The sequence below is a fragment of the Bacillus sp. (in: firmicutes) genome, from assembly GCA_017656295.1.
Classification (GTDB): Bacteria; Bacillota; Bacilli; order Bacillales; family JACDOC01; genus JACDOC01.
The window spans coordinates 1-57,671 of sequence record JACDOC010000014.1 but is presented as its reverse complement, the minus strand read 5'-3'; the positions used below and the strand labels follow the sequence as shown (position 1 = coordinate 57,671).

General features: G+C 38.2%; 61 protein-coding genes (1 of these 61 running past the window's edge). 18 read left to right on the top strand and 43 right to left on the bottom strand.

What is annotated here, in order from left to right; all coding sequences use genetic code 11:
• From H0Z31_11465 to H0Z31_11455, 3 genes are all read right to left on the bottom strand, one after another.
• A protein-coding gene (locus H0Z31_11465; GenBank protein ID MBO8178060.1) for a M48 family metallopeptidase crosses the window boundary here: on the bottom strand, positions 1-499 show its start. It extends 773 nt beyond the left edge of the window; the window shows 499 of its 1,272 coding nt (coding positions 1-499); its start codon is at positions 497-499; its stop codon lies beyond the left edge, outside the window.
• A gap of 222 nt (positions 500-721) precedes the next feature.
• Positions 722-1,027, bottom strand: a complete 306-nt coding sequence (locus H0Z31_11460; protein ID MBO8178059.1) for an AzlD domain-containing protein — start codon at positions 1,025-1,027, stop codon at positions 722-724.
• Positions 1,017-1,748 carry an AzlC family ABC transporter permease gene (locus H0Z31_11455; GenBank protein MBO8178058.1) on the bottom strand — a complete coding sequence of 244 codons (732 nt, stop codon included), beginning with the start codon at positions 1,746-1,748 and terminating at the stop codon, positions 1,017-1,019. The genes H0Z31_11460 and H0Z31_11455 overlap by 11 nt, the downstream gene beginning before the upstream one ends.
• A gap of 173 nt (positions 1,749-1,921) precedes the next feature.
• Here H0Z31_11455 and H0Z31_11450 point away from each other — a divergent pair, with 173 nt between their 5' ends.
• The gene (locus H0Z31_11450) at positions 1,922-2,479 is read left to right on the top strand and encodes a helix-turn-helix transcriptional regulator (GenBank protein MBO8178057.1); all 558 of its coding nucleotides are present in this window, start codon (positions 1,922-1,924) and stop codon (positions 2,477-2,479) included.
• 47 nt (positions 2,480-2,526) lie between these two features.
• Here the strand turns inward: H0Z31_11450 and H0Z31_11445 are convergent, their stop codons facing one another.
• The 3 genes from H0Z31_11445 to H0Z31_11435 form a co-directional block, all read right to left on the bottom strand.
• Positions 2,527-3,303, bottom strand: coding sequence for an enoyl-CoA hydratase/isomerase family protein (locus H0Z31_11445; GenBank protein MBO8178056.1), 777 nt, complete (start codon positions 3,301-3,303; stop codon positions 2,527-2,529).
• A gap of 109 nt (positions 3,304-3,412) precedes the next feature.
• Positions 3,413-4,963, bottom strand: a complete 1,551-nt coding sequence (locus H0Z31_11440) for a fatty acid--CoA ligase family protein (GenBank protein MBO8178055.1) — start codon at positions 4,961-4,963, stop codon at positions 3,413-3,415.
• Between the two features lie 371 nt (positions 4,964-5,334).
• Positions 5,335-6,072, bottom strand: coding sequence for an MBL fold metallo-hydrolase (locus H0Z31_11435; GenBank protein MBO8178054.1), 738 nt, complete (start codon positions 6,070-6,072; stop codon positions 5,335-5,337).
• 235 nt (positions 6,073-6,307) lie between these two features.
• Between H0Z31_11435 and H0Z31_11430 the strand changes: the two genes are divergently transcribed.
• A complete protein-coding gene (locus H0Z31_11430) occupies positions 6,308-6,445 on the top strand; it encodes a YhfH family protein (protein ID MBO8178053.1) in 138 nt (45 codons plus the stop codon).
• A 93-nt stretch (positions 6,446-6,538) separates the two neighbouring features.
• Here H0Z31_11430 and H0Z31_11425 read toward each other — a convergent pair whose 3' ends face one another.
• Positions 6,539-7,273 carry a FixH family protein gene (locus H0Z31_11425; protein MBO8178052.1) on the bottom strand — a complete coding sequence of 245 codons (735 nt, stop codon included), beginning with the start codon at positions 7,271-7,273 and terminating at the stop codon, positions 6,539-6,541.
• Positions 7,274-7,581: 308 nt separating this feature from the next.
• Here H0Z31_11425 and H0Z31_11420 point away from each other — a divergent pair, with 308 nt between their 5' ends.
• Positions 7,582-8,163 carry an SCO family protein gene (locus tag H0Z31_11420; protein MBO8178051.1) on the top strand — a complete coding sequence of 194 codons (582 nt, stop codon included), beginning with the start codon at positions 7,582-7,584 and terminating at the stop codon, positions 8,161-8,163.
• A gap of 479 nt (positions 8,164-8,642) precedes the next feature.
• On the opposite strand, the gene hemY is transcribed toward H0Z31_11420, so the two are convergent.
• The 3 genes from hemY to hemE are packed head-to-tail and all read right to left on the bottom strand — an operon-like array spanning position 8,643 to position 12,069.
• Positions 8,643-10,043 carry a protoporphyrinogen oxidase gene (gene hemY, locus H0Z31_11415; protein MBO8178050.1) on the bottom strand — a complete coding sequence of 467 codons (1,401 nt, stop codon included), beginning with the start codon at positions 10,041-10,043 and terminating at the stop codon, positions 8,643-8,645.
• 28 nt (positions 10,044-10,071) lie between these two features.
• Positions 10,072-11,010: a ferrochelatase gene (hemH, locus tag H0Z31_11410; protein ID MBO8178049.1), complete on the bottom strand. Its 939-nt coding sequence runs from the start codon at positions 11,008-11,010 to the stop codon at positions 10,072-10,074.
• 12 nt (positions 11,011-11,022) lie between these two features.
• Positions 11,023-12,069: a uroporphyrinogen decarboxylase gene (gene hemE / locus H0Z31_11405; protein MBO8178048.1), complete on the bottom strand. Its 1,047-nt coding sequence runs from the start codon at positions 12,067-12,069 to the stop codon at positions 11,023-11,025.
• 422 nt (positions 12,070-12,491) lie between these two features.
• Here hemE and H0Z31_11400 point away from each other — a divergent pair, with 422 nt between their 5' ends.
• Together H0Z31_11400 and H0Z31_11395 are read left to right on the top strand one after the other, a co-directional pair.
• Positions 12,492-14,021, top strand: a complete 1,530-nt coding sequence (locus H0Z31_11400) for a Ppx/GppA family phosphatase (GenBank protein ID MBO8178047.1) — start codon at positions 12,492-12,494, stop codon at positions 14,019-14,021.
• 27 nt (positions 14,022-14,048) lie between these two features.
• A complete protein-coding gene (locus H0Z31_11395; protein MBO8178046.1) occupies positions 14,049-16,142 on the top strand; it encodes an RNA degradosome polyphosphate kinase in 2,094 nt (697 codons plus the stop codon).
• Between the two features lie 89 nt (positions 16,143-16,231).
• Here the strand turns inward: H0Z31_11395 and H0Z31_11390 are convergent, their stop codons facing one another.
• From H0Z31_11390 to H0Z31_11380, 3 genes are read right to left on the bottom strand one after another with little or no spacing between them, the layout of a single operon-like run.
• Positions 16,232-16,945 carry an EcsC family protein gene (locus H0Z31_11390; GenBank protein ID MBO8178045.1) on the bottom strand — a complete coding sequence of 238 codons (714 nt, stop codon included), beginning with the start codon at positions 16,943-16,945 and terminating at the stop codon, positions 16,232-16,234.
• Between the two features lie 10 nt (positions 16,946-16,955).
• Complete coding sequence (locus tag H0Z31_11385) at positions 16,956-18,170, bottom strand: ABC transporter permease (GenBank protein ID MBO8178044.1); 1,215 nt, start codon at positions 18,168-18,170, stop codon at positions 16,956-16,958.
• Positions 18,160-18,909: an ABC transporter ATP-binding protein gene (locus tag H0Z31_11380; GenBank protein ID MBO8178043.1), complete on the bottom strand. Its 750-nt coding sequence runs from the start codon at positions 18,907-18,909 to the stop codon at positions 18,160-18,162. Before H0Z31_11380 ends, H0Z31_11385 begins: the two co-directional genes overlap by 11 nt.
• Before the next feature lie 485 nt (positions 18,910-19,394).
• Here H0Z31_11380 and H0Z31_11375 point away from each other — a divergent pair, with 485 nt between their 5' ends.
• Positions 19,395-19,823 (top strand): HIT family protein, encoded by a 429-nt coding sequence (locus H0Z31_11375; protein ID MBO8178042.1) that lies wholly within the window; start codon positions 19,395-19,397, stop codon positions 19,821-19,823.
• A gap of 157 nt (positions 19,824-19,980) precedes the next feature.
• Positions 19,981-20,499, top strand: coding sequence for a tryptophan transporter (locus H0Z31_11370; protein MBO8178041.1), 519 nt, complete (start codon positions 19,981-19,983; stop codon positions 20,497-20,499).
• A gap of 241 nt (positions 20,500-20,740) precedes the next feature.
• Here H0Z31_11370 and H0Z31_11365 read toward each other — a convergent pair whose 3' ends face one another.
• The gene (locus tag H0Z31_11365; GenBank protein MBO8178040.1) at positions 20,741-20,935 is read right to left on the bottom strand and encodes a hypothetical protein; all 195 of its coding nucleotides are present in this window, start codon (positions 20,933-20,935) and stop codon (positions 20,741-20,743) included.
• Positions 20,936-21,111: 176 nt separating this feature from the next.
• On the opposite strand from H0Z31_11365, the gene H0Z31_11360 reads away from it, so the two are divergent.
• Positions 21,112-21,468 (top strand): YtxH domain-containing protein, encoded by a 357-nt coding sequence (locus tag H0Z31_11360; GenBank protein ID MBO8178039.1) that lies wholly within the window; start codon positions 21,112-21,114, stop codon positions 21,466-21,468.
• A gap of 203 nt (positions 21,469-21,671) precedes the next feature.
• Entirely contained in the window at positions 21,672-22,247 is a 576-nt protein-coding gene (locus tag H0Z31_11355; protein MBO8178038.1) for an HTH-type transcriptional regulator Hpr, read from the top strand.
• Here the strand turns inward: H0Z31_11355 and H0Z31_11350 are convergent, their stop codons facing one another.
• On the bottom strand, positions 22,248-22,583 hold the full coding sequence (locus H0Z31_11350; protein MBO8178037.1) for a DUF1878 family protein: 336 nt from the start codon (positions 22,581-22,583) through the stop codon (positions 22,248-22,250). It lies immediately after the preceding gene.
• Between the two features lie 260 nt (positions 22,584-22,843).
• Between H0Z31_11350 and H0Z31_11345 the strand changes: the two genes are divergently transcribed.
• On the top strand, positions 22,844-23,395 hold the full coding sequence (locus tag H0Z31_11345; protein ID MBO8178036.1) for a DUF3267 domain-containing protein: 552 nt from the start codon (positions 22,844-22,846) through the stop codon (positions 23,393-23,395).
• 99 nt (positions 23,396-23,494) lie between these two features.
• Positions 23,495-23,674, top strand: coding sequence for a hypothetical protein (locus H0Z31_11340; protein ID MBO8178035.1), 180 nt, complete (start codon positions 23,495-23,497; stop codon positions 23,672-23,674).
• A gap of 99 nt (positions 23,675-23,773) precedes the next feature.
• Here the strand turns inward: H0Z31_11340 and H0Z31_11335 are convergent, their stop codons facing one another.
• The 3 genes from H0Z31_11335 to H0Z31_11325 all read right to left on the bottom strand — a co-directional run bounded on the left by H0Z31_11335 (position 23,774) and on the right by H0Z31_11325 (position 24,289).
• Entirely contained in the window at positions 23,774-23,863 is a 90-nt protein-coding gene (locus H0Z31_11335; GenBank protein MBO8178034.1) for a YjcZ family sporulation protein, read from the bottom strand.
• Between the two features lie 130 nt (positions 23,864-23,993).
• Positions 23,994-24,080, bottom strand: coding sequence for a YjcZ family sporulation protein (locus H0Z31_11330; protein MBO8178033.1), 87 nt, complete (start codon positions 24,078-24,080; stop codon positions 23,994-23,996).
• Positions 24,081-24,205: 125 nt separating this feature from the next.
• Positions 24,206-24,289, bottom strand: a complete 84-nt coding sequence (locus H0Z31_11325; GenBank protein ID MBO8178032.1) for a YjcZ family sporulation protein — start codon at positions 24,287-24,289, stop codon at positions 24,206-24,208.
• A 181-nt stretch (positions 24,290-24,470) separates the two neighbouring features.
• Between H0Z31_11325 and H0Z31_11320 the strand changes: the two genes are divergently transcribed.
• Positions 24,471-25,403: a peptidylprolyl isomerase gene (locus tag H0Z31_11320; GenBank protein MBO8178031.1), complete on the top strand. Its 933-nt coding sequence runs from the start codon at positions 24,471-24,473 to the stop codon at positions 25,401-25,403.
• A 59-nt stretch (positions 25,404-25,462) separates the two neighbouring features.
• On the opposite strand, the gene H0Z31_11315 is transcribed toward H0Z31_11320, so the two are convergent.
• The 7 genes from H0Z31_11315 to H0Z31_11285 form a co-directional block, all read right to left on the bottom strand.
• The gene (locus H0Z31_11315; protein MBO8178030.1) at positions 25,463-25,651 is read right to left on the bottom strand and encodes a sporulation YhaL family protein; all 189 of its coding nucleotides are present in this window, start codon (positions 25,649-25,651) and stop codon (positions 25,463-25,465) included.
• 90 nt (positions 25,652-25,741) lie between these two features.
• The gene (yhaM, locus tag H0Z31_11310) at positions 25,742-26,686 is read right to left on the bottom strand and encodes a 3'-5' exoribonuclease YhaM (protein MBO8178029.1); all 945 of its coding nucleotides are present in this window, start codon (positions 26,684-26,686) and stop codon (positions 25,742-25,744) included.
• A 62-nt stretch (positions 26,687-26,748) separates the two neighbouring features.
• Positions 26,749-27,963, bottom strand: coding sequence for an MFS transporter (locus H0Z31_11305; protein MBO8178028.1), 1,215 nt, complete (start codon positions 27,961-27,963; stop codon positions 26,749-26,751).
• 262 nt (positions 27,964-28,225) lie between these two features.
• On the bottom strand, positions 28,226-31,186 hold the full coding sequence (locus tag H0Z31_11300) for an AAA family ATPase (protein ID MBO8178027.1): 2,961 nt from the start codon (positions 31,184-31,186) through the stop codon (positions 28,226-28,228).
• A gap of 5 nt (positions 31,187-31,191) precedes the next feature.
• Positions 31,192-32,424, bottom strand: coding sequence for a DNA repair exonuclease (locus H0Z31_11295; protein MBO8178026.1), 1,233 nt, complete (start codon positions 32,422-32,424; stop codon positions 31,192-31,194).
• A 119-nt stretch (positions 32,425-32,543) separates the two neighbouring features.
• On the bottom strand, positions 32,544-33,791 hold the full coding sequence (locus H0Z31_11290) for an ABC transporter permease (protein ID MBO8178025.1): 1,248 nt from the start codon (positions 33,789-33,791) through the stop codon (positions 32,544-32,546).
• On the bottom strand, positions 33,784-34,683 hold the full coding sequence (locus tag H0Z31_11285) for an ABC transporter ATP-binding protein (protein ID MBO8178024.1): 900 nt from the start codon (positions 34,681-34,683) through the stop codon (positions 33,784-33,786). Before H0Z31_11285 ends, H0Z31_11290 begins: the two co-directional genes overlap by 8 nt.
• Positions 34,684-34,849: 166 nt before the next feature.
• On the opposite strand from H0Z31_11285, the gene H0Z31_11280 reads away from it, so the two are divergent.
• Complete coding sequence (locus H0Z31_11280) at positions 34,850-35,035, top strand: hypothetical protein (GenBank protein MBO8178023.1); 186 nt, start codon at positions 34,850-34,852, stop codon at positions 35,033-35,035.
• A 72-nt stretch (positions 35,036-35,107) separates the two neighbouring features.
• On the opposite strand, the gene H0Z31_11275 is transcribed toward H0Z31_11280, so the two are convergent.
• The 5 genes from H0Z31_11275 to H0Z31_11255 form a co-directional block, all read right to left on the bottom strand.
• Complete coding sequence (locus H0Z31_11275) at positions 35,108-35,896, bottom strand: enoyl-CoA hydratase (protein ID MBO8178022.1); 789 nt, start codon at positions 35,894-35,896, stop codon at positions 35,108-35,110.
• A 134-nt stretch (positions 35,897-36,030) separates the two neighbouring features.
• The gene (locus tag H0Z31_11270) at positions 36,031-37,548 is read right to left on the bottom strand and encodes a coproporphyrinogen III oxidase (protein MBO8178021.1); all 1,518 of its coding nucleotides are present in this window, start codon (positions 37,546-37,548) and stop codon (positions 36,031-36,033) included.
• Between the two features lie 142 nt (positions 37,549-37,690).
• On the bottom strand, positions 37,691-38,560 hold the full coding sequence (locus H0Z31_11265; GenBank protein ID MBO8178020.1) for an HAD family phosphatase: 870 nt from the start codon (positions 38,558-38,560) through the stop codon (positions 37,691-37,693).
• Positions 38,561-38,703: 143 nt separating this feature from the next.
• Complete coding sequence (locus H0Z31_11260) at positions 38,704-39,057, bottom strand: YlbF family regulator (GenBank protein MBO8178019.1); 354 nt, start codon at positions 39,055-39,057, stop codon at positions 38,704-38,706.
• A gap of 122 nt (positions 39,058-39,179) precedes the next feature.
• On the bottom strand, positions 39,180-40,316 hold the full coding sequence (locus H0Z31_11255; GenBank protein ID MBO8178018.1) for a DUF445 family protein: 1,137 nt from the start codon (positions 40,314-40,316) through the stop codon (positions 39,180-39,182).
• A gap of 152 nt (positions 40,317-40,468) precedes the next feature.
• On the opposite strand from H0Z31_11255, the gene H0Z31_11250 reads away from it, so the two are divergent.
• Together H0Z31_11250 and H0Z31_11245 are read left to right on the top strand one after the other, a co-directional pair.
• Positions 40,469-40,675 (top strand): DUF5342 family protein, encoded by a 207-nt coding sequence (locus tag H0Z31_11250; GenBank protein MBO8178017.1) that lies wholly within the window; start codon positions 40,469-40,471, stop codon positions 40,673-40,675.
• Between the two features lie 67 nt (positions 40,676-40,742).
• Positions 40,743-40,934 (top strand): hypothetical protein, encoded by a 192-nt coding sequence (locus H0Z31_11245; GenBank protein MBO8178016.1) that lies wholly within the window; start codon positions 40,743-40,745, stop codon positions 40,932-40,934.
• Positions 40,935-40,981: 47 nt separating this feature from the next.
• Here H0Z31_11245 and H0Z31_11240 read toward each other — a convergent pair whose 3' ends face one another.
• Positions 40,982-41,242 (bottom strand): metal-sensitive transcriptional regulator, encoded by a 261-nt coding sequence (locus H0Z31_11240; protein ID MBO8178015.1) that lies wholly within the window; start codon positions 41,240-41,242, stop codon positions 40,982-40,984.
• A gap of 153 nt (positions 41,243-41,395) precedes the next feature.
• On the opposite strand from H0Z31_11240, the gene H0Z31_11235 reads away from it, so the two are divergent.
• Entirely contained in the window at positions 41,396-42,310 is a 915-nt protein-coding gene (locus tag H0Z31_11235; GenBank protein ID MBO8178014.1) for a helix-turn-helix domain-containing protein, read from the top strand.
• An 82-nt stretch (positions 42,311-42,392) separates the two neighbouring features.
• Positions 42,393-43,499 carry a sn-glycerol-3-phosphate ABC transporter ATP-binding protein UgpC gene (ugpC, locus tag H0Z31_11230; protein ID MBO8178013.1) on the top strand — a complete coding sequence of 369 codons (1,107 nt, stop codon included), beginning with the start codon at positions 42,393-42,395 and terminating at the stop codon, positions 43,497-43,499.
• A gap of 45 nt (positions 43,500-43,544) precedes the next feature.
• On the opposite strand, the gene H0Z31_11225 is transcribed toward ugpC, so the two are convergent.
• Positions 43,545-43,787, bottom strand: a complete 243-nt coding sequence (locus H0Z31_11225; protein MBO8178012.1) for a hypothetical protein — start codon at positions 43,785-43,787, stop codon at positions 43,545-43,547.
• 257 nt (positions 43,788-44,044) lie between these two features.
• On the opposite strand from H0Z31_11225, the gene H0Z31_11220 reads away from it, so the two are divergent.
• Positions 44,045-44,266, top strand: coding sequence for an alpha/beta-type small acid-soluble spore protein (locus tag H0Z31_11220; protein ID MBO8178011.1), 222 nt, complete (start codon positions 44,045-44,047; stop codon positions 44,264-44,266).
• A 63-nt stretch (positions 44,267-44,329) separates the two neighbouring features.
• Here H0Z31_11220 and fumC read toward each other — a convergent pair whose 3' ends face one another.
• The 11 genes from fumC to H0Z31_11165 all read right to left on the bottom strand — a co-directional run bounded on the left by fumC (position 44,330) and on the right by H0Z31_11165 (position 57,517).
• Positions 44,330-45,724, bottom strand: coding sequence for a class II fumarate hydratase (gene fumC, locus H0Z31_11215; GenBank protein ID MBO8178010.1), 1,395 nt, complete (start codon positions 45,722-45,724; stop codon positions 44,330-44,332).
• 385 nt (positions 45,725-46,109) lie between these two features.
• The gene (locus H0Z31_11210; GenBank protein ID MBO8178009.1) at positions 46,110-46,571 is read right to left on the bottom strand and encodes a GyrI-like domain-containing protein; all 462 of its coding nucleotides are present in this window, start codon (positions 46,569-46,571) and stop codon (positions 46,110-46,112) included.
• Positions 46,572-46,674: 103 nt separating this feature from the next.
• Positions 46,675-47,460, bottom strand: coding sequence for an SDR family oxidoreductase (locus H0Z31_11205; protein ID MBO8178008.1), 786 nt, complete (start codon positions 47,458-47,460; stop codon positions 46,675-46,677).
• An 83-nt stretch (positions 47,461-47,543) separates the two neighbouring features.
• Positions 47,544-47,843, bottom strand: a complete 300-nt coding sequence (locus H0Z31_11200; protein ID MBO8178007.1) for a winged helix-turn-helix transcriptional regulator — start codon at positions 47,841-47,843, stop codon at positions 47,544-47,546.
• 222 nt (positions 47,844-48,065) lie between these two features.
• Positions 48,066-48,800 carry an amino acid ABC transporter ATP-binding protein gene (locus H0Z31_11195; GenBank protein ID MBO8178006.1) on the bottom strand — a complete coding sequence of 245 codons (735 nt, stop codon included), beginning with the start codon at positions 48,798-48,800 and terminating at the stop codon, positions 48,066-48,068.
• Positions 48,801-48,821: 21 nt separating this feature from the next.
• Positions 48,822-49,514, bottom strand: coding sequence for an amino acid ABC transporter permease (locus tag H0Z31_11190; protein MBO8178005.1), 693 nt, complete (start codon positions 49,512-49,514; stop codon positions 48,822-48,824).
• On the bottom strand, positions 49,501-50,313 hold the full coding sequence (locus H0Z31_11185) for an amino acid ABC transporter substrate-binding protein (protein ID MBO8178004.1): 813 nt from the start codon (positions 50,311-50,313) through the stop codon (positions 49,501-49,503). The genes H0Z31_11190 and H0Z31_11185 overlap by 14 nt, the downstream gene beginning before the upstream one ends.
• 377 nt (positions 50,314-50,690) lie before the next feature.
• A complete protein-coding gene (locus tag H0Z31_11180) occupies positions 50,691-51,053 on the bottom strand; it encodes a VOC family protein (protein ID MBO8178003.1) in 363 nt (120 codons plus the stop codon).
• Between the two features lie 91 nt (positions 51,054-51,144).
• Entirely contained in the window at positions 51,145-53,145 is a 2,001-nt protein-coding gene (locus H0Z31_11175) for an ABC transporter ATP-binding protein (protein ID MBO8178002.1), read from the bottom strand.
• The gene (locus H0Z31_11170) at positions 53,142-54,893 is read right to left on the bottom strand and encodes an ATP-binding cassette domain-containing protein (protein MBO8178001.1); all 1,752 of its coding nucleotides are present in this window, start codon (positions 54,891-54,893) and stop codon (positions 53,142-53,144) included. Before H0Z31_11170 ends, H0Z31_11175 begins: the two co-directional genes overlap by 4 nt.
• A 596-nt stretch (positions 54,894-55,489) precedes the next feature.
• Positions 55,490-57,517 (bottom strand): penicillin-binding protein 1A, encoded by a 2,028-nt coding sequence (locus tag H0Z31_11165; protein ID MBO8178000.1) that lies wholly within the window; start codon positions 57,515-57,517, stop codon positions 55,490-55,492.
• Positions 57,518-57,671 lie beyond the last annotated feature (154 nt).

Here is a 57,671-nt window from a genome sequence, read left to right as displayed (position 1 = left end):
AATAAAGTACTAAAACGACAATGTACATAATGACGTAATTGACCCAAAAATCGATTAACTGATCCTTCATCCAAAGCGAAAACGTTTGGGTTGTAATACCATATTGAACCGAATAATAGTAGGATATATAATTCAATGGTAATGTAATCACCGTTGCCACTAAATAAAACCAAAACAAATAAACAGCTGTTTGTACAAACGATAAACGAGAAGTTTTTTTCCCCCACTCTTCAAACTTTCGTGAAAATCCCCAAATGATCAGGAAAAAGTAAATGAACCATTCAAATGGGGTTGCTAAAAAAAATAAAAAGTTTCGAATGGCAGAATACTTCTCACTTAACATCAGTTCTCGGTCATTTAAAAATGTTGCTGGGTCCGCACTTGTCCCTTCATACCATTCTGGAATACTTGTATTAGCCCAATGAAATATATACGCATACATAACCAATACAAATAAAAGATATCCGCCTATTGAAAAAAACGTCCATTTCCGGACCATCGAATTCCCTCCCCCTGTCCTTCTCCTTATTATTTGTAGTTCAAAATCATTTATTTAGAACAAGCAATAAAAAAAAGACCATTCCTATTGCTGAGGAATTGGTCTAGAAGTCAAAGGTGTCTAGAGGTCTAAGGTGTAAGTGTCCGGCTAGTTGAGAAACAGTCCCAATACTTTGTGAAAAAATGCCAGAAACCAAGCAATCTGACCGAAAACCAAATCATTTTAAAAAATGATAGAAACAAGTGCTAACATACCGATTGAGCCAAGCACAACCACAATTACGTTCATTTCGATAAAAGCTAATACGAAGGCTGTTGCGGCCCCAACGACACCATACCATATACTCTCTTGAATAAATAATACACCTGGGAGTATAAGTGCACCTAATGTAGCGTAAGGAACATTTTTTAACACGTTTTGCCAAAACGCAGGGAGCTCCATGTTTTTCAACAAGAGAAAGGGTAACATTCGGGGAATATACGTGACCAGTCCCATTCCTAAAATGACCCAAATCAAATTAGTCTGCATGAAGCTTAACCCCCTTTTTTCGAAATTGTTCAATCCATTCTACAATAACGGAGGACAAAATGGTCGAACAAACGATTGCCCAGCCACTGGATAACACATTGCTGAATACAAATATCGAGTTAAAGGAAGCAGCAATTATAGCTAAATGAACCACTTTGGCACTTTGCTTCATTGACGGTACTAAAAGACCGATAAACATAGCGTACAAACCAATGGTCATACTTTCTTGCAAAACAGACGGCAAATTCGCCCCAACGATATGTCCTAAAGCCGAGTTGACCACCCAACTAGTATAGGCTATAAAAATAACTCCAAAAAAGTAGGCTGATGACACGGTTCCTTTTTGAGTTGCGGCAATCGAAAATGTCTCATCGGTCATCCCAAACGCATAAAGCGCCTTTTTCCACACGGCATCTTCTTCCATTTTTTCGTTTAAAGAGGCCGCCATTAACAAATGGCGAATATTAACAATAAACGTCGTCAGAACTATTTCAAATCCGGTAACCCCAGCCGCTAATAAGTTCAATGAAATGTATTGGGACGCCCCCGCAAACACGATCACGCTCATCAACACGGTGTCCAAAAGGGACAAATGAGTCGATTTTGCTAACAGTCCGAACGTTAAAGCGATTGGAAAATACCCAATCCCAATGCTAATCCCTGCCTGTAATCCTTTCGTAAATTCAGACTTTCGCTTCACTTGTTCGACCGGCAATTCCACAGTTTCTCACCTCATCTCCCTAATCTCACCTAAAATTGTTAATAATTACATTCATACCATTAACTATTTGCCATTAAAAATTTAGTATAATAGGAGTATATTTCCTTCCTTTGACTATTAAACTATATTATACATTTGTGCGTTATATTACACAAGCGGAGATGTGAATACGAATGAAAAAAATTCAACAAACCATCGGTGAAAATTTAAAAACATTACGACAAAGCCGCGGCCTTAGTTTAGATCAAACATCCGCGCTAACAGGTGTAAGTAAAGCCATGCTCGGCCAAATTGAACGCGGGGAGTCAAATCCAACGGTTGCGACTCTATGGAAAATCGCCAACGGGTTAAAAGTTTCCTTTTCTTCTTTGTTAAAAGTAGCTAATGCACCTGTCACCATTATTCGGCATCATGAAAACGAACCGATTCCCGAAGATGATGGAAAATATCGCGTCTATCCTATCATCCCATTTGACCCCGAAAAAAAGTTTGAAGTATATATTATTGAGCTTGACCCAGGTTGTAACTATGTCAATACTGGTCATGCTCCAGGAATGGAAGAATATATTACGATGATAAAGGGGACGATGCACATTACTGTTGACGAAACAGTCTATACGTTAAATCAAGGTGACTCCTTGCACTTTCAAGGAAACGTATACCACGTGTATGAAAATCGCACCAACGAAACCATTATGTGTCAAATGATGATTTATTACACAGAGGATTAATAAAACGAGGCAGAACGGATCATCGCTCTGCCTCGTTTTATATTTTCTTATTTTCCTTGAAAGACTGGCTTCCGTTTTTCGGCAAAGGCACGTAATGCTTCCACACGATCTTCGGTTGGAATGGTTATTTCATATGCTTTACGTTCCAAATGAAGACCTGTCTGTAAATCTACTTGCATTCCATGTTTCACAGCAAATTTGGCCTGTTGAACAGCGATCGGTCCATTGGCTAGCAAACGCTGCACAAATACATCGACTTGATCTGAAAGTTCATGACCTTCAATTATTCCGGTTAATAACCCATAGGAATACGCCTCTTCGGCGGTCATTTTTTTCGCCGTTAATATTAGCTCAAGCGCCTTTGCTTCCCCAACGATGCGCGGAAGTCGCTGCGTCCCGCCGGCACCTGGAATGATTCCTAAGCTCGTTTCCGTCAATCCCATCAACGCTTGTTTGCTAGCAAAACGGAAGTCACAGGCTAACGCTAACTCCATGCCACCTCCGAACGCATATCCATTTATCATGGCAATCGTTGGCTGAGGGAGGTCATCAATAGCGGAAAATACTTCTCCAATTTTATACACATTCCGCTTCACTTGTTGTTCTGTTAATGTTTTCCGCTCTTTTAAATCGGCTCCCACGCTAAACGCCCGCTCTCCGGCACCGGTAAAGACGACGACCCGAATATCCGGATTAATCCGGATGGATTCCACTACCTGTTCGAGCTTTAACAGCATATCGTAATTAAAAGCGTTCATCATTTCTGGACGATTTAATGTTACGTACGCCACATGCTGTTTTTGTTCAAGCAGCACAACGTTCATTCCTCATCACCTCTCCCCTTTGTTCAACCACCTTAATTCGACAAAAGAAGAGAAAATCCTTTGAATATTCTTAAAATAGTAGATAAAAAGAAATTAGTAAATACTAGAATCACTTTACTTCTACTTGTGCTGCTTGTTGTTTTAATACCCTTCTTAAAATTTTTCCTGTCGTATTTTTCGGTAGTTCATCAAGAAATTCAACCAATCTCGGAACTTTATAATCTGCAATGTGTTCACGACAAAATTGAATAATGCCCTCTTCCGTTAACCCTGGATTCGAAGAAACGATATAGCCCTTCACCGTTTCCCCATAGGCTGGATCAGGAACGCCTACGACACACGCTTCAACGACGTCTGGATGGCGGTACAGCACTTCCTCGACTTCTCTCGGATATACATTATATCCACCGACAAGAATCATATCTTTTTTCCGGTCGACGATATAAAAATAACCTTCTTCGTCTTGTTTAGCTAAATCTCCTGTATATAACCAGCCATCTTTAATCGTCGCATTCGTTTCTTCCGGCATTTTATAGTATCCTTTCATCACGTTTGGTCCGCGAACAATTAGCTCACCTACTTGTCCAACAGGCACTTCCTGACCAAGTTCATCGACAACTTTATTTTCTACATTCATAATCGATGTACCAATGGAACCAGGTTTTCGCGGACGATCTAAAGGATTAAAGCATGTAACTGGTGACGCTTCTGACAAGCCGTAGCCTTCGGAAATGATGACACCAAACTTTTTCTCAAAGTTTTCTAATAATGCAACTGGTAGGGATGCCCCCCCAGAAATACATAGACGCAATGTAGATAAATCCGTTGGGTCCCCTTCTTTATACTGATATAAGAAATTGTACATCGTCGGAACACCAGTAAAAATGGTCGCTTTATAAGTCTTCGCTAGTCGGAAAATTTCTTTTGGGCTAAACTTTGGAACAATTAACAACGTAGCCCCGTTTAACAGAGGTGCATTTAAAGCCACCGTTAAGCAAAAGACATGGAACATCGGTAACGTCGTAATAACCCGATCGTCCTCACTCATTTGTAAGTAATCGGCGACATCTTTCGCATTGGAATATAAGTTTTTATACGTTAGCATAGCCCCTTTTGGTTTTCCTGTCGTGCCTGAAGTATACAAAATGACTGCGACATCGTCGTTATCTATCGGTACATCGACAAATTTGGAATCCCCTAGGGCCAAAACATTTGTAAAGGCTTTCAAAATAGTGTTTAATGTAGAAGTGGTCCAGTTGGTTTCTTGGGAAGTTTCACATAAGATGACATGCTCAACGGATGGAACGTGAGGGACGATTTTTTCCATGACAGGGAGTAGAACGTCTAAGGTGATAATGGCTTTCACATCGCCGTTGTAGACGATATACTGAATTTCCTCTGGCGTATATACCGGATTAATCGGGATAACAGTCACCCCAAGGCGCATCGCCCCATATAGGGAAATAATAAAATGTGGTGAATTACCGACAATTAAGGCGATATGGTCTCCTTTTTTTAATCCTAATTGGGATAAACCATTAGCAAATTTCGAAACAGCTTCGTTTAATTCTCCATATGTACAAGGTTTGTCTTGAAAATAGTAAGCCGTTTTATGAGAATACGTTTGAGCCGTTTTCTCCAACTGACTGGCTAAATTCATGAATACCCTCCCTTTCTAAAATGAATGAATAACCATTCATTATTTGTGTAAAATTTTCTAAATATATTATATAAAAAGAAAATTTTGTATTCAATAACCGCCAATAAAAAAAGAGCGGATCCTAAATCATAATATCCCGCTCCGCCACTGGATAAACGACGTACGACGTGAATTCCATTTTTCTCTACATATCCGTATTAATTTCTTTAATGGTGTTTTGATTTTTTTCCTATAATAATAGAAAGTTCATTAATAAATGAATAACAAATACGTTTCGTTTGGATCTAAATGCTTTAGGGTTTATTCTTCAATCACTAAATTGATTTACGATTCTTTGATTATCAATAAACAGTATCTCTATATTTCCTCCTTTACATATGCATGGTTAAACCTTTTTCCGCTAACATAATCGGCCCTTCGTAAATGCTGCCTGCTTCTTTAAGTAGCTGTTGTATATCACCAAAATGCGGAAGATGGGTTAATACAAGTTGTTTCACTTGTGCTTCACGCGCCATCCTGCCGGCATCCGTACTCGTCATATGCCCTGCCTTAGCGCCGTTCATACCAGCATAAAAATTACACTCACAAAGTAGAACATCAGCCTCTTTCGCAAAAGAAGCAAGACGTGGGTGATAAGCGGTATCCGCCGTATACACGAGGACTTTCCCGGCTGCTTCTATTCGCATCGCGTAACATGGGACCGGATGGATTGTTTCACAAAACGTAATGGTAAACGGTCCGACGATAACTGGTTCATTTTCATTATAAGGAATCCCTTTAGTTAAGTCCTTGTAGGTAAGCTTTTGAAATTCCTGTACCTGTTTTGTATGTCCATAGATGGGAAGCGGCAACTTTGGTACGTTCCCTAGATGCTTTTGAATGAGGCAAGCGTGCTGTAAAACCCCAATGTCGGCTATATGGTCGGCATGATAATGGGAAAGAACAACCGCATCTAATTGTTCTGGTTGAACGTCTTCTGGCAAATGGGATAACACACCACTTCCACAGTCTACTAATAATTTAAATCCATCATGCTCTAATAAGTATCCAGAACTAGCTTCTTGTTTTTTCGGATACCCACCCCAATGTCCGATAACGGTGGCTTTCATATCCATCCCCTCCTTATATCTTCCTTGTTCCTATAAATAGCGATTCCATTAATAAAGATACTACACGTTCTTGCCTTCTATTGTAGCGAAAAGATTCAAACCTTTCCTTATTTTTATCTTTCACGCATAATTTTTGTATTTTCAAAAAAATGATTGACCAACCTTACTCTGTTATAATACAATTTAATAAAAGATATACAGTTATATAACACCTTGTCCACTGGAGGTGAGTAGATTGATTAAAAACATTGTCGATTTTTTTAAAAACCTTCCCCCTAAGCATTGTGTTAAATGTGGAGAAAAAATAGAAGAACAACACGAATGTTACGGAAATACATGCGATCAATGTCTTAACGTGACCAATCTTAATTAATGACGCTTCTATTCAACATTCGCCATTCATGAGTCCTCATATAAAAAGGCTGCATTGTCATTCAAACAATACAGCCTTCTTTTTATTTCACCTTTAATGGGAATGACCAACGTGCAGAATCTCTTCTTTTTCAACCATGTCTTCTCCACTATGAACCATCGTCAAAACTTTGTAATGTCCTTCTTGTTCGAGTGTCACTGTTCCTTTATATTCACCGATCGCACTCATTTCACCATCTACTTTAGCTATTTCTTTGTTTGCTTCGTTTATAATGGTAAATTTCACTGTTGCGTTTTCAACCGGCTGACCGTCTTTGTTCACATGAACGATCAATTCAATCGGTTTACCTACAGGATTCATTTCTGGTTCCATCCAATGAACAGACAACCCTTCTTCCATTTGGTCATGGTGTGCCATTTCGTTTGTTGGATTTCCTATGGTAATGGTTTGTTTTGGCATGTTATGCATCCCTCGCGCCGTTACGTGTGCTTGGACAACGAATACCCCGTCACGATCAAACGTGTACGGTGCCGTATACGTACCGTCCTCGTTATTTGTTCCTTCCACCATCGTACTCTCGTCTTTTTTTCCGTCTTCCCAAACTTCAAACATTACTTCATCGGCGTCGGCCACTTTTTCTTTATTTTGTGTAACAATCGCTTTTAGTTCAATTTCTTCATTTACATCCCCTTTTTCAGGAAGCTCAATGGTGACTTCGATGGGATGAATGTCCTTTGCATCTTCAGTTTCGTCGTTATTTGCAGAACATCCAAGAAGCAATCCACCTATAAGTAATAAGACAAATCCTAATTTCCAACCTTTCTTCATCACTTTTTCCTCCTCTATGTTTCTACAAGGTCACTATATCTTTTAGATGTGAAATCATTGTGAAGTTCTTTTCACAATTTTTTGTCCATCAATTGGTAGTGAATTCTATCAAGCACACTGTCTTTCTACATCATTGACAAGTTGAAGTTGTGATTAAACGAGGAGAGTTTCACTTTACAAGGTAGAAGGGTTGAAATTGTGAGGAAACTATGAAAAAATTATGGACAAATGATAACAATTTAACTAGGAGCCACCATAGCAACGTTCATTTCGCTATAATAGTTCTGAAATGATTCTATATTTGGGGGATGAATATGAAAATTTCCAAACGAACAATTGGCTTATTTATCATCATCAGCACTATGCTTTTAACTGCTTGTAATTCCGAACTTGGAAACGGTGAACCAATTCAAGACTTTGAATTTACGAACCAAGATGGTAAACCATTTGGTTTGGCAGACTTAAAAGGTAAGGTTTGGATTGCTGACTTTATTTTTACTAATTGTGAAACGGTTTGTCCACCAATGACTTTTCATATGAGTGAATTACAAAAAATGGTCAAAGAAGAAGGACTAGAAAATGTCCATTTCGTTTCCTTTAGTGTCGATCCTGAAATAGATACCCCAGAGATTTTAAAAGAATACGCTAGTAAATTTGACGCCGATCTATCGAATTGGCATTTTTTAACAGGTTATTCTCAAGAAACGATCGAAAAGTTTGCTTATGAGCAATTTGAAACATATGTGAAAAAACCTCAAAACGATGACCAAGTCATTCACGGTACCCGTTTCTTTTTAATCAATGCAGACGGTGAGCTCGTCAAAGATTACAACGGTAATGCTGATGTACCATTTGATGAAATTATTGACGACTTGAAAAAGCTCCAATAAATGTTAGCCCTTGGCACAAATTTGGCCAAGGGCTTTTTTTCTAGGATTATTTTTCCATAAATTAAAAGTTTTTTTCATAAAATTGAAGTTTTTTCTCATAAATTAAGATTTTTTTCTCATAATGCAGAAGGTTTGCTCGTAAGATTTGATTTTTCTCATAACAATCGGGGCACCTGGCTTTCTTCATCTGACGATTTGCTCATTAATGTAGCGGTTTTCTCTTATGATCGGAAATTTTCCCATAAGCTTGAAGTTTTTTCCCATAAACTTAAATTTTTTTCTCATAAACTTGGATTTTTTTCCCATAAACTTGGATTTTTTTCTCATAAATTAAGATTTTTTTCTCATAATGCAAAAGGTTTGCTCATAAGGTTTGATTTTTCCTCATAAAATCGAAAATTTTTTTATAAATCAGAAGGTTTTTCATCCATTAAAAGTTTAAACGAGAAGAAACGAATTCGTCTCTTCTCGCTTTAATCCTAGGATTTTAAATACGCTAACATTTCTTGTACCGCTTTTTCTCCTTGGTCGATACAATCCGGCAAGCCAATTCCTTCAAATGAACTGCCGGCAATAATGACACCAGGTAGCTGTTGTCGTAGTTGTTGTTTTAACTTTTCCACTCGCTTTTGATGTCCCACTACGTATTGAGGCATCGCCTGTTTCCAACGGGTCACAATCGTAAAGAGCGGCTTTGCGGTCAGATCCATTGTTCGTTTTAAATCATCTAGTACAATTTGGGTAATGTCTTCATCGGATAAATCAACGACCGCTTCATCTCCTGCTCGACCGACGTAACAACGAAGGAGGACTTTCCCATCAGGAGTCGTATGAGGCCATTTTTTATGCGTCCACGTACATGCGGTAATCGTATAATCGCTATTGCGTGAAACGACAAAACCAGTCCCATCTAGTTGTTTTTTAATCGCTTCTTTCGGAAACGCCATAGCGACTGTGGCCACCGATGTCGACGGCATATGTTTAAACTCTTGAACCGCTTCAAGTTCCGGTAAAAGAGTAGTCAAGGCGACATGCGGTACCGTTATTACGACACCATCGGCTTGCAGGACTTCCCCGTTATTTAACTCGATCTGATACGTGTTTCCATCTTTTTTTACGTTTGTTACCTTGATTCCTTTTTTCACGGTTACGTCGGTTAAATGCTGTTCAATCGCTTCCACGAATGATTGTAATCCGTTTTTAAATGTAAGGAAAATCCCTTTTTTCTCTTTCCCTTTTGAACGAGGTTTTGGCATCGTTTTTTTCATTCCTAAAATCAGGCTACGATGCTTCTTTTCCACTTCATAAAATTGTGGGAACGTACTTTGTAAACTTAATTGATCGATATCTCCCGCATAAATTCCTGATAACAGCGGTTCAATTAAGTTCTCGACGACTTCATTCCCTAGACGCCGACGGAAAAATTGCCCAAGCGATTGGTCCCCGGTTGCTTTTGAGCGAGGAATCACGACATCGAGAGCGGCTCGAAATTTTCCTGTCATAGAAAATAATCCGCTTGTCACAAAAGGTGTTATATGCGTCGGAATCCCCATCACCGCTCCCTCTGGAATCGGATGAAGTTGTTCATTCACTAGTACATACGACGTACCGGTTGCGTTATTGACTAATTGATCGGCCATTCCAACTTCTTGTGCCAAACGGCTCATACTTGTTTTCCGCGCTAAAAAGGAATCCGGACCACGTTCTATAACAAAACCATCTTTACGAACGGTTTGAATTTTTCCTCCTAACTGGTAATTCGCTTCAATTAACGTAATTTCGTATGGGAGCTGTTGGTTTCGAATTTCTTTTTGTAAGTAATAAGCGGCAGTCAATCCAGTCATTCCACCGCCAATGATTGCAATGTGTTTTTTATTCACGTTCCATCGCCTTCTTTTTATCAACGTATTACTTGTTCATTCCAAGTGTTTTCATTACTACTGTAGCCATGGCGTCAATGAATTCCGGTGCCGTATTAGGCATTGGCGGTCGATAGTAGGAAACACCAAGTTCATCCGTTACCGCTCTACATTCAATGTCGTTATCGTACAACACTTCCAAATGATCAGAGACAAAGCCAACGGGTGCATAAACAAACGCTTTGTATCCATTTTCTTTATACAAAGTCCGAGTAATATCTTGTACATCTGGTCCTAACCATGGCTCTGGTGTATTGCCTGCACTTTGCCATGCAACCGCATAATCAGAAATGTTGGCCTTTTCCGTGATTAATTTCGCTGTTTCTTCTAATTGTTGTGGATATGGATCGCCTACCGTTAAGATTTTTTCCGGTAAGCTATGCGCTGATACAATTAATACGGCCTCATTTCGTTCCTCTTCTGGCATAGACGCGTATGTTTCTTTAATTTTTGTGACCCAGTAGTCAATAAATTTAGGCTCATCGTACCAGCTTTCAACCGAAGTAATCGTAGGTCCTCCTAATTTATTGGCTGTTTCTTTTGCCCGGCCATTGTATGATTTGACGCTAAACGTTGAGAAATGTGGTGCTAACACGATCGATACGGCTTCTTCGATTCCATCTTTGTGCATTTTTTCCACCGCATCTTCAACAAACGGTTCAATATGTTTTAATCCTAAATACATTTTGAACTCAACGTCATTTTGTAATTCGTTTAATCGCTCTTCTAATTTTTTGGCTTGCTCGAGTGTAATTTTGGCTAATGGAGAAATGCCACCAATGGCATCATATCGTTCTCTTAATTCATCCAGCATTTCTTGAGACGGCTTTCTGCCATGACGAATATGCGTATAATACCGTTCTAAATCTTCCTCTTTATATGGTGTTCCGTAAGCCATTACGAGAAGTCCCATTTTCCTTCTTGCCATGTGAGTCACCTCTTACGCCTTCATTTTTTCGGCACTATATTCATGAATAAACGCAGTAAGTTTTTTCAATGTGGTCGGTTGAATTTGCGGGAATACCCCGTGTCCTAGGTTAAATATATGGCCTGGCTGTTCGATTCCTTGGTCAAGAATTTCTTTGACACGCTCTTCAATCACTTCCCAAGGGGCTAATAAAATAGCCGGATCTAAGTTACCTTGTACCGTTTTATGAATGCCCATTTGGCGTGCTTCACGAATAGATAATCTCCAATCCAAACCGACAACATCAATCGGTAAGTCATTCCATTCAAGAGCTAAATGACTAGCCCCAACTCCAAACATAATGAGCGGTACATTTTCTTCACGTAAAGCTGTGAAAATTTTCTCCATTGTCGGTTTAATAAAGTAACGATAATCTGGTACGTTCAGTGCCCCAACCCATGAATCAAAAATTTGAATGGCACTTGCCCCAGCGTGAATTTGCGCTTTCACGTATGTAATGGTCATATCAGCTAGTTTGTCCATAAGAGCAAACCACGCTTTTGGCTCTGCATACATAAATGCTTTCGTTTTGTTATAATTTTTCGATGGACCGCCTTCAATCATATAGCTAGCTAACGTAAACGGAGCACCGGCAAATCCAATGAGGGGAACAGAAAGTTGTTCTTTTGTTAATATACGAATCGTATCCAGGACATAAGGAACATCTTTCTCCGGATGAATTTCTCCTAGTTTTTCTACATCTTGTAATGAACGGATTGGGTTATGGATAACCGGTCCCACCCCTGATTTAATTTCAACATCTACTCCAATAGCAGGTAATGGAGACATAATATCTTTATATAAAATTGCTGCATCCACATTATATTGTTCCACCGGTAAACGAGTTACGTACGCACATAGTTCCGGTTGATGAGTAATTTCAAATAAAGAATATTTCTCTTTTAACGCACGATACTCCGGTTGAGAGCGTCCAGCTTGTCGCATATACCAAACAGGCGTATATGGTACTTTCTCCCCACGAGCCGCCTGTAAAAATGTATCGTTAAACTTTCGTACCATAGTATGAATTCCACCTTTCCAAAAGAACATCTTCATTATATTGTACCATATCGTTCTTTGACCTTTTCATCATAACCTACTCTGTTATTACTGATTTCACTATAGTCCTTCCTGTGGAAAAAGGAAACTATTCGAGAGAAAATGTCATAAAATTGCCCTTTTTCATGTTGGATACTATCTAACCGGAAAAACTTACACGCACCATATATAAAGAATATAATAAAAGTAAGGGAAAAGTTAAAAAATTATTATTGATAATATGTTAAGATGTCCGGGACTTTTATCATCCGCTTATAACCGAAAAGCATACAAATCCTTCAACATCTCACCGAAAAGTGGCCGCAACTACTACACTATTGCTATAAAACCCACTATAAGTGTCCCGAACACTCGATAAAATACCACAAAAGAGGTCGTTATTCATGAAAACATTTGCAGTTATTGACATCGGCTCAAATACCATTCGAATAGTTATTTATGAACTTTCAACTTACAGGTCCTTTAAAGAAATCGAAAACGTAAAAATTGCTGCACGTCTGCGTAATTATTTATCCAACGATGGCTATTTTTCAACAGAAGGAATGACTCAACTAGTTGAAACATTATCCATTTTCAAAGAGATCATTCACAATTATCAAGTAGATGAGTTAAAAGTCATCGCTACCGCTACTATTCGACAAGCTAAAAATCAACAGAAAATAATAGATACCGTACGGAACGAAACGGGTTTCACGATTCAAGTATTAACCGAGTACGAAGAAGCGTATTATGGGTACTTTTCGGTTGTAAACTCCACTTCCATCCAAACCGGGATAGCCATTGATATCGGTGGTGGGAGTACAGAAATTACGTTATTCCAAGACCGAAAGTTCATTCAGTATCACAGTTTTCCATTCGGGGCATTGTCTCTCGCCAATGATTTTATCGAAGGTCAAGTCCCAACGAATGAAGAAATTCACCAATTAAAAACCTTCATTACCAATGAATTAACCACACACGATTGGATTCGCTCCACATTCGTTCCAATTGTCGGAATTGGTGGAAGTGCCCGCAACATGGTTCAAATTGACCAAGCGATAAAATCTTATCCAATCGCAAGTGTGCATCAATATGAACTCACTCAGCAAGACATTTCCCACATGATTGATTACCTAAGTTCCTTATCGTTTGATTCATTACAAAAAGTTGAAGGACTATCAAAAGACCGTGCCGATACGATCGTTCCAGCCCTTATCGTGTTTCTTGTGCTAATGGAAATATCCAATGCTCCATCTTTTATTTTAAGTCGTAAAGGACTTCGAGAAGGAATAATGTACGATCAAATGACGAAAACATTCGATCCCCCTCTTCTTCCAAATGTTGTCGAAGAAAGCTTTTTCGAGCTCGCTAACGACTTTCAAATTGATACAAAACACGCCGTCTATACAACCAATTTGTGCACGAAAATGTTTTATTTCCTACAACCTTATATCCCTTTTTCCTTAACGGACGACGACCTTTTATTATTACGACGAGCATCTTATACGTTTCATCTAGGGGAATATATTGATTCAGAATCTAGCAGTCAACATACGTTTTATGTATTGGCCAATCGAACTATTAATGGTCTTTCCCATAAAGAAAAAATTGAGCTAGCGCTTCTATCATCATATAAAAGTAATCGTATATTTAAACAATACGTTACTCCATTTAAGAATTGGTTTTCAAAAGAAGAGTTGAAAAAAATCCGTTTTTTAGGATCGCTTCTTAAATTTACTTATAGTTTTAATTACACAAAACGCCAAATAGTAAAAGACATATCCGTTACCCGTGGAAATGACGGTTTACATGTAAATCTATATTGCCAAAAAAATTGGATAGGGGAATACGAACAGATTGAAAAACAAAAGAAGCATCTAGAAAAAAATTTAAAAACAACTATCATTTTAACATTTGCAAAAGAACATACTTAAACTACAAGCATAAAAGGGGACGTTTCTATGAGGACACCATTAGATCATCCGAAATACTACAACAACCGTGAATTAAGTTGGTTAGCGTTTAACGAACGAGTCCTGGAAGAAGCATTAGATGAACGTAATCCATTATTAGAGAGATTAAAATTTTTATCCATTTTTTCATCTAATTTAGACGAATTTTTTATGGTTCGAGTAGCCGGACTAAAAGACCAAGTCAAAGCCGGTTTTAATAAACCTGAAAATAAAGCTGGTCTCACTCCAAAACAACAGCTAGAAAAAATTTCAATTAAAACTCATGAATTAATTATTAAGCAGTACGAGGCCTTTAATCAGATTATCTTACCTCAATTAAAAGAGGAAAACATCGAATTTTTATCGTTGGACGAGCTCGATGAACGACAACTAACGTTTTTAGAAAAATATTACACGAATCAAGTCTTTCCTGTTTTAACTCCGATGGCGATCGATGCCTATCGACCATTTCCCATGCTCTTGAATAAAAGCTTAAATTTAGCTGTTATGTTAGAGGACGAGGATGAATTCGAGGGACAACGGTTAAAATTGGCCATTGTTCAAGTACCCGCTGTCCTACAACGGTTTATTCGGGTTCCTTCCAAAAATGACATTTATCAATACGTTCTTCTAGAAGATGTGATTACCTACTTTATCGACAAACTGTTTCACGGCTATCATGTACATACCGTGACTCAATTCCGTATTACAAGAAATGCCGATTTAACGATTCATGAAGAAGGAGCACGTGATTTATTAAAAGAAATTGAAAAAGAGCTTAAGAAACGGAAATGGGGAGCAGCCATACGTCTCGAAGTGAGTGAAAAAGGACTTGATTGGCGAACTCTTTCCTTTTTAAAAAACGAATTAGAAATTTATGAAAAGGACGTTTATATTATTCAAGGTCCGCTTGATTTAACGTATTTGTTTAGCTTTTACAAAGACCTAATCTCGTTGAAGGAACACTTAGTGTTTGAGACGATGATTCCGCAACCACCTAAAGATTTAATTGGTTATGAAGACATTTTTGTGGCGGCCCTTGAAAAAGATATTTTACTCCATCACCCGTACGAATCGTTCCAACCTGTTATTGACTTTGTATCCGATGCGGCAGATGATCCGAATGTATTAGCAATTAAACAAACGCTATATCGGGTAAGTGGGGACTCCCCAATCATAAACGCGTTAAAGCGTGCAGTAGAAAATGGAAAGCAAGTCACCGTATTAGTCGAATTAAAGGCGCGTTTTGATGAGGAAAAAAATGTGCAATGGGCAAAAGAATTAGAAAAAGCAGGCTGCCACGTAATTTACGGAATGACTTATCTAAAAACTCACAGTAAAATTACGCTTGTTGTCAGAAGAAGGAACGGAAAAATTGAACGTTTTGTCCATTTAGGTACGGGAAATTACAACGATCAAACTGCCAAATTGTATACTGATTATGGATTGATTACGTCAAACGAGAAAATTGGTGAAGATGCGACTCATTTCTTTAATTACCTTAGCGGATATTTAGAAAAACCAAATTTTCACTATCTTTCAGTCGCTCCATACGACATACGCTCACATCTTATATCGCTTATTGAACGTGAAATAAAATACCAAAAGCAACATGGGGACGGTCGTATTATTGCGAAAATGAATTCCTTAACCGATAAAGAACTCATTATGAAGCTGTATGAAGCCTCCATCGCTGGTGTACAAATCGACTTAATTGTTCGTGGCATTTGTTGCTTAAAGCCGCAAATTAAGGGGGTTAGTGAAAATATTTGCGTTCGTAGCATCGTCGGGCGCTTCTTAGAGCATAGCCGTGTCTATTATTTCCTTAACAATGGCAAAGAAGACGTCTTCCTCTCCTCTGCTGATATGATGACTCGGAATATGGAAAAACGGGTCGAAATCATGTGGCCGATCTTTGATGAAGGATTAAAAAAACGGTTAATAAAAAATTTAGAGATTGAACTTGCCGACAATTCGAAGGCAAGAGAACAAGATGAAACTGGGAAATACCATTACGTACCACACCATGAGAGGGAACCACTAATAGAAAGTCAAAGAGTATTTATGGAAATGTCTTATATGGTGAAAGAAGACGAGGAATAAGCGCTCACCGGCTCCTTGAATAAATCTAATGGGGTTTTCGCTTTCATACGAAAACCGCCAATGTATATAACAATGGCGGTTTTTTCTTATCATTTATGAAGTTGTTGCCCCCAACGAATTCGGTATGCATTCATTGCCGTTTCCCCCAAATGATCGAGCAACTGTTTATTCGCTACTGCCCCAACGATTGCTCCAAAGCCAGGAACCAATTGCAGGAGTTTGACAAAATCTATATAGTCCCGATATTCTTGTTGAAATACATACCAATCCACATCGGTAATTTCCTCTTTTTTCTCTTCCCACTCTTCAATCATTTGCAATGTTCTTGCCCGATGTTCTTGACTCGAAAAGGCTAGTTGAAACACGTACAGAAGAAATAGCCGTTCTTTTTGGTCTCTCGTGTCAAATCCATAAAGGGCCGCCGTTTCGAACAAAAATTTCATTTTAATCGAGAGCAGCAGTGGAAAATCGGACAAACCTAACAAAATGCCCCCTGCACCTGTACCCGCTCCCTCAACGATTGCTAACTTTTTATACTTTTCTTTCGCTGCCAGCACTTTCTGTTCTCGTTCAGCAAACGACACGGGCTCATGAAACGGCTTTGTTACATATTCATTTCCTAATAGTACCACTTGGACCATTTTTTTAATACTCTCAGTAATGAATTCGTGAACACGATTAGGGATGAATTCGTTCACCTTTTTTTGTGTCTTCTTCGAAAATCGTTCGAACGTCGTCGGTCGTTTTAAAAGTTTGTAACGCCACCGGCTCACTTCCGACTGTAGATGTTCCCACTCATTCATGCAGCATTCATCACCTATCCTCTTGTTTTTTCACATGCTTTTTCGCAAAAACCTTAACAAACATCCAAATCAACACGGTTTGCCCAATAAGGACCGTCCCACTAACCGCATATGCACCAGTCGCCACTAAAACAAGCACGAATACGATGAGTTGAATCAGTAATATCGTACGTAGCAACCGTAAATAAGAGTACATATGAACGGTCGATTGAACTGGGTATATAAATGTCCATAATACTTGGCGGTGATACCTCCATAACGGAAGAAGCTGCAACCCGGTCATATACATAAACAGGACAGCAACAATCATTTGTCCGAACACCATATCACGGAATAACCATATTAAAAAACTACCTATGGCTGTCAACCGCACAACTAAATAAAAATATTCATTGTTCCGAAGAAACATCCGAATAAATAAAAAATCGTACGTTTTTGAAGTCGAAAAAGGGACATTGCGAAGAAAGAAATCAGCCCACTTCCGACGTTTAATTTGTCCTTTTAACTTTGGTACATCGGTAAATAAATTGGCGAATCGGTAAAAGGACATTTTTCTCTTTTCTTCTCGTTGTATAAGTCGTTCCCATTGTAATGGCAATTTCGTAGTACTTTTTTGAAAATACCAACCGTACAACAGGAATATGAGAATAACGCCTATCACCATTAAAGACTTGTGCAGCAAAACATAAATGAATATTCCATTTATCAAATAGCGAACAATGGAATCGATCCACACATGCGTATGGTTCGGTAACTTTAATACGTTCCAATGAACAAAAAGGTTCCATCCTTTAATGAATAACAAGACGATTAAAATACCGATAAAATGACCGATAGAAACAGTTGCTATTTGCTTGTACATTGGAAGCACAAACAGCCATAGAAAAAATAAAATATACGACTGAATGATGAAGCTCCATTGAATACTTTTCAAATAATATGGACGCATTTTGTTTTCAGCAGGAAGTAAAAACACTTGATCTGCCGGCTCAAATAACGTGTATATCGGGCTATACGTTAAACCCGTTGCCAACACAATGGCCAAAGCGACAATAACAGGAAAGTTCTCTTCTAACGTTTCCGTCCATTGTTGGTAGGAAAACAGTAGTCCACCGAACAAAATGAAGACAACTAAAACAAGATGGTCATTGAACATGTAGCGACCATATTTCCGAATGTCGGACCAAACGTATTGCACCCGTTTCGACCATAGTTCACTCCACATGCTTATCGCCATCTTCCTTCGTTAATTGGATATAGAGGTCATCTAATGTTGCATTGGGCATGCCAAACTGTTCCTGCAATTCGTTTAACGTCCCTTTTGCTCGAATGGTTCCGTTATGTAAAATCACAAACGAATCACAATGTTTCTCAGCAGTTGCTAAAATATGTGTGGACATTAAAATTCCTGTCCCATCTTTTTTGGCCTCTTGAAGAAATTGAAGCAATGATTGAATGCCTAAAGGATCTAAACCAACGAAAGGCTCATCAATAATATATAATGAAGGTCGTACTAAAAAGGCCGCCATAATCATTGCTTTTTGCTTCATTCCTTTTGAAAAATGAGCAGGAAACCAACGTAGTCGCTTCTCCATATGAAACGCTTTCGCTAATGGCATCACCCGAGACTCAAACACTTTCTCATCGATTCCGTATGCCATCGCCGTTAGCTTTAAATGCTCTTCTAATGTTAGTTCATCATATAAAATTGGTGTTTCCGGTATATAGGCAAACTGTTGGCGATATTCGTCAGGTTGATCCTCGAGTGAACGACCATTAATCGTAATCAATCCTTGATGAGGACGCATTAAGCCGATAATATGTTTGATCGTCGTACTTTTACCAGCACCGTTTAATCCAATTAACCCAACCATTTCGCCTCGCTTTACTTCAAACGAAATATTTTTTAACACAGGTTTGGCGGAATATCCTCCCGTCAACTGTTGAACGGAAAGTAACGTCATAACTACTTCTCCTTCTTTTCAGGTAAGTTGATTTTATTGTATCAGATGGAGAACAAATTTTCATTTTCACACAATTTTCCTGAATGACTTATTCATAAATGGTAATCATAATGAGTGAAGGGGTTCACCTTAATAAACAAACGGGGTGGTTGTTAAAGACCAATTACAACACATGTAATTCGGCCCTGTTCATGATGGGCGTTTTACATGGAGAATGACATTAAATGTAAAAAAGCAGTACCATACTCGATAAGGGGATGGTTAGCTTGAACATCGTCATAAGCTCCAACTTTTTCTTATAACACTTCTTAAAAATGAGGTGTTTATCAAAGAGACGGATAAAACAACCCATCAGTTTTAGCAACCCCTTCATGGGGAGGATTCTACTCGAGGATCCTCCCCTTTATATGTGTACGCCTAGAAATTCTTTCCGACTTTTCGTATTATTAAAATTAACCAATATTAAATGAAAGGAGCTTATGATCATGCAAGATTGTATTTTTTGTAAAATCGTACAAGGGGATATCCCAGCGGCGAAAGTGTACGAGGACGACCACGTATTAGCTTTTCTCGACATAAGCCAAGTAACAAAAGGTCATACACTTGTCATTCCAAAAGTACATAAACAAAATGTGTATGAATTAACACCAGAAATTGCCCAACATCTTTTCAAAGTCGTACCAAAAATCGCCAATGCTATTAAAGAAACGTATCATCCTATCGGCATGAACTTATTAAATAATAATGGTGAAGAAGCGGGACAATCCGTCTTCCATTTCCATCTTCATTTAATCCCACGTTATGGTAAAGGGGATGGCTTTGGTGCTGTTTGGAAAACAAATAACCATGCGTATACGCCTGATGACTTACAAGCCATCGCTTCTTCTATTGCTAACCACATAGGTAAAGAATAAAAAAACAGGTGATTCAATGGAATCACCTATTTTTTATGAAAATTTCTTTCTGTTTAAAACAGGTTATGGTATAATGTCCGTAACATTCCCGCTACTGGTCCAAATGATACAGTAGGGGAATTGAGAAGAGTTTAGAAAAGAAGAGGAGAGATGAGGAATGAAAACGAAGACACTTGTCATTTTATCCCTATTTGTAGGCATTGGTGCTGTATTGCACACCATTGTTCCGGGAATTTTTTTAGGAATGAAACCGGACATGATGCTTACGATGATGTTTTTAGGAATTTTGATGTTCCCTAAACCGAACCATATTTTCTTACTCGGAATTGTAACAGGGCTAATTTCGGGAATTACGTCCACTTTTCCAGGAGGCTTTCTTCCTAACGTCGTCGATAAAATGTTAACGGCTTTCATCGTATATAGTTTATTTGTCCTTATTCGACGCATGGTAAGTCCATATATCGGAGCCCTCATTTTAACAGCTATTGGTACGTTAATTTCTGGTTCCATCTTTTTATCCACAGCGGCACTGATTGTTGGATTACCTGGACCATTTGTTGGGCTATTTGTTTCTGTTGTTTTACCGGCAGCCGTCGTGAATACATTAGCCATGATGATTATTTTCCCAATTGTTCAATCAATATTCAAAAGAACTCACATAATCGAACAAGTGTAAATACAAAACTAGAACCCTACTGCTTTGTAGGGTTCTTTTTTATTGATGGCTCTGTTAAATGATACTGTTGATATTTATTCATTACGCTTGTGGCGGACGCTTTCCGCGGGCAAGCCGCAAGCCGCTTCCCTTGCTACGCTCAAGTAAGGGTCTTGCCTGGCTTCTTGTTCCCGCTGGAGTCGCCGCCTTTCGCTTCATGTGAACAACTTGCTAAAAATCAACAATAAAATATAACAGAGCCTTATTGATTAATGAATAGCAACAGCCAACCGACTAACATCATGATAGCTCCGCCCCCGGCTAAAACTAACGCCCGCTTTTTCAATATATTTTTGGGTGGATACATACCTGGTCGATAACTAGCTATTACATAATGGATTGTACCAAAAAATAAGATGGCGCTAACGGCGAAAAAACCAAAGATGATTCCACTCATTCCGTCACTCCTCTTCTGATCCGCTCTTATTAAAAAATATGCTAAAGTTGTTTCTGTTATGAAAAAGGAAAAATTCGTTCCATTGTAAAATAAAAAAGGAATTTTTAAAAAATTGTCGAAATATTTTAACTGATTCTCTTTCTACACATATGGAAATAAATAATGAGGTGAACAAGATGAACATGAAATGGTTGACATATGGTATTCTTTTTGGTGGTGCGGTTGGAGCTATTACCGCGTTATTTTCAGCTCCTTCATCAGGTGAAGAATTACGCAAACAAATTCGTGAACAAAAAGATGAATGGTGCAGATGGCTTCAAGAACTAAATATACATCTTCACAATCTTCAAACCTCCGTTCAACATACGACGAAAGAAGGAAAAGAAGTCTTATCAGAACTTATCACTGACTTGAAACAATCCTTCCACCAGTGGCGCCATGAAATGAAGCCACACGAAAATCTCTTAAAACAGGAAATTGCAGAAATTCACAAAGCCCTTACTGAGCTTGAACAAAAATTAAATCATTCTTAATAATATATGAATAAAAATTTAATCCACCTAATCACAAAGGTAGAGTCCCTTCCTTTCATTCAAACTTATATAACCTTTGAAACCACTGTTCTATCCTTTTTGTCTATTATTCTAAAAATTTTGTTAATTTTATCTTTATTCTTGGTTGTTTTATTGGCATAATATTAAGTAAGAAACTATTTTGATGGAGTAGGTGACGTTGAATGGAAAATCAAGAGTTTTCTATGAAAGAGGCGATGCTATTCAGTCAACGAATTGCTCAGCTTAGTAAAGCATTATGGAAGGCCGTTGAGAAGGATTGGCAACAGTGGATTAAACCGTTTAACTTAAATATTAACGAGCACCACATATTGTGGATTGCCTACCACTTAAAAGGAGCTTCGATATCCGATGTAGCGAAATTCGGTGTCATGCACGTTTCCACTGCTTTTAACTTCTCTAAAAAACTAGAGGAGCGTGGATTGTTAAAATTCTCCAAAAAAGAAAATGATAAGCGAAATACGTATATTGAATTAACGGAACAAGGAGAAGAAATTTTATTAAAATTAATGGAGAATTACCAACCAAAAAATTTCTTGGCATTTAAAGGAGCACTTCCGTTAAAAAATTTATACGGTAAATTTCCAGAAATTTTAGAAATGATGGCCATTATTCGGAACATATATGGTGAAGATTTTATGAAAATTTTTGAACGATCCTTTCATAATATCGAGTGTGATTTCGTTGAAGAAGATGGAAAAATCGTTAAAATCAGTCCTGATACAAAAGAACCGGTCTAATTATTCTCGAATATTTCTTTTAAAATCAGTCATTAATTCCACATATAACCGTTGTTTAATACAAGCGTCGATTACTTCTTCTGGAGACAATCGCGGATGAAGTCGTTGTTGAAATTCACGAAAAAGCGGGGTATGAAATACAAATCCTTCCGCTTTTTGTTCTTCTCTTTTTTTGCTCAATTCTTCGCAAAGTTTATAAAATTGTTCGACTTCATCCCGACTTAAATTTTTTTCAATGACTAACCGATCAAATTCATAACCTTCCGGACGCACCATTTTTAATAAAAGTTGTTGATGGTATTCCAATTTTTCTAACCGTTCGAGCCAATTATTCATTACTACTCACCTTTTATTTTTTCCTTACTTACATGTTCGCTATCTACCGACGATTTCCTTTCATTTTACTCCTCCTATTTTACAAAATCCTATGATATTGTAAACGAAATATTGATCATTCTTCCAATTTCTCCCTGTTATGTCCATGCTTTACAGTACAAAATAAAAAAACCTATTGATTTTTTCCGACAAAGGGCGTAAATTATGTACAGCAGATGGAAATTCATATATCTATCCCTTCTACCGGAGGAGAATTTTTAATGCATTGTTGGAAGACCATTAACTTGGAACGTCAATTTGGTTTTCATCGAATCTTTATAATTTCTTTATTGATTATGTGTTTAGTATTTTCTTTTATGTTCGTACCGTTGCATTCTATTCATTCAGAACCGTTATATGACCGGCATTTTCTCATCTTTTTATCCGTTTTAATTAGTATTTATCCGGTTCATAAACTATTACACTATTTACCAATTGTTCGTTACACAAAAAAGATAAAGTGCCAATATCGGTTCATGTATAAATTCATTCCTTTATTGGTGATAAGAGTAAAGGAACCAATTCCGAAAAGACGATTTGCATTCGCCTTGTTATTTCCATTTTTAGTCTTAACACCTGTATTTATTTTAGGTAGCCATTTTTTTCCACATTACGTTCATTATTTTACGATGATGCTGGCGTTTCATACGGGTATTTGTGTAACAGACTTTATTTATATTAAATCCATTTGGCGTTCACCAAAAGAAGCATTAATTGAAGAAAATAATGAAGGGTACGAAATATTAATACAACAATCTCCCCCCGTTTCTTGATAAACGGGGGTTTCCTATTTTCCTTATTCTGCCTACTATCTTTTTTTACGAAAATTTGGTATCGTATTTCATAAGGTGATATTGGGGAGGGGTTACCACATGATCTCCGTATTTATTGTATTTGCTGTTTTTATATTGTACTATACGAATCTACTAACGAACGCCTTATGTGTTCAACGTGAAATTCCTGAGGAAAAACAACCGAAAGTGTTTCGAATAATCAACGTTCTAGTTACCATTCTCCTCATTTCTTCCTATATCGAGTTATTATATACATAACGATAGTTTTTAATGGACATTCAACATAAAAATTAGCTGACCCATCATCGTCAGCCAATTTTTCATGTAATTACTTTTTTCGTATATCGGATTATTATATTAATATACCCATGATGCTCCTATAATGATTAACAAAATAAACAGCACAACAATCAACACAATTCCCCCTGCATATGGTGCACCAGACATGAATGTTCCTCCTTTCTAAAAAATGAGGCATAAGGTTATTTCCTTATGCCAACTCATTTTATGCCCATTCACTCGTTCAATCCTTTAAGAAGGATGGTTCCTCTTCGAACAATAGAAAAAGGGGGTTACTTTAGTACAACCAAGCTGCTCCAACGATAATGAGCAAGATGAATAACACAACAATTAACGCGAAACCGCCGCCATATCCACTCAATATTTCCACCTCCTTAAAGTAGGCTACTATATACTATTCATAGAACTCGTATGACGTTTAGGCACGTTACACAAGTGGGTTAATTTTCTTTTAGGCAACCTTTGTATATATGCAATTAACTATAGATGTTAGCACCAAGCGGCCCCAACAATAATTAACAAAATAAACAAAACGACGATTAAGGCAAAACCAGCATGATATCCAGTACCCATTCAAATTACCTCCTTTTTTCTTTTCGTTTCATCCTATGCGGCATTTGTCTGTTTTGGGTGAATCAATCGCCCAATTTTTAGGAAAAGTTTGCATCAAACATTTGATTCTGGAGATATTTGTGATATAGTAAAATTTGTGGATTTTCTTACTTTTGAAACTTAAACTAGGGAGTTGTTTATGATGAAGAAGTGGTTGCTGTCTATGTCTTTAGCAGTAGGGGTCATCGGCTTAGCTGCATGTAACAATGATGCAGAAGTCGTTGTAAAAACAGATGCTGGAGACATTACTAAAGAAGAATTATACGAAGCGATGAAAGATAAATATGGGGATGAATTGATTCAACAACTCGTGATTGAAAAAGTTCTTTCGAAAAAATACGAAGTAACTGAAGAAGAACTAGATAAAAAAATCAATGAAATTAAAGATCAACTTGGTGCAAATTTTGAATTAGCACTTCAACAATATGGCTACGACAGTGAAGAAGACTTACGAGAAACGTTTAAAGTAGCAATTCTACAAGAGAAAGCTGCGATGGAAGAAATTGATGTTACCGAGGAAGAACTCAAAGAGTACTATGACAACTGGATGCCTGAAATTAAAGCGCGCCACATTTTAGTGGATAATGAAGAAACAGCGAAAGAAGTTAAAAAGAAGTTGGAAGAAGGAGCAAAATTTGAAGACTTAGCGGCTGAATACTCTACTGATCCAGGTTCTGCTCAAAACGGTGGCGACCTCGGTTGGTTCGGTAAGGGAGAAATGGTACCTGAATTTGAAGAAGCTGCCTATAGCTTAGATGTTAATGAAGTTAGTGAGCCAGTAGAGTCTTCGTTTGGCTGGCACATTATTCAAGTGACGGACAAAAAAGAAAAGAAATCGTTTGAAGAAATGAAGGACGAGCTTGAGTATGAGTTAAAGCTCTCCAAAATTGATGGAACAGTTGTTCAAGAAGCGATGAAGCGTGAACTAAAAGCAGCTGGACTTAACATTGAGGATCCAGACTTAAAAGATGCATTTGATATCTATTTAAAAGAAGATAATAAACAAGAAGATAATAAACAAGAAGATAATAAAAAAGAAAATGATAAACAAAAAGATAATAAACAAGAAGAATAATTTTTAGATCATTAGAGCTGACTTCCATTCAGGAAATCAGCTCTTTTTAATAGATGTTTTTAAACACCTTCTGATTTTAATTTTCGTCTTTTTTCTTTTTCATTGGATAACCTGTCCATATAAATTTTCCCTTCTTTTTCAATCCATTCCATTTCCTCTTTTCGTTCCTCACGTGCCGTTTTTATGGCCATAAACGCACTTACTACAATTCCTGCTACGACGAAATACATCCATAATGGCAATGTCATAAACAAACTCCTTTCTTTTAAATAGCATGGACTTGTTATCACCTTATGAAAGAAAAGATAAAAAAATACCTTCCAATATGGAAGGTATGCTTATTTATGAAACGTTGGTTTATAAAAACTACGATTGTCTAGTGCAAAAATCCGTTCCGTAAATTCCCCAGGCTTTGTCCGTTCAAGAGCTCGGTCGAGCATGTTCATTTTCGCATCTAAGTTATCAATATAATGTAAAATTTCCGCTTCTTTGATTAATGGAGGTTTGGGACTACCCCATTCTAACTTTCCATGATGTGAAAGAACCATATGTTGAAGAACAATTACTTCTTCTCCTTGAATACCTAATTCTTCGGCAGCTTTCCCAATTTCATTGACCATAATGGTGATATGCCCAAGTAAATTCCCTTCAACAGTGTAAGTAGTAGACACAGGTCCTGAAAGTTCGACGACCTTTCCTAAATCATGAAGAATAATACCTGCGTACAACAGATCTTTATCTAATGTTGGATATAATTGGGCGATTGCTTTTGCTAAATCAAGCATAGAGACGACGTGATAAGCAAGCCCTGAAATAAATTCATGATGATTTTTCGTAGCAGCCGGGTATTCGAAAAATGACGCTTGATATTTTTTTAATAAATGGCGCGTAATCCGCTGAATATTTGGATTTTGCATATCAAAAATATATTGTGTAATTTTTGACATCATTTCTTCTTTACTTAACGGTGCAGTTTCTAAAAAATCACTAATTTGAACTCCTTCTTCCGGTTGAACGGGCCTAATATGCCGAATTTTTAACTGGAGACGACCACGATAATTTTGCACTTCTCCAATTATTTTTACCATTTGTTGGGCTTGATACGTCTTTTCGTCTTCTTCCGATGCATCCCATAGCTTTGCTTCCATTTCCCCACTTTTATCTTGTAAATGTAAAGTTAAAAATGGCTTCCCATTACTAGCAATTCCTTTTGTCGCCGACTTAATTAATAAAAATAAGTCGACCGTTTCCCCCGCTTGGTAATGTAAAATTCCTTTACTCATATGAAACCTCCGCTCTTTCCTCTCTCTCCCTACATTATACCAAATCCCTATTTATGTGGTTATTATGAATGAGTCGAAATGATGTTGGCCTCTTTTTTTCGCCACAGCAACAGGGATCCAAAACCGACAAGCATAATCAATGCTCCAAATACATAAGGAATATGGATATTCCATTCAAATAGCGTTCCCGCTAAAAGTGGGCCAATCACATTTCCTAAGCTCATAAACGAGTTGTTTAGTCCCATTACAAATCCTTGTTGTTGACCTGCTTTTTTCGAAATATAGGCATTTAATGATGGGCGTAAAAAGGCGTTTCCTACATAAAAAATGGACGTTGTTACTAACACGGTGAAAAAGTCAATCGCCATAATCATTAGTAAAAAGCCAAACGCACTTAAAAGGAAAGAACCTTTAACAACTTTTTCTTCTCCGAAACGTTGTGTTAATTTTCCGACGCCTACTCCTTGAATGACTGTTCCAATCAAACCAATCACAAGAATAACCAATCCTACATCTTTCGGTCCAAAACCATAACGTGTATACGTATAATAGCCAAAAATGGATTGGAAGTTTGCTAACCCAAAACTCATGAAAAAGACGAGAATGAACAGAAGTCCAACAGAGCTTTTAAGTGCTTGTCGAATCAACGTCAATTGTCCTTGACGCATAGAATGGTGACAATCTCCTCCCGAACGCTTTTCTTTCGGATACGACTCTGGTAGCACGAAGAAGGAAACAACGCCTGCAATACCTCCTGCAATACCGGCAACGATAAACGGTACGGATAAATCCCATTCAGCTAAAAATCCCCCTACCCCGGGCCCGATAACAAATCCGAGTCCCATAGCAGCTCCTAATACCCCCATTCCTTGTCCTCTTTTTTCCTCGCTCGTCACATCGGAAACGTACGCCATGGCCGTTGGCATAAGAGCGGAACCAAATAAACCGGCAACAATTCTTGAAATAAATAGCATCCAAACATCCAATGCAAAGGCAAACAAAAATTCAGCGATCGCAAATCCGAATAAGCCAATCGTAATTAATGGCTTTCGACCAATTCGGTCCGACCATTTCCCCCAAATAGGTGCAAAGATAAATTGCATAAACGAATAAACAGCGACGAGGGCACCGAGCACTTGGGCATTAGCCCCAAATTTTTCAACATAATACGGTAGGATAGGAATCACAAGCCCAATTCCGACCATGATGATAAACAAATTCATACTTAATAAAAGCAAGGCCCCTCGATTCGTTGATGATGCATTTCCTTCTTTCATGGTTGTAATTCCTTTCATGATAGAATTGTAAAAATTTCAACTGTCTTTTATATGCTAGCATTTGCCACTTTTTATTTTAACGGAAAATTAATTTACAAAAAATAACACCCATTGATTCCTTATTTTACAAACTCGAATAACAATTAAGTTTAGGACCACTTTCGGACAATTTCTTACTTATATCCTTTCTCGTTCTAAACACTTCGCAAATTGTCTAAGACATGTTTTTATTCGAAAATCAAAACCAAATCCTAAACCTTAATTAATTTGTCACTTGCATAGGAGCTGCCGGTAATAAAACAATTTCCATTTCTTTGAACATATTTCGGACATACTCATGACAAGTAAAATATAGTATTTGCGTATGACCACTCATTTTTTTCAATAAATGAACGACGTTCAGGAATCGTTCTTCATCAAAATTAACAAAGCTGTCATCAATAATAATCGGAAAGCGCATGTCTTGACTTACATGTAAAACTAAGGCAAAGCGTAACGCAACATATAATTGTTCCGACGTTCCTTGACTTAATTCATTTGGTGAAAAAATGAGTTTGTCGTTCCGTTCCACACGCAACTGTCCTTGTTCATTAAGAAATATTCGCTCGTACTGTCCATTCGTCAATAAGGTAAATATCTCATTCGCTTGCTCCACCACTTTTGGCAATCGCTCTCTCTTTAACCGCTCCATCGTTTCAGTAAGGATGTGCTGGGCAATCGCCAAACGAGCCCACTCTTTTGCTTTTTGTTGGAAATCGGACTGCAGCTCATAAAATTCATGGAGTATATCCGTATAGGTTCCTCCCTCCTCAAGTCGTTCAATGGCATACGTACATTGGATTAGGTTTTCTTGAAGAGTTTGAATTCGTTTTTCTTGCGCGGTGATGTCTTGTTCCAACGTTTTCACGTACTCTTTTACATCGTGAATACCTTGTTGCTCCACTAAGTCCTCGTACCAATCGAGAATGTATGGATGATCCAATTGCTTTTGTAAAAGAGACAGTTTATCTTCCCATTCCGTTTTTTGTAAAAATAATTGGTGATGTTGACGAAACTCTTCATCATCTCTTGCGCTAGCTTGTTTCAATAATCCATCGATTTCATGTTGTATCAATTGAAGTTCTTTTTCAGCATGGACTTTCTCGTCTTTTAGTTCTTCTAGTTTCATGGAGTATTCCCGATAATAAAATTGCTTTTCTTCTTCTTGTTTTAAGCACTCTTTTAAATAGACGATGTTTTCTTCAATGGAACGATACGGTTGTTCTAGGCGTGCTAGAAGGTCTTTCAACTTTTCTACAAAGGTATCGACACACTGCTTTGCTTCTTCTATCCGTTGTTGCAAACGTTTGATTCGATGTTGGGTGATGCTCCATTGCTCTAATAAACGAACGACTTCTTCTAATCGACGCCAATCTGTATCGGAAGGTAGTTGCAAAATTGAAATGATTTCTTGTAACTTTGTTTTATTGAGCATCCATTGTTGTTCCCATTTTTCAAATTGCTGAATGACTCTATCATAGCGACGCTGCTGTTCCAGTAGTCGTTGCCGATAAAGGTTCCACTCGGCACGTCGTTTTTCCTCTTCTTGGAGTTGTTGAAAAAGGCTCACCTCATCTTTTGTGCTTTCTTGTTGATCTCGGAAGCGAACCCATTTTTTTCTTAGTTCTTTCCGCTCAACTTCCACCTTTCGCAGTTGTGTCATGTGTTGAAGGACGAAAAATCCAACCACAACTGCTCCAACTATCGATAAAAGGGTACCAATCCATTGCGAGGAAACAGCAAAATACCCTGCAAGGCCGAAAAGAAACAAGCCGAAAAATCCATTTCGAACAAGCGACTGTTGTATTTGCTGTTTCGTTTGTTCGAGCCATTGTAACTGTTGTTGTGCCTTTTGCTCCTCTACTTCCAATTGCATCGTATCGTTTGCTCGTTTTTTCAACTGTTCAAACTGCTCATCTGAGAAAAGAGATTTCCGAAGCTGTTCGCATTCTCGTTCCATTCGTTCAAGCTCGTTCGTTTCTCGCTGAAACGTGTCATCTAGCTCATTTTTTTGCTCCTCTAAAAAATACCTTTGGCGAATGAATTGCTTCAGCTCCTCTTTGGACACCCTGTTCGTATATTGCGAAGAAGTCGTAAGCTGCTCAAACGAAAGCGGAAGTTGTTGTTCCAGGCGTAATCGTTCTTCTTCCAGATATTCTAGCTCTCTTGTTTCTTCGCGGATTTTTTCCATTTGCTGTTTTGTACTCGACCACTCTTCAACGAGCTCTTCCGCTTCTCTTCGATGCTTAATAAGAACTTGATCGGGCACGTAGGTTTTTAATTGTGCCTCTAGCTCCTGTTCACGAACTTTTATGGACTCTAAAAAGGCCATCATTTTTGTTTTCTTTTCGAGTAATTCATTCATTCGGTTCATTCCATCTATTGGGAACTTGAAGGCTTTTAACGATTCGAGCTTTTTTTCTAATGAAAATTTTTCTTTAATCATCGGAAGATATTGAACAACTTTCTCTGCTTTTTGTAATTTCGATTGCAGGTGGTCTTTCTTCCTCTTTTCTTCTACAAGACACTGTTCTAATGACTGTTTTTCGGTAACTCGCGATTCGTACGACGCGTTTTTCTTTTTCCCTTCTTTTACTTCCTTTTCTTTTTCTTTTAATCGTAGTAACTGTTGATTCAGTAGCGGTTTTCTTCCTTGCGGCTTAAATAATTGCTCCATTTGTTTTTGAATATGTTGTTGTACGACCAGTAGTCGATCTGTTCCCGTTGTTCCTGCTGCGAGTAAATAGTTACCAAGTTGATCACGGTCCACCTTCGCTACACCTTGAATGCCGTCTAAATTAAATGAAAATATGGATTGGAAAAAGGTTTTATCCACACCTTTTAAGATGTCTTGTAACAGGTCTTCTCCCCCTGTTCGCCCATCTTCTGTCCATACGGTTACGTTACCGGTAGCTTTTCCATCGACTCGTTCGATGCGAACCTCTCCGTGGGTTTCAGTGTGAACGATTAGCATGCCCCCGTACCGTTGCGACGTTTTCGGTTCATACCGTAAATCATTTTGCTGTTTCGTTGGAAAACCAAATAATATACTATGGATAAACGACATGAGCGTTGATTTGCCAGCTTCGTTTTTTCCATAAAAAAGCTGAAAATGAGAATGAAGGTCCCAGGCTACTTGCTCCCATTTTCCGTATCCATAAATATAAATTTTTTTAATGATCATTCCAATCACCTTTGCTTTCCTATCGTTTGAAATGTCGTGAAAAGGGTTGTTTTCGCTTCATCGATGAGTTCGTTCATTTCTTGTTCGGTAAGTGGAGAGATATATTTTCCAGCTTGATAATGATGAAATAATTCTTTTAAAGGACCTTCATAAATCGTTTCCATTGATAACGCCTGAATGGTCTCCTCTAATTCGTTCAAAAACATGGCTGAAAATGGAACTTCAACTTCAGGGGACACTACCCGAACATTATACGGCCAAACAAACGCCTCTTCTTGCTCTTCCCCTTCCTGTAAAATTTCAATAAATTCGCCCGTTTGAACCTTTTGAAGCAAATCTTCATTTCGTTCCTCTAGTTCGATATGTAAATCAACGAGTTGACCAACCTGTTCTTTCCGAATCGATTGCAGTTTCGTTTGACACTGGAGAAATATGTCGTGAAAAGTAGACCCTTTTTCGATATGAATCATTATGGTTTCCCAGTTGACATCACTCGTTGCCAAAAACGTCATGGAAGGTTCACTATGCTCGGTTAATGTAACAAGATACCCTCCTTTTTCCCCTTGTTCTTTGCGATGCCTACCTTGAATATTTCCTGGATAGACCATAGGAGGATCCATATGAAGAATTTGCTGTTTATGTATATGTCCTAACGCCCAATAATCGAAACCTTTCGTTAATAATTGTTGTACGGTAAAAGGAGCGTAAGGCGTATGGTCATTGTTTCCTTCAACTTGTCCATGTAACAAACCGATATGAAAGGTCGCTTCTCCTTCTTTTTTATAAAAAGAAAGCAATGACTCGTATACATGTCTTTTCGGATAACTGAACCCGTACAAATGAACGGTCGTACCATCGGTTTTCACCAACCGTTTTCGTTCGACCTGATCCCCAAACACATGGGCATTTGGAGGCAGTTCGAGTGTTGTCCAATTTCCGCCTAAATGGTCGTGGTTGCCGTGAATAATGTAAACGGGAATATTTTTTTCATGCAACCGTACGAGTTCCTTTCGTAAGCGTGCTTGAGCTTTAATACTGCGGTCCTCCCCGTCGTATATATCTCCGCTAATCAAGAGAAAATCGATACGTTTGTCGATGGCAATATCAATGATTTTAGAAAACGAGCGGAAAGTACTTTCCTGAATTCGTCGTTTTAGCTCTTTTGGCAGCGGAGGTAATCCAAGAAACGGGCTGTCTAAATGTAAATCCGCCACATGAATAAAAGTTACCGATCTCAAATAAAAGTCCTCCCTCCGAATGTACGTTCCCATTTTTTTCATTATACCACACAACAATGACACCTAACCGTTCAAAAGGAAAAAAGCCCGGCAGCAGCCGAGCTTCATCCAAGTGAAAATTATTCTTTTTTCGTTAACAATATGGCTTTACGAATATCTTTAAAAATATTGGCTTTTCCATACATAAGAACGCCACCTTTGTAAATTCGGGCACCAAAAACTGCAAAAAAGACCACAGTGGCAATTAACAAGGACATACTAAGCACAATTTCCCACACAGGTACATTTAACATTCCGATCCGTAGAAACATGGTCATTGGTGTAAAAAACGGAATAAACGAAGAAATTGTTACAAAGGATGCATTCGGATCTTCTAGCCCGTACATAGATATGAAAAATGCAATAATGATTAAAAACATCATTGGCGTAATCGTTTGCTGCACTTCTTCTGTCCGACTGACTAACGATCCCAGTAACGCTCCAAAAGTTGCATATAGGAAATATCCAAGAAGAAAGAAAATAATGGCAAACATAATTAAGGATAGAGATAAATCTCGAAGTCCAAGCAACTCGATCACGTCTTCTGTCCCATCTCGTAACTGTGTTAAAGAAATATATCCGATCGTTAATAAAAAAATAATTTGGGAAATACCTAGAAGTGCAATTCCTAATATTTTTCCAAACATATGCGTAACCGGGGAGACACTAGAAATTAAAATTTCCATCACACGGGAAGATTTTTCACTCGCTACTTCTGTCGCAATCATACTTGAGTATACGATGACGACGATGTATAACATCAAAATCATTAAATACACAACAAATCGTGCTTGGCTCAGTTCTTCTTCTGACTTGGCTTCAGATGATAGTGCTTCTTTTTGAAACGAAAGTGGAGCGGTTAGTTTTGCTAATTGGTCCGGAGATAGCTGCAGTTGCTGTGCGGCTAAAGACGACTTAATCGATTGCAGCGATCTTTCTAATAGATTGATCGTTTCAGAATCTGTCAGTGTTAATGCTTTATAGGTAGCTATTGGAAGCCCTTCTCCATCCATTGATAGCACTAACATTCCTTCGTATTTTCCATCTTTCACTTGTTCTTCAGCTTCCGATTCCTCTTTCGTAGCTTCTACTAATTCAATATCATCGGAAACCTCAAGAACATGGGCTTGTAGTGGGGTAAATAGCTGATTGGTTTGATCAACGACAATGACACGTTTAGCTTCATCACCACCAAACATATCAATGATTCGGTCGATATTGGTAATAACTAAAATCCCAATCGCCATAATCACCGTTGAAATGATAAATGGCTTTGATTTCAACTTCGTCATAAACGTATGAAGTAATACGGTTACGAATTTATTCATACGATGTCCCCACTTTCTCTATGAAAATATCATTTAATGACGGTTCGTCTAATACGAATTTACGCACAAATCCTTTTCCGGTAATGTCCTGTAATATCCGTTGGGCGACTTCCTCACTAGTTACTTGGAGGACTGCTCCTTCAGCTGTACGCTTATACTTTGTCACTCCTTCATAGTTTTGAAGAAAGTCCAGTGAAAAGTCAGCATGAACAAACACATTTTTCTTACCAAACGACTGTTTGATTTCTCGTAATCTTCCATGCACAATCGGCCGACCATGGTGCATAATACATAAATTTTCACACAACTCTTCTACATGCTCCATCCGGTGACTCGAAAAGACAATTGTCGTTCCGTTATTTTTCAAGTCAACGACGGCATTCTTCAATTGTTCGACATTCACCGGATCTAAGCCGCTAAATGGCTCGTCTAGAATAAGCAATTGAGGCTTATGTATAACGGAGGCAATAAATTGAACTTTTTGCTGATTTCCTTTGGAGAGCTCTTCAACCTTTTTGGAATAATAGTCCGAAATGTGGAACCGTTCTAACCATTTTTTTAACACCACATCCGCTTCTTTTTTTCCCATCCCCCGAAGATTTGCCAAGTACCAAATTTGCTCTTTGACGGTTAATTTGGGATACAACCCCCGCTCTTCTGGCAAGTAGCCAATATGTGTGGAAACGGAATAATTGATCGGTTGATTGTTCCACGTAATGGTACCTTCACTTGGCTGTAACAATCCTAAAATCATTCGAAAAGTCGTTGTTTTTCCAGCACCATTCGCTCCTAAAAAACCAAAAATCTCTTGTTCTGGTATAGATAATGACAAATGATTGACAGCCGTAAACGCTCCAAATCGTTTCGTGACACCTTGAAAATGTAACGTCATGTTTCCCCTCCTCCTCGGGACAAAAGTCATGCGTTTTCTTAAGAAAAAAGTTTCATTATTACATTAATTGAATATTTTGGTAAAGTCAACGAATCATTTTCCCCTCCTTGATTTCTCTGAAAATTATGTCAAAATAAAATTAAATAAACTCAGGAGGGGTGGAACGATGAAACAATATAAATTAACGGTCTTTGAAAAAAATGGAGAAAAATTGTTAGATGAAACTTTTGAAGCAGCCAATGACCAAGAAGCGAAGCAAAAAGGGGAACAATTGCTAAAAGAAAAAGGATATAAGGAAAAAACCTACCGCTGTACTTCTCCAGCTGGAAAACTACTATTATTCCACGTATAAAAATCCATATACACAAATGTCCCAAGATTCCGATGAGATGGAACCTTGGGACAACGAATGATTGTTCATTCATTACCTGCCATGAAATTGCGGCATCCGTTTTTCTAAAAATGCTTGGATCCCTTCTAGATGGTCTTTCGTTTGCCTCATCTTTCTTTGTCCTTCTTTTTCCCGTTTGAGTATGTGCTGTAGTTCATCCTTCTTCCATTCTGCCATCAATCGCTTCGTTTCAATCTTTGCCAATAGTGGTGTTCGCAATAATTGCTTCACATATTGGTCGACATATGCCTGTAAATCTCCTTCAACCAATTCATCAACAAGCCCATATAGGTAAGCGTCCTCTGCCGGCATGACGCGACCTTCCCAAATAATTTCTTTTGCTTTTTGTACCCCTACTCGCTGGGCTAATAAATAATGCCCTCCTCCATCTGGGATAAGGCCAATGCCAATAAAGTTCATGGCAAACTTACTATCTTTTTCGGCAATAATACGATCGGCGTTTAAAGCTAAGCTAAAACCAAGACCAGCAGCTGCACCATGGATGGCCGCAATTACGAATTTTGGTAATGTAAATAGACGAAGCGCAAGCTCGCTAATTTCGTCCATCACGTCATCGAAATTTAAATGGTTACTTGCTAACATCGATTTAATGTCTCCACCAGAAGAAAATCCTTTACCACTTCCTTGAAGAACGACAATTTGAATGTGTTCATTTGCTGCTAATTCCTTTAAACAATGATTCAGTTCTTGAATCATCGTTACGTTTATCGCATTAAGAGTATCTGGGCGATTTAACGTGATTTTAGCGACTCGTTCAGCCAAATGACATCGAATCGTCTCATACGCCTGTGAAATGTTCATTGTATCCCTCCTTTTTCGTTTGTTAACTATTTCGACATATGGATAAGGATTCCTTTTCCCGATATAAAAAAGCTGGTTCCTCTCAATTTGAGTAAGAACCAGCTTTTATCATACACTTCATTTAAATGTATGCATTAATTGGACACGTTAGAAGGAATATCTTTGTAAAGTTCGTTTAAAATGGCCAGCTTTTTATCGGTATATTCTTTAAACCCTTCATTGTATGACTTCGGATCTTTTGGATTTGCAAAATGCTCGATTTTTCCGGTTTTTGGGTCAATGAATTTACTTGAAGCTCCACAACCTAGACCAATAATTGTCTGTACTTCCTCCATGATCACAATGTTATAAATACTTTCTTGACCAGGTTTTGCATAACCAACGTTCTCTAAGTTCCCTAAAATATTTTTTTGACGGTACAAGTAATACGGAACATAACCGTGATCATTTGTCCATTGTTCTGCACGGTTCATCATTTGTTCCACTTCTTCCCGTGGGGCGACTTGATATTTTTCTTTATTTTGGGTCATTTCAGAAGCTCGTTTAAACGAAAGCGTATGGACGGTTAATGATTCCGGCATCAGCTTTTCGGTTTCATTCAACGTATGCTCAAATTCTTTCAGCCCTTCACCTGGTAAGCCGATAATTAAGTCCATATTAATATTGTTCATTCCCATATCACGGGCAAGATGGAACTTTTCAATCGTTTCTTCTACCGTATGATGACGCCCAATCGCTTTTAACGTTTCTTGAATATACGATTGCGGATTAATGCTAATCCGATCAATGTTCCACTTTTTTAAAACATTTAATTTTTCCGGTGTAATCGTATCTGGACGGCCCGCTTCGACCGTAATTTCTCGAATGCTTTCAACATCAGGGAACGAACGGTACATTTCTTCATATAATAAATCCATTTCTTCCGCCGTAATGGACGTTGGCGTACCGCCCCCATAATAAATTGTTGTAATTTTTATGCCTTTTTCCTTCAGCCACTGTCCGATTTGTTGCATTTCGTAGTGTAAGCCTGCTAAGAAGGAGTCAACCCGTCCTTGCTTTCCTTGAATCGCATAAGCCGGGAACGTGCAGTAAGCACATTTCGTTGGACAAAACGGAATCCCGATATAAATGCTGACTTCATTTTGTAACGAATAGAGGTCAGGAACGACGGCTAATTGACGGTCGACGATGGCTTGCATTAATTGAATTTTTTCATCCGTAATTAAATAGTCGTCTTTTAGCTGCTGATGAGCGATGTCTTTGCTCATTCCACTTTTCAATTTTCGGTGTAACAGCTTTGTTGGGCGAACCCCTGTTAATATTCCCCATTTTTGTCGAATGCCTGTATGCTGTTGTAAAACGGATAAATACACATGAGAAACGGCATTTTTTATTTGCTTAAATTGCTCTTTTTCCGAAGCTGTTCCATCAATAGGTCCACGAAAATGGGCTTGTACCATTTCTCCTTCCGGTGGGATAAGTTCACATGTCACGTCCACGACGTCCGTGATATGCAATTGAAAGCGGATGTCTAAATCCGCCCCGACTGTCGGTTGAAAGGAGACGTCCGTTTCTTCAAAAAATAAGTTACCAATCAATTGGAGCTGACGTTGAAAACGATCATCTTGAAGTCCATGTATTTGAATGTGCATTTTCATCACCTTATGTTCAAGTCAAAGCTCTCTTTAGTGTACAGAAATGTGTATTGAAAATCAATGGAAACACGAGGATATCGCTAAATAAAAACCCCCTTTAAAAGAAAAGGGGAAACATAGCTTTTTATCTCATGTATGTTTACTTTTTTATCACGTTCAACTTCTTCAAAAATTCAATCGGTTGTTGCTTACGAAACAGTTCTTTTACCACATACGCGACTCCATTTTCATCTGCTGAGCGCGTAATCCAATCGGCTGAACGCTTCACTTCCTGCGGTGCATCCCCCATAGCGACTCCTAAACCGCTGCATTCGATGCATGGTTGATCATCTAATCCTGAACCAATCATCACTACTTCCGACATGGTCATGCCTAATCGGTCGCATAAATACATTAATCCACGCAGCTTACTGATTCCTTTTGGCACGATGTGTAACTGATGGTCATTGGAAAGAACGCAATCCACTTCATGAAACGAGTTCTCTACCATTCGTCGACATTCGTGTAAATCTTTTTTGGAATGGAACGCAATTTCAAGTTGGCAAGCGTCCATCGGTTGGGTCTCTAAATCCTCTAGTATTGTATCAGTGTACTTAATCGAATAGAAAAAGGAAATGGCTGGGGTGAAAATGGATTTTGCTAGGAGAGGCTTTGATTTTTCAGGATTCGTTGCTAGAGCGTGTTTTTCATGAATGAGGCGAATTTGGCACGGATAGGAATCGATTAGTTGGACAAGGTCTCTTACCGTTTGATCACTTAACCGACGGACAAAAATAGGTTTTTCAAGTTCAGATGCAATGTAAGCCCCTTGATGGGTAACTAAATGGTTATCAATTTTCAATGACTTGGCAATTCGTTTGACGGCAAGAAAATGCTTGGAAGAAACGATCGTTACATAAATGCCTTTACTTTGGGCGTATTGAATCGCTTCTTTTGTAGATTTATTTAAACGACCGTTCGTCTGTAGTAACGTTCCATCCACATTCAACGCTAACATCCTGTAGATCATGGTTGTTCCTCCTCATAAAGATGAAATTCTTTTCTTTTAATACGTTTATGTATTGAAAGCCATTCATAGAACTGATTGACCATATTCGAAAAAAAGAAAATCTCTCTCACCATTTTACAGGTAAGAGAGATATGAAACATTTTTTAGTATTGAATATTTCCATACAATTCATCTAACGGCTTCATAATGATTTTATTTAAATCATCAATAATGAAGCTCATCCGTTGTTCAGTTTCAATTAATTTAGCAATTTTTTCGTTTTGTTGGGCAAGTGCAGCTGCTTTTTGTGCCTGTTGAACTTCATCAGATGTAATTTCTTGACCGGTCATTTGCTTTTGCTGAAGCTTTAATTGAATATCACGGAAATTTGTAAATAACGCATTAGCGTTTTGATCGGCCAGTACTTGATTGTACATTTCTTTTAATTTTAAAAAGTCTTCGTTTTGACGTAGCGCACGTTCTAATCCATACGCTATGTCATACAAATGATTGGACATTCTTTTTCCTCCTTACATACGTTCTCCCCTAGACAAGAAGAGAACTTTTCAAAAAAAGCAGTTTTTTTAAACTCCATACCACTATAACAAACTATGCGAAAAAGTTCGAGCATATGCGACCATTATGTGAGGAAAAAGACAATAAGGCCTTGTATCAAACCGATAATTCCACCAAGTAATGCCCCTAAATACGTAATCATTTTAAATTCTTTTTTCGAAATCGATAACACCATTTCTTCTAAACGCTCAACAGAGAAGGATTCAACTTGTTCTTTTACAATTTCTTGCAATCTTAATGTTTGAATAATATTTTCAATTTTCGCTGTGAGCCAGCTAGTCCCTTGAGTCACAACCGATGGAACGGTTACATCAAGAATCGTTTTTTCGTATGGAGCCAATACAGAATACACAGGTTTGTCCAACATCCAATCGATTTGAACCGTTGAAGATACGATTTCTTTCACCGAAGAATATATTTTCTGATGATCAAAGGAAGCAAGCCATTCATTTATAGACTTATCTTTCATTCGATTCCATTCGGATTCAATAAGTTCCGAAATTAAATGCTTCGTTCCATCATTTTGGAAAAATTTAGTTATTTCCGGTTGGATTTTATCTACTAATGACATATTGCCTAAAAACATTTGCAGCATGTTTCCTAACATGCCTCGCTCTTTTAAAAAGTCATCAACCATTTGTTGAATCTTTTCTTTTCCTTTATCGCTTTCAAAAAAAGCAGTAAGCTTTTGTATAATAAACGGGGTAAAAGACTGTACTTTCTGATCAAGAACAGCCACCCACTCTTTTGGGAGCACCTCCTTAATTGCACGGTCTCCATTCGTTTCTATAAAGTGAATAATTTTTTGATCTGTCCAGCGTTCGAGCCATAAATGCAATTTTCTTTTAGAATCGGTAAAGCCAAAACGAGTGAACACATCTTCAATCGGTTTCTCCGATTGAATCCACTGCTCGGCCACACTCGCTAACCATCGTTGAATTTCTTTTTGAAACGCTTTGTCGGTTAATTTTTTCTTTAGACTATCTGGTGTAAGTAAATGGTCGACTACCATTCGACCTAATTGTTCCGCTAATTCTCCTCTTCTCTTCGGAATTAGTCCAGGAGTAAAAGGAACACGCCATTTCCCTATGTAATACGTCCGATACGGGCGAAATAGCATTTTAATCGCTAATGAGTTTGTCAATCCCCCAATCATCGCCCCAATCACCATCATGAACAATATCATCAACACGACTTCCATCGTATCAACAACCTTCCTTATAACCTAAATACATACAACCAACTTTTAATTATACGGTTAGATTATTCTTTAACGCAAATGAGATGGTTATACGGGCAAAAAAGTTGTTCGACTTTTCCGAAAAGTTTACAATAATCGTGAGGTGAATATAGATGATTTTGCATTTTCAATACCAATCACTGTACAATCAAAAATTACCTGGATGGCATATTTCGTTTTATTATCGTGGAAAAAAATACGAAGCGATTTATCATCAAAATGGGCAAATTGAGTGGGAAACAGCTGTTCCAGAAAAAGAAGAAGAGATCAAAAAGCATATTCACGAATTAATGCTTTTTCATGTATATGACGGTTCATAATAGATAATTTTTTCATTGCATGAATAGTAAGAATTCCAAAGAAACTAACGTGTAGGGGGGATATCATTTGAAGGATAATCAAAATCGTTATGAATTTTTAGATGACACCAAATATGAAGGGCGAGATAAGGCCTATTTCGATATTGATCGTATGGTCAATGAAGGAATGTGCGGAGGATCCGTTCATCGCTTAGATACGGCCGCTAATATCGAAGAAGCCGTTCATATTACCGCTGAAGAACCACCGAGACAAGCTTAAGATGGGATGCTCACAATTTGTGTGAGCATCCTATTTTTTGATTTGGTTTAACGACTTTTTACGAGCATTTGCACCGCTTCTTGAATCGCCTCTTCTGCATTCGTCCCTTTTTTATTCGCTTCACGAATACACGCTTCTAAGTTTTTGGCGACAATTAGGCCAATGGAGCGGTCAACAGCTGAACGGATAGCAGAAAGTTGAGTCACCACATCTTTACAATGTTTTTCTTCCTCCATCATACGTAATACCCCTCGGACTTGACCTTCTAACCGGCGCAAGCGATTTTTTATATCTTGTGAATATTCCATTCATCATCCCTCACTCTTTATCATTCCTTACCCCCAAGTGTATACTATTGTGTCCTCTTTTTTCAAATCATATGGTGTCTACGAGTTGAGTGAATTCCTCATTTTTCTTTCAATTGCTATAATAGGAATAGAACAAAGTAAGGAGAAATGACAATGATTCACCGATTGAAACAACGGTTTCCAAATATACTTATTCAAACGAATTCACCTTCTTTTGCCAATGATTACGAATGGTATTTCTCATCAGAAGAAAACGTTTATTTTGGAATTCCGAAAAAAGATTTGTCTCAAGATGAACGCGAACTACTTCAATTGCTATTTAATCGATATACCTTTCCTATGTCCCTAGTCGGAACAGCAAACGCCGACCTATGGTATCAACTACTATTCCAAGGATCTGACTTTCAAAAGCCGATGGACATGGAAGCTGTTCGTTTTGTTCAATTTTACATTTCTTCGCACGATTACGAATTACACGACATCATAGATGCGATACGAAATGCGGTGACCCCAAACGTAGAACTATTATTTATCTCTCCAAATGAAGGAATTATTGTCGAGCCGCTGTCACCTCTCGCTATGTCGAAACAGGATCTATCATCATTACAGTCCATTTTAGAAACGGATTTTTTCTTTAATGTTCGGTTTTATTTTGGCCGTTTTTTTCAGTTAAATAAGTATATACATCAAAACTTTCAAGCCGAACGACAACTATTTCAGTGGGCAAAAGAACATGTAGATCATAAACTTCTCACATTTGAATCAATTGTCCCCATGTTTCTCATGGACCACATTCCTCCATCCATTCGGGCAACCATTTTTTCATCGGTCATGTCCATTTTAAAAGAAGATGAAACTTTGCATAAAACTGTAAAAACGTATATTGAAAATCAATCGAATGCCAGTTTAACGGCAAAAGAATTATATATCCACCGGAACAGCTTACAATATCGCATCGATAAGTTTATTGAGAAATCCGGTATTGATATTAAAACGTTTACAGGAGCATTCACCGTTTATTTTGCTATTCTTCATGATGAACTGAGCAAACTGCCAGAAACAGAATAGCTTTTTTTGTGCACCTTGTCCATATGCAAACGCTTTCGTCTTCTTTACAATAATTGTAACAAAAGGTTGGAGGGATAAAAGCATGGCTGAATTGAGACTTGAGCATGTGTACAAAATTTACGATAAAAATGTTACTGCTGTAAAAGACTTCAACTTACATATTAAAGATAAAGAATTCATCGTTTTCGTTGGCCCTTCTGGATGCGGAAAATCAACAACATTACGTATGATCGCAGGACTTGAAGAAATTTCAAAAGGAGATTTTTATATCGATGGAAAGCGCGTAAACGATGTCCCGCCAAAAGATCGTGATATTGCAATGGTATTCCAAAACTATGCACTTTATCCACATATGACGGTATATGATAACATGGCATTCGGATTAAAGTTAAGAAAGTTCCCGAAGGATGAAATTGATCGTCGTGTTCGGGAAGCGGCGAAAATTTTAGGACTCGAGCCGTATTTAGATCGAAAACCAAAGGCGTTATCTGGTGGTCAACGTCAGCGGGTGGCCCTTGGTCGTGCGATTGTTCGTGATGCCAAAGTATTCTTAATGGACGAGCCGCTCTCCAACTTAGATGCAAAGCTTCGTGTTCAAATGCGTGCTGAAATCATAAAATTACATCAGCGTTTACAAACGACTACGATTTATGTAACCCATGACCAAACAGAAGCAATGACGATGGCTACGCGGATCGTCGTGATGAAAGACGGTGTGATTCAACAAGTCGGAACTCCTAAAGAAGTGTATGAAAATCCAGAAAACGTATTTGTTGGAGGCTTCATCGGCTCACCTGCGATGAACTTCTTTAATGGAACATTACAAGACGGTCAATTTGTTATGGGAGATACAGTAATAGCCGTCCCAGAAGGTAAAATGAAAGTGCTTCGTGGGGAAAATTATGTCGGTAAAGAAGTCATTTTAGGTATTCGCCCTGAAGACATCCATGACGAGCCAGTCTTTATTGAGTCTTCTCAAAACACAGCGGTTAACATTCATGTGGATGTTGCAGAATTAACTGGAGCGGAATTAACGATTTACGGTCAAGTGAGCGGCCAAGATCTTGTTGCTCGTATCGATTCTCGTAGCAATATTAAAGCAGGACAAAAACTTCAGCTAGCGTTTGATATGAATAAAGCACATTTCTTTGATGTAGAAACGGAACAACGTATTCGTGCGAAAAACTAATCAATACACCAAAAGCTGCCTTGTAATTAAGGCAGCTTTCTTCTTTTATTCACTAAAATGTGATTGATTCACCTCTTGTAGAGGAATCATATGAATGGTATCTTCACGGCAAACTTGACATTGAAAAAGATGCGTACAATGGTTGAAACTCGTATGGTGTTGTTCCATATACGGACTGTAGTCGTCTAAATAATCCTCTATTCTCCCTACATCGTCCATTCGTCCGCCACATTCTTGACAATGTGGAGTAAAGTGAAACAAGCCATTACATAATGGACATTGCAACACGCTCGTCACCACTTTCTTTTTTTCTATTTTACAAAACGAATGAACGATTTATACAACGTTAAAAAACCCACAATTTACCGTTATTTAAAAGCGCATACTTTTTATGAATGCATCCAAACTATTGATTAAACAAAGCAAAAATAATTTCATCGCTGGGCTAAGCCAAGTCTAGGCTGCAAGTCACTTGATTTGCAAGCTGGTGCAATTCCAGCAACAGCCCAACCATTTATAATTTTACAACGAGGAGATGACAACCTATGCCATTACAAAACCAAAATCAAAACCGTAGTTCTAACCAATTAGTAGCTCCAGGTGCTCAAGCTGCAATTGACCAAATGAAGTATGAAATTGCACAAGAGTTTGGTGTACAATTAGGACCAGATGCTACATCTCGTGCTAACGGTTCAGTTGGTGGCGAAATTACTAAACGTCTCGTTCAAATGGCTGAACAACAATTAGGCGGATTTCAACAACAATAACGAATAGACAATTGCATATGAAATGGCTATACCCCTGATGATTCATCAGGGGTTTTTATTAGATTACTCATTTTTATTGTTACCGATCATAGTAGCAGGATTCACCCACTGGTCAAATTGCTCTTCGGTAACGAGTCCTAGTTGTAGTGCCGCTTCTTTTAACGTAATTCCATTTTCATACGCAAACTTCGCGATTTTCGCCGCATTTTCATAGCCGATATAAGGATTTAACGCCGTAACTAACATAAGTGAACGATTCACATTTTTTTGAATCACTTCTTCGTTTGCTTCAAGACCTTTCAGGCACTTTTCATGAAACGAGCGGATGCCATCAGCTAATAAACGGATAGATTGAAGAGCATTATAGACAATGACCGGTTTAAAAACATTTAACTCGAAATTTCCTTGACTTGCTGCAAATCCAATGGTGGCATCATTTCCGAAAACTTGTACTGCCACCATTGTGATCGCTTCACTTTGCGTTGGATTGACCTTCCCTGGCATAATGGAACTTCCAGGTTCGTTTGAAGGGATTTGGAGTTCTCCGATTCCACATCTCGGTCCGCTTGCTAACCAACGGATATCATTCGCAATTTTCATCATATCTGCTGCGAGCGCTTTTAATGCCCCATGAACATAAACAATTTCATCATGACTTGTTAAAGAGTGAAATTTATTCGGAGACGAATAAAACGAATAACCCGTGTATTCCGCCAGTTTTTCGGCTACTTTTTGACCGAATTGAGGTGGAGTATTGAGCCCTGTTCCAACAGCTGTACCGCCAATTGCCAAACTTAACAGCTGCTCGGCTGCCTGTTCCACCATTTCTTTGCTTTTTTCTATCATATAGCGCCAACCGCTAATTTCTTGACCAAGAGTGAGCGGTGTCGCATCTTGTAAATGGGTTCGTCCAATTTTTACAAGATGGGCAAATTGTTGTTCTTTGTTCTTTAACGTCTCTATTAAAGAATTGGCTACCGGAATAAATTGTTCATGAAGTTGTCGAAAAATCGCAATATGCATCGCGGTTGGAAACGTGTCGTTAGAACTTTGCGATTTATTCACATCATCGTTCGGATGCACAACTTCCGAGTGACCTTCTGCACGTAATTTTTCATTCGCTAAATACGCGATCACTTCATTAACGTTCATGTTTGTTTGCGTACCGCTTCCCGTTTGCCAAACACGTAACGGAAAATGTGCGTCTAATTGACCACTGTTAATTTGGTCACAAACGGCCACAATGGCGTTTTTCTTTTTTTCCGAAAGCAGTCCGGAGGCAAAGTTCACTTCTGCCGCGGCTTTTTTTATTAATGCGTACGCATATACCACTTCAAGCGGCATCACTTCAGTTCCAATTCGAAAGTTTTCTAAACTTCGCTGGGTTTGCGCTCCCCAATACTTATTTGCAGGAACCCGCACTTCCCCTAATGTGTCTCGTTCAATCCGTTCATTCAACTGCCATCCCTCCTAAAAATCCATCTTTTTATTGTATTTCCGTGAATGATTTTTTATAAACACTTTCAGGTTGGAGTGCTAAGGTGAAGGAAGGTGGGGAACTTTACTTGCTGTAGGGAAATGCGAAACAATGCACATAGTGGTACATAACAGTGGTGTATAAATGGATATTGAAATGCAAATTAACAGTTTTAGGTGCAAGTTTGAAATCGGTTCATAAAAAACCCAGTTGGGTGCAAATAAAGGCCATACTGGTGCAAATAACTCGAAATTGGTTCAAATAGTCAAATAAACAGGTACTCATTGAACAAAAATTGGGTTGATACCTTATTTTTTCGTAGCGAAAACATAAAGAAAAAATGACCTTTTTTTCAAGGGGTCAACTTCACTTTATTAACGGCACATACAAATCAAATTTTCGTTCATCCTCTGACCTATTAATGTCCTCATCTTCTTCATGGTAAATTTCTAAACTGAGTGCATGATAATCTTTCTTGTACCCTTGCTCTTCCATCCAGCGAAAGACAGTAACATATGCTTCTTGAACATCTTTGGCGTGTCCATGAAACGTTGTTGAAGCATACGTTTGAGCTGGTAGGTCGAGCGCTACCATTCCCTCTGGTACACGGTCAAAAGCTTCTACTTCTACCGTTACATAATAGGTGAAATCTGTTTTCCGGTCATGAAACGGACAAATATAGGACGTCCCTTTTCTTTTTTGTATGTCTTGTTCGCGCCCTGCCAACTCATCAAATAGCTTAGGAATATGATGCAATTCTGAATAAGGTCCTGTCCATCCGATTCCAACCACTTTTTTTGGTTGCAAGGTGACAACTTGAATTTCCATTTTTTCTCCTCCTTGTATTTTTTTATCTACTAATATTTTGACAGAAAATAAGAAAAACCCTTCTCTATGAGGAAAATAAATAGAGAAGGGTTTATTCTTTGTTTTACTGTACACGACGATCCTGCATGCTTCGAACGACCGAAGTAACAACTTTTCGTGGTAAAAAGCGAACACTATTCGCAAGAAAACGATTTTTAAATCCAGGAATAATGAGGGTTTTTCCTTTCATGAATTCATCGTACCCAATCCTGACGACATCATCAACGTTCATGACACCTCGGTTAAACAGCTTGGATTCACCTAGTTTCGCCCGGCTAGTAAAATTGGTTGCCGTTGGTCCAGGACATAAAACAGACACTGTTACATTGGTGCCTTTTAATTCATTTTCCAAAGCTTCGGTGAACGAAAGGACATACGCTTTCGTCGCATAATATACCGCCATTAACGGACCTGGTTGAAAGGCAGCTGTGGATGACACGTTTAAAATTTTTCCTTTGTTTCGTTTGACCATATCTTTCACAATCAGTTTAGTTAATTGGGTAAGGGTTTTAATATTTAAATCAATCATATTCAACTCTTCGTCTAAATCGGTTTGAACAAATTCTCCGTACAAACCAAAACCAGCGTTATTAATTAAAATATCCACCTCTATGTTTTCGTTTTGAAGTTGTTGGTATAAATCATTCACTTCCTCTTGAAGGGATAAGTCTTTTGTATACGAATAGACTGTAATTCCATAAAGCGACTCAAGCTTCTCTTTTAGTGATTTTAACTTATCTTCACTTCGGGCAATAACAACAATATTATACTGGTCTTTAGCAAAACGCTCCGCAAATTTATAACCTATTCCACTGGAAGCTCCTGTAATAAGAACCGTTCCTTTACTCATAGTTTAGGCCTCCTTTATTCTACCTAAATTTTTATGTGTTTAAAAAATTGAACATATATGGTAAAAAAATATTGTTCGTGTACTCAGTCACAATTTTCTACTGCTTGAATAAACGCCTTCAATAATTGCAGAGCTCTATCAATGGTTAAAGAGTAATAGCGCTGTGTTCCTTTTCGGTTAACAGCCACTAGTCCAGCATCACGCAGTACTTTTAAATGATGAGAAATCGCCGGCCGCGACAAATGTGAATGCTTAGTAATTTCATTTACTGTCTGCTTGTCATGTTCGGTAAGCAGTAAAATAATTTGCTGCCGATGAATATCACTCAAAGCCTCGAATAATGGAATACACGCACGATGAATACGAATAGATGAATCTTCCAAGCGCCTCCCTCTTTTGTTCTTATGTTTAAAAGTTTAAACATTTAATACACTTTAATCATATCTTAACTAGATTTTACTTGTCAATTATTTTTATTTAGGTTATTATCTTTTATCTTAATACAGACTGTAGAATTAGTGTTTAAGACCAAAAATTTGATTCGTTATTTGTTAAACTCGATAAAAATAAAAACGGCGTCCGGTCGGAAGCCGTTTTTTCTATCGTTATTGGAGTTTTTGTAAAAATTGCTTTGTCCGTTCTTCTTGCGGGTGATTAAAAATTTGCTCTGGTTTCCCGCGTTCGACAATATATCCGCCATCCATAAACAATACTTCGTCCGCCACTTCTTTCGCAAAGCGCATTTCGTGTGTAACAACAACCATGGTCATTCCTTCATTAGCTAAGTCTTTCATAACTTTTAACACTTCACCAACGAGCTCAGGGTCCAAGGCAGACGTTGGTTCATCAAATAACATCACTTTCGGCTCCATTGCTAGAGCTCTGGCAATGCCCACACGTTGTTGTTGGCCACCGGAAAGCTGGTATGGATAATAATCGATCTTGTCCCCTAAACCGACTTTAGTAAGCAACTGAATCGCTTTTTCACGAACTTCTTCTTTGTTCTTTTTTTGAACCGTAACCGGTCCTTCCATTACATTTTCGAGTGCGGTCATGTGCGGGAACAAGTTGTATTGCTGAAACACCATACCGGTTTGACGCCGGAACTGTAACAATTGCTGTTTGGAAATTTTCTGTTCGAAATTCATATGAACATGATCGATGGTAATTTCCCCTGCATCCGGCGTTTCCAAGGCGTTTAAGCAGCGCAAAAACGTAGTTTTCCCTGAACCAGACGGTCCGATGACAACTACGACTTTTCCTTTTGGGATGTCTAAATCAATGCCTTTTAGCACTTCTAATGAATAAAAACGTTTTTTTAATCCTCGAATGGTAATCATGGTCAAACTCCTTTTACAGGATTATTTCGCCACATAGCGATCTAATCTTGCTTCCATGCGATCTTGGATGATCGTTAAAATGAAGCAAATGACCCAATATAGCAAGGCAGCTTCAGAATATAAAAGTAAAAATTCATAGTTCATAGCCGCAATTTCTTGTGCTCTTCGGAACATCTCGGTCACTAAAATTAATGATGCTAATGACGTATCTTTTACTAAACTAATAAACGTATTTGACAACGGAGGGATGGATACCCGTGCTGCTTGTGGTAAAATAATACGCTTTAACGTTTGCGAATGAGACATCCCTATGGAATATCCTGCTTCCCATTGTCCTTTTGGAATCGATAATATCGATGCCCGAACGATTTCCGATGCATACGCACCAACGTTTAATGAAAAACCGATAATGGCCGCTGGAAATGGTGTCATATCAATATTTAACGTAGGAAGTCCGTAAAAAATAATGAATAATTGCACTAACAGCGGGGTCCCACGAATCGCAGATACGTAGACTCTAGCGATCCCACGCAAGACTTTAATGTTCGATAAGCGTGCGAGTGCTGTTAGGATTGCGAGAATCATTCCAAAGAAAAACGATAAGATGGTTAGAGGTATCGTATAATACAAAGCTCCCTCTATCATCGGAGCAAGGGAGCTTGTAAAAATGTCCAACATCCGGTCAGGATTTTGGAAAATGTTATTTAGATACATCTTCACCAAACCATTTTTCAGAGATTTTTGCTAATGTGCCGTCATCAATCATTTCTTGTAATACACGATTAACCTCTTCTACCAACTTATCGCTTCCTTTACGGAACATAAAAGCACTTTCGGCAGCATCTTCTGCCGTTGCTGCGATTTTAATATTCGCATCTGGCTTCTTATTTAAATAGTCTAAAATCGATAATTTGTCGTTAATGGTTACATCCACACGACCTGTTTCAAGCAAGTTAACTGCTTGGCTTAATCCTTCAACTCCAACGATTTCTGCACCATAGCTTTCCGCAATGTCACGGTAATTACTTGTTAAAGATTGGGCCGCTTTTAATCCTTTAATTTCTTCAAATGAAGAAATGTTGCTATCTTTATTTGTTACAAGAACAGCTGATGAAACCGTGTACGGAATTGAGAAATCATATTTTTCTAAGCGATCTTCACGAATACCTACTTGGTTGGCAATCAAATCAAAACGCTTGGAATTTAATCCTTCGAACATCGCATCCCATTGTGTTTCTTTAAATACTGGTTCTACGCCAAGACGTTTCGCAACCTCACGCGCCACTTCTACGTCGTATCCAGTCAATTCACCAGACTCCTCGTGGAACGTAAATGGTGGGTATGTTCCTTCCGTACCGATGTATAATTTACCTTCTTCCATTACTTTATCGTACAAAGAAGCTTCTTCTGTTCCGTTGTCTACTTGAGCATTTTCTTCATTATTCGTAGCACATGCTGCAAGAGCCAACATGGAACCAAGAGCTAAAGCGAAAATCCATTTGAAACGTTTCATGCTCTAAACCCCCATTAAACTTATCGGAATTAATTATTTAGTAACGAAAGCAATCTTACTTTGTTTTAAATAAAATGTCAACTAAAAAGATTGCTTATCACTAGTCATATGTTTTACATAAACATCGGTCGTTACTCTTCTATTTTTCCATGGCCTATATACATTCTAATTGTGGAATGTGTATTTGAACATTACGGTACATGTTTCGGTTAGTGCTTACCTCCTACATAGAAAGAATTGCGTGGGTTCAGGTTCATTTTTTTAAATTGAGACACATTTATCGGATTTTAGGACATGTTAACTTCTTCGATTTCCAACAACAATCACCTTGTTCATAAAAAAACAGCAGGCTCATTGTCTTGAACCTGCTTCTTTTACTATTCTTTTAATAGAAATTCATTTCCGTCTTCATCTTTAAACTGGACAAACTTTCCCCATTGCATTTCTTTTGGTTCGCTTAAAAACTCAACACCATTTGCTTTTAATTTTTCATATGTCCCCATAATGTCCTCGCATTGAAATACGATCGATGCTTTTTTCGAATCTGCATCTTGCATCATTGCTTTCGGATAAAGAACTAAGCGAGTTTCCGCACCTCTAGGAGCCACTTCTAACCAAAAAGCGTTAGGACCCATTGGATGGTCATCAACGACTTCAAACCCTACTTTTTCCGTCCAAAACGTTTTCGCTTTTTGCTGGTCTTCCACATAAATAGCAACGGTAGCAATCTGTTTAATCATATAAAATAACTCCTTCATTTATGATGAATAAATTATAGCATAATTAAAAACGAGCCTACACATCAGGCTCGTTTTAAACTTCAATCATTGGTTAGGAAACCGACTCAAATGTTGCATGCTGCATTTGATACATTTGATAATATTTTCCTTTTAACTTCATTAATTCATCGTGCGTCCCTCGCTCGACAATTTGCCCTTTATCTAATACGAGAATTTGATCTGCCTTTTTAATAGTAGACAAACGGTGAGCAATGATGAATGTCGTGCGTCCTTTTTTTAATACATCCATCGCTTGTTGTATGATTGCTTCCGTTTCTGTATCAATGTTCGATGTGGCTTCATCAAGAATAAGAATCGATGGATCAAACGCTAACGCCCGTGCAAACGAAATGAGCTGTCTTTGTCCAGCCGATAACGTGCTTCCCTTTTCATTGACGACGGTATCCCAACCGTTTTCTAAATGGGCAAGTATGGATTCTGCCCCGACATCCCGCAATGCTTGTTCCATTTTCTCTCTTGAGATGTTTGGATGATTCAACGTCACATTGGATGCAATCGTACCGGTGAAAAGAAACGGGTCTTGAAGAACAATTCCCATATGTTCGCGCAATGCTTGCACTGGAATTTCTTTAATATCCACACCATCAATGAAAATTCGTCCTTTTTGATAATCGTAAAAGCGGAAAAGCAGATTAATAATCGAACTTTTTCCTGAACCGGTATGGCCTACTAAGGCGACCGTTTCACCGTGTTTTACCTTAAATGAAATATCTTTTAACACCGTTTCTCCCTCTTTATAACCGAAATAGACATGTTCAAACGTAACGTTTCCTTTGTATCGAGGAATTCGTTTGTCTGAAACAGAGGTTCCTTTTTCTTCAAGCATGTCAAAAACACGTTCAGCTGATACAAATGCTTTTTCCATATTCGCAAACTGATTTACAATTCCAGTTAGCGGCTGGAACAATCGGTTAATGTAATCAACAAACGCATAGAGCACCCCTAATGTAACGATATGACCATCTATAACACCATGACCAAAATACCAAATGAACGCTACGAAGGTTACATTGCGAACAATGGTCATGAAGTTGTGGGACGCTAATGCATTTAAGTTTAATAGCTTGTTTTGATAACGAAAGTGCGTTTCATTTAATTTTTCAAATTCATGTTGAATCCAACGTTCTCTTCCGAACGCTTGAATGATTTTCATCCCTTGAATGGATTCATTAATTTTGGCATTAATTTCACTGTTTTTCGAGCGAATGACTTTGTTATAAGTTGATGCAAATTTACGATATACAATCATCCACACATACAAAACTGGAAGTAACAACAAACAAACAGCAGCTAACTTGGCATCGATCAAGAACATCGCCACATAAATCCCAGCAATGTAAATAAAACTCGTGACAAAGGTCGCTAAAACCGTCACAAATAATTCACGAATTGATTCCGTATCGTTCGTAATTCGAGCCACGATTTTTCCAGCCGGTGTCGTATCAAAATATCGAATCGGTAACGTTTGAATGTGTTGAAATACATCGTTTCGCATTTTCCGAATGATTTGATGAGCCGTTTTTTGTAATTGGTAGCGTTGCCCATAAACAAATGCCGCCGAAATCACCATCAAGACCAAATAGGTAAGTAAGTAAAACATAATGGATGGAACTTCAGGTTTATAAAATAAAATTAATTCATTTAGTGATAATGGTGAAGCTGGGTATTCGAACTTATTTTTTTCATTAATTACGACAAGCTCGCCATTATTATACGATCGTTTTCCCTCCCACACGATCGCTTGTGGAACAAAATAAAATTGATTGTTCACTTGAACGATACTAATTTCTTTGGAAGAGGGGGTGTTTATTTTTTTTGTATACCACGAACCGTCATAATATACCGCCTGTTCATCCGTTTCAGTTTCATACCATGGCCCTTCAACACCTATCACATGTTCATCAATCATCGTTTTAATAAGATAAGGACCGGTTAATTCCGCAATGGTTGATAAAACAATAAAAAAAATGCCGAGCGTTAATCCTTTTTTAAATTTCAATGCATAAGCAACGAGTTGTTTAACGGTTTTCACGCTCTCCCCTCCTCTAACCCTTTCACTTGTTGACGAATATATTGCTCCTTATACCAACCGTCCTGTTGAATAAGCTCATGATGGGTTCCTTCCTGGATAATTTTACTATCATCCAAGACGATAATCCGATCAGCGTGCTCAACTGCTGTTAAGCGGTGGGTAACAATCATGGTCGTTTTTCCTTTTCTGGCTTGGCGAATATATTGAATGATTTTCGCCTCCGTCTTTCCATCTACCGCTGATAATGCATCATCTAGCAGCAATAATTCAGGATCTTTAATTAAAGCTCGAGCAATGGAAAGCCGTTGTTTTTGTCCTCCGGATAAAGCGACTCCTTTTTCACCGACAAGCGTTTCCCAACCTTCAGGAAACATTTGTAAGTCTTGGTCAAATGCGGCTAAACGTATCGCTTCCATCACTTCCTCATCCGATGCTTCAGGTTTTCCGAAAAGAATGTTTTCTTTAATCGTTTTTGAAAAAAGCACATGGTTTTGCGGAACGTATCCGAGCAATTGCTTGAAAGAGGACCGGTCAATTTTCTCAATCGGAACCCCTGATACAAATAGTTGATTCAAAGGGACTGGATACTCTCGTAAAAGCTGTTTAAGAAGCGTCGATTTACCACTTCCCGTTTTTCCAACAATCCCCAACGTTTCCCCTTTCTTTAAAGAAAAAGAAATTTCTACTAATTGCGGGGTGGTCGCCGTTGGATATTGAAACGTAAATTGACGAAATTCAATCGATGTAATGGACGGAATAACGACAGGTTGGACAGGAGACTCTAAGACATCTTTTGTAGACAACGTCTCTTCTACCCGCTCTAAAGACGCGTGACCACGCTGCATCACGTTGATTAATTCCCCAATGGCATACATTGGCCAAATCAACATCCCTAAATATACTTGGAACGAAATGAGCGCTCCTAACGTCAATTCTTGACGAATCACTAAATACGTTCCATACCCTAAACCGATGAAATAACTTAACGCAATAACGACTTGAATCGTTGGCTCGATTAATGCATCCACTTTGGCGACGGACACGTTTTTGTTGTATACATCATTCGCCATTTCTTGAAAACGCTCTTCATCTTTTCGTTCTTGTACAAATGCACGAACCACCCGAACCCCTTCGATTGATTCCAGGACTCGGTCGTTCAATTGACCGAATGCATCTTGAGCTTTCGTAAAATACGAATGAATTTTTCCACCATACATTTTGAGAAGTACCGCCATGAGTGGCAGCGGAAGAAATGCCGCTACCGTCAACTTCCAACTAACAAAAATACACATCGATATAAGGATCGTTCCCATGTAAAAACTGGAATCAATTAACGTCAAAATCCCAAATCCAGCTGTCATGGAGATCGCTTGTAAATCATTCGTGGCTCTAGCCATTAAGTCTCCCGTTTTATTTTTTTCATAAAACGTAGGAGACATTTGTAAAAAGTGGCTCATTAACGAGGTACGTAATTTTCTTTGGAGCAAATGGGCACCACCAAACAATTGGTATATCCAAACGTAGTTGAGCCCATATGAGAGCAATACAACAAAAAGAAGATAAAATATATAAGATAATAGTTTCTCCACCGTTAACGTTTGCCCAAAGATCTCATCAATAGCCATCCCAACAATTTTCGGCGGGAACACCTCTAACACACTAGCACACATTAATAACCCAATGGCAATTGTATATCGTTTCCAATGTTCACGAAAAAACCAACGCAACTGGACTAACACTTGAAACATCCAATATTCCTCCAATCATCTCGATAACATTTTCTAGCCCGAATTAATCTCCCAAACGCTCATTGCTAAAAATGTGAATACAATCATGTTTCATGACCACCTTTCTTTTTGTTAAATCATTTTTCATCGGGAGGCTTCCTTTCGTTCATAAATGGAAGATTTACAAATACAAAAAGCATACCGCCCTTTTTTGCAGTATGCTTTCAAACACAATATGAACAAAAAAGGCACAGGCAAATAAACCTGTACCTATCTCCCTTAGAATTTTTCATTTTAATATTCAAAATACTTTCCAAGCAAAGGTACAGGTATTGTGATATTCAGTTGAAGCTGAGTAACGATTCGTCGCTTTTTCATCACAATTCCTCCTTTGCTGTTAAGATGCGTAAATTTTACCACAAGAATAAAATTTCTGTCAATTATTATTGTTTATTATTTTTCGTTCTCTACAAAAGATTTGCAGTGCCATCAGGGTGATGAACATGATGAACTTAATTATTATTCTTATGGTTTATCGAAATGAAATTCAGACGCGATTCTAAAAAGAACAAAAAAGGGGAAACTCGAATTCGAGTTCCCCATCGAATCGGCTTACTCTAATCATCATCGTCTCCAAAATACTTTTTCCACTTGTCCTTTCCTTTTTCGAATTTTTTCTTCCATTTCTTTTCTTGCTTTTCTATCCATTTCTCCCACTGATTTTTTTCTTTTTTCTCTTTTTGTAAATAAGTATTTACCGAGTGAACATCAAACGGATCATTCGGCGTATAGATGACCGTAGCTTCCATAATTTGATCAAATAATGGGACTACGGTTTCCGAACTTAATCCTTTTAGATAATGTTTTTCATCCGTTCGGTCGTAGCCTAACCAAACGGCCCCAACTAGATGAGGTGTATAGCCGACAAACCATTGGTCTTTCGTTCCATCTACCTCGGCAAATGGAACTTGAGTGGAACCAGACTTTCCAGAAATCGTATAACCATCCACATGAATCCCTTTACCTGTCCCAGTTTCTACAACATTTAAGAGCATTTTTGTCATTTCGTCAGCAATTTCTTTTTCTACGACTTGTGTGGCTTCTTCATTCCATTCTCCAACGATCGTACCATCTGGTGCAACAATTTTCGTAATGAAATGACTGTCATATCGTTTTCCACCATTCGCAAATACGGCATACGCTTCAGCTAAATCTTGCGGGGAAACCCCTCGATGTAATCCACCAAGCGCGATTCCTAAGTTTCGGTCTTCTTTGGAAATTTGAAAACCGAATGCTTCTGCATAGTCCAAACCTTGATCAATACCGATTTTATTTAATAACCAAACTGCTGGAATATTAATCGACTTTTCTACGGCAAGATACATGGGGACTTCCCCTTCGTATCTGCCATTGTAATTCGTAGGTGTATAGTCTCCAAAGGACATCGGTTCATCTTTTAACATACTCGTCACTTGATACCCTTCAACAAGTGCAGGCGTATAGACGACAATCGGCTTAAACGTGGAACCAGGCTGCGCTTTTAACTGTGTCGCTCGATGGTAGCCACGAAACACATGATCGCCCCGTCCTCCAACCGTCGCCAGTACGCCACCTGTATGCGGGTCTACTAAAATCGCTCCACTTTGGACGATTTGCTCATCCGTCCCCTGTGGGAAATTGGCATCATTTTCAAAGACGTTTTCTAACCCTTTTTGCATGTTTTGGTCCAGGGCCGTGTATATTTTATATCCTTTTGTTAATAACTCTTCTTGAGTTAAACCGTATTTATTAATCGCTTCATTAATGACTGCATCCACATAATATGGATAATTTCCTTTTAACGGGTCACCGCTGTTTTCTTTCAGAACAATTTCTTCACTAGTTGCTGTCTCATACTCTTCTTTTGTAATCATTTGGAGTTCATACATTGTTTTTAACACAACATTCCGGCGCTCGATGGCCTTTTCGAAATGTTTGAATGGGTTTAAAGCAGATGGCGCTTTAATGATTCCTGCTAACAACGCAGCTTCACTTAAAGTAATATCTTTCAAATCTTTACCGAAATAAATATACGCCGCATTTTGTATTCCCCAGGCTCCACTACCAAAATAGATGTGATTTAAGTACATTTCTAAAATTTCTTTTTTAGAGTAATGTTTTTCAATCTCACGGGCTAAAAACAATTCCTCTAGTTTTCTTTCAAATGTTTTTTCAGAGCTAAGGAACGCATTTTTCGTTAATTGTTGAGTGATCGTACTTCCACCTTGGACAATGTCCCTATGAACAATATTTGTCCAAAACGCTCGGACGATTCCTTTTATATCAATCCCATTATGTTCATAGAACCGTCGATCTTCAATTGCAATCACCGCATCTTGAACATAGGTTGGAATGTTCTCAATAGATACAGGTTCCACTTTATTTGCCGTAATTTTACTCGCCGGCTCTCCATTTCGGTCATAAATCACCGTAGCTTGGGCCAATCCTTTTTTCAAGGCATCCACATTCGCTGATTTCGCTTCTATATAAAAGAACAATAAAACGGACAAAATCGATGTTAATACAAGTAAAACAAAGATTTTATTTACGTAAGCATTCTTCCAAAATGTTCGTATATGCTGAATCCATTGTTTTACTAGCTTCATCGGATTCCCTTCCTTTTAGAAATATAAAATCAATTTTATAGTTAATAGACGAATGATACAAGATATTGTTTCATTTAGGATTGAGTCAAGTATTTGTGGGCAGTTTTTTTCTCCCTAACAATGAAAGCGGATTCACTATTTTAGGGTACTCTCT

Bases quoted from the DNA above. Each gene is read 5' to 3' on its own strand.
- H0Z31_11460 (MBO8178059.1), bottom strand. From the start codon at position 1,027: ATGCAGACTAATTTGATTTGGGTCATTTTAGGAATGGGACTGGTCACG.
- H0Z31_11450 (MBO8178057.1), top strand. From the start codon at position 1,922: ATGAAAAAAATTCAACAAACCATCGGTGAAAATTTAAAAACATTACGA.
- H0Z31_11445 (MBO8178056.1), bottom strand. From the start codon at position 3,303: ATGAACGTTGTGCTGCTTGAACAAAAACAGCATGTGGCGTACGTAACA.
- H0Z31_11440 (MBO8178055.1), bottom strand. From the start codon at position 4,963: ATGAATTTAGCCAGTCAGTTGGAGAAAACGGCTCAAACGTATTCTCAT.
- H0Z31_11435 (MBO8178054.1), bottom strand. From the start codon at position 6,072: ATGAAAGCCACCGTTATCGGACATTGGGGTGGGTATCCGAAAAAACAA.
- H0Z31_11425 (MBO8178052.1), bottom strand. From the start codon at position 7,273: ATGAAGAAAGGTTGGAAATTAGGATTTGTCTTATTACTTATAGGTGGA.
- H0Z31_11420 (MBO8178051.1), top strand. From the start codon at position 7,582: ATGAATATGAAAATTTCCAAACGAACAATTGGCTTATTTATCATCATC.
- hemH (MBO8178049.1), bottom strand. From the start codon at position 11,010: ATGGCAAGAAGGAAAATGGGACTTCTCGTAATGGCTTACGGAACACCA.
- hemE (MBO8178048.1), bottom strand. From the start codon at position 12,069: ATGGTACGAAAGTTTAACGATACATTTTTACAGGCGGCTCGTGGGGAG.
- H0Z31_11400 (MBO8178047.1), top strand. From the start codon at position 12,492: ATGAAAACATTTGCAGTTATTGACATCGGCTCAAATACCATTCGAATA.
- H0Z31_11395 (MBO8178046.1), top strand. From the start codon at position 14,049: ATGAGGACACCATTAGATCATCCGAAATACTACAACAACCGTGAATTA.
- H0Z31_11390 (MBO8178045.1), bottom strand. From the start codon at position 16,945: ATGAATGAGTGGGAACATCTACAGTCGGAAGTGAGCCGGTGGCGTTAC.
- H0Z31_11385 (MBO8178044.1), bottom strand. From the start codon at position 18,170: ATGTGGAGTGAACTATGGTCGAAACGGGTGCAATACGTTTGGTCCGAC.
- H0Z31_11380 (MBO8178043.1), bottom strand. From the start codon at position 18,909: ATGACGTTACTTTCCGTTCAACAGTTGACGGGAGGATATTCCGCCAAA.
- H0Z31_11375 (MBO8178042.1), top strand. From the start codon at position 19,395: ATGCAAGATTGTATTTTTTGTAAAATCGTACAAGGGGATATCCCAGCG.
- H0Z31_11370 (MBO8178041.1), top strand. From the start codon at position 19,981: ATGAAAACGAAGACACTTGTCATTTTATCCCTATTTGTAGGCATTGGT.
- H0Z31_11365 (MBO8178040.1), bottom strand. From the start codon at position 20,935: ATGAGTGGAATCATCTTTGGTTTTTTCGCCGTTAGCGCCATCTTATTT.
- H0Z31_11360 (MBO8178039.1), top strand. From the start codon at position 21,112: ATGAACATGAAATGGTTGACATATGGTATTCTTTTTGGTGGTGCGGTT.
- H0Z31_11355 (MBO8178038.1), top strand. From the start codon at position 21,672: ATGGAAAATCAAGAGTTTTCTATGAAAGAGGCGATGCTATTCAGTCAA.
- H0Z31_11350 (MBO8178037.1), bottom strand. From the start codon at position 22,583: ATGAATAATTGGCTCGAACGGTTAGAAAAATTGGAATACCATCAACAA.
- H0Z31_11345 (MBO8178036.1), top strand. From the start codon at position 22,844: ATGCATTGTTGGAAGACCATTAACTTGGAACGTCAATTTGGTTTTCAT.
- H0Z31_11340 (MBO8178035.1), top strand. From the start codon at position 23,495: ATGATCTCCGTATTTATTGTATTTGCTGTTTTTATATTGTACTATACG.
- H0Z31_11335 (MBO8178034.1), bottom strand. From the start codon at position 23,863: ATGTCTGGTGCACCATATGCAGGGGGAATTGTGTTGATTGTTGTGCTG.
- H0Z31_11325 (MBO8178032.1), bottom strand. From the start codon at position 24,289: ATGGGTACTGGATATCATGCTGGTTTTGCCTTAATCGTCGTTTTGTTT.
- H0Z31_11320 (MBO8178031.1), top strand. From the start codon at position 24,471: ATGAAGAAGTGGTTGCTGTCTATGTCTTTAGCAGTAGGGGTCATCGGC.
- H0Z31_11315 (MBO8178030.1), bottom strand. From the start codon at position 25,651: ATGACATTGCCATTATGGATGTATTTCGTCGTAGCAGGAATTGTAGTA.
- yhaM (MBO8178029.1), bottom strand. From the start codon at position 26,686: ATGAGTAAAGGAATTTTACATTACCAAGCGGGGGAAACGGTCGACTTA.
- H0Z31_11305 (MBO8178028.1), bottom strand. From the start codon at position 27,963: ATGAAAGAAGGAAATGCATCATCAACGAATCGAGGGGCCTTGCTTTTA.
- H0Z31_11300 (MBO8178027.1), bottom strand. From the start codon at position 31,186: ATGATCATTAAAAAAATTTATATTTATGGATACGGAAAATGGGAGCAA.
- H0Z31_11290 (MBO8178025.1), bottom strand. From the start codon at position 33,791: ATGAATAAATTCGTAACCGTATTACTTCATACGTTTATGACGAAGTTG.
- H0Z31_11285 (MBO8178024.1), bottom strand. From the start codon at position 34,683: ATGACGTTACATTTTCAAGGTGTCACGAAACGATTTGGAGCGTTTACG.
- H0Z31_11280 (MBO8178023.1), top strand. From the start codon at position 34,850: ATGAAACAATATAAATTAACGGTCTTTGAAAAAAATGGAGAAAAATTG.
- H0Z31_11275 (MBO8178022.1), bottom strand. From the start codon at position 35,896: ATGAACATTTCACAGGCGTATGAGACGATTCGATGTCATTTGGCTGAA.
- H0Z31_11270 (MBO8178021.1), bottom strand. From the start codon at position 37,548: ATGCACATTCAAATACATGGACTTCAAGATGATCGTTTTCAACGTCAG.
- H0Z31_11265 (MBO8178020.1), bottom strand. From the start codon at position 38,560: ATGATCTACAGGATGTTAGCGTTGAATGTGGATGGAACGTTACTACAG.
- H0Z31_11260 (MBO8178019.1), bottom strand. From the start codon at position 39,057: ATGTCCAATCATTTGTATGACATAGCGTATGGATTAGAACGTGCGCTA.
- H0Z31_11255 (MBO8178018.1), bottom strand. From the start codon at position 40,316: ATGGAAGTCGTGTTGATGATATTGTTCATGATGGTGATTGGGGCGATG.
- H0Z31_11250 (MBO8178017.1), top strand. From the start codon at position 40,469: ATGATTTTGCATTTTCAATACCAATCACTGTACAATCAAAAATTACCT.
- H0Z31_11240 (MBO8178015.1), bottom strand. From the start codon at position 41,242: ATGGAATATTCACAAGATATAAAAAATCGCTTGCGCCGGTTAGAAGGT.
- H0Z31_11235 (MBO8178014.1), top strand. From the start codon at position 41,396: ATGATTCACCGATTGAAACAACGGTTTCCAAATATACTTATTCAAACG.
- ugpC (MBO8178013.1), top strand. From the start codon at position 42,393: ATGGCTGAATTGAGACTTGAGCATGTGTACAAAATTTACGATAAAAAT.
- H0Z31_11220 (MBO8178011.1), top strand. From the start codon at position 44,045: ATGCCATTACAAAACCAAAATCAAAACCGTAGTTCTAACCAATTAGTA.
- H0Z31_11210 (MBO8178009.1), bottom strand. From the start codon at position 46,571: ATGGAAATTCAAGTTGTCACCTTGCAACCAAAAAAAGTGGTTGGAATC.
- H0Z31_11205 (MBO8178008.1), bottom strand. From the start codon at position 47,460: ATGAGTAAAGGAACGGTTCTTATTACAGGAGCTTCCAGTGGAATAGGT.
- H0Z31_11195 (MBO8178006.1), bottom strand. From the start codon at position 48,800: ATGATTACCATTCGAGGATTAAAAAAACGTTTTTATTCATTAGAAGTG.
- H0Z31_11190 (MBO8178005.1), bottom strand. From the start codon at position 49,514: ATGTATCTAAATAACATTTTCCAAAATCCTGACCGGATGTTGGACATT.
- H0Z31_11185 (MBO8178004.1), bottom strand. From the start codon at position 50,313: ATGAAACGTTTCAAATGGATTTTCGCTTTAGCTCTTGGTTCCATGTTG.
- H0Z31_11180 (MBO8178003.1), bottom strand. From the start codon at position 51,053: ATGATTAAACAGATTGCTACCGTTGCTATTTATGTGGAAGACCAGCAA.
- H0Z31_11170 (MBO8178001.1), bottom strand. From the start codon at position 54,893: ATGTTTCAAGTGTTAGTCCAGTTGCGTTGGTTTTTTCGTGAACATTGG.
- H0Z31_11165 (MBO8178000.1), bottom strand. From the start codon at position 57,517: ATGAAGCTAGTAAAACAATGGATTCAGCATATACGAACATTTTGGAAG.